Source organism: Subtercola sp. Z020 (genome assembly GCF_002931235.1).
In the GTDB taxonomy this organism is placed as follows: domain Bacteria; phylum Actinomycetota; class Actinomycetes; order Actinomycetales; family Microbacteriaceae; genus Subtercola.
In genome coordinates this window covers 1-45,402 of sequence record NZ_PSTT01000022.1, presented here as the reverse complement: position 1 = coordinate 45,402, position 45,402 = coordinate 1, and the positions used below count along the sequence as shown (strand labels likewise).

Genomic DNA, 45,402 nt, shown 5'->3' with positions numbered 1-45,402 from the left:
GGTCAGAACTGGAAGCCGGTGGGGAAGGGGTCTGCGGGGTCGAGGAGGTACTGGCCGAGGCCGGTGACCCAGGCGCGGCCGGTGATGGTGGGGATCACGGCGGGGCGGCCCGCCACCTCGGTTGTTGCGATCAGGCGGCCGACGAAGCGGGAGCCGATGAACGACTCGTTCACGAAGTCCGTGTCGAGCGGCAGCTCGCCCCGCGCCCAGAGCTCCGCCATGCGGGCCGACGTGCCGGTGCCGCAGGGCGACCGGTCGAACCAGCCCGGGTAGATGGCCATCGCATGCCGCGAGAGCGCGGCGTCGGAGCCGGGCGCGATGAACTCGACGTGGTGGCAGTGGTCGACGCCGTCGATCTCGGGGTGGTGCGGGGCATCGTGCTCGTTGATCGCCGTCATGATGGCGAGCCCGGCCGCGATGATGTCGTTCTGGCGGCTGCGGTCGAACGGCAGGTTCACCGCGTCGAGGTCGACCATCGCGTAGAAGTTCCCACCGAACGCCAGCGTGTACGGGATGGTGCCGTAGCCCGGCACCTCGACGGTCGCATCGAGGCGGTCGACGTAGGCCGGCACATTCTCGATGGTGACCGAATCGGCGTGGCCGTCGCTCACCGCGACCCGCGCGATGACGAGCCCGGCCGGGGTGTCGAGCCGGATCGTGGTGACCGGCTCCTGCACCTCGACCATGCCCGTCTCGACCAGCACGGTCGCGACGCCGATGGTGCCGTGGCCGCACATCGGCAGGCAGCCCGAGACCTCGATGTACACGACGCCCCAGTCGGCGTCGGGCCGGGTCGAGGGCTGCAGGATCGCGCCGCTCATCGCGGCGTGCCCGCGCGGCTCGTTCATCAGCAGCAGCCGCACATCGTCGAGGTGCTGCATGAAGTAGAGCCGCTTGTCGTTCATGGTGTCACCCGGGATGACGCCCATTCCGCCCGTCACCACCCGCGTCGGCATGCCCTCGGTGTGCGAATCGACGGCGGTGAACATCCGTTTGCTGCGCATGGCGGCTCCTGGGGTGGTGGCGGGCGGTGACGGGCGGGCGGTGCGGGCGGAGGCGAGCGGGCGGGGCGGTGCGGGGCGGGGCAGGTGCGCGGGGCGGATGGCGCCTCAGCGCGACGCGAGGTAGCTGAGGGCCCTTTCCGTGTCGGCCCGCACCTGCGCCTCGTGCTCCGCGCTCAGCGGCCCACGCGGGGGGCGTGTCCTGCCACCGAAGCTCTGGCCGGCGATGTCGATCGAGAGCTTGATGGCCTGCACGAACTCGACCCGGGAGTCCCAGCGGAACACCGCGACGAGCTCCTTGTAGAGTGCGAGCGCTTCCGTGATTTTACCCTCGGTGACGAGCGTGTAGATCTCGACCGCCTCTTTCGGAAAGGCGTTCGGGTAACCGGCGAACCAGCCGACAGCGCCATCCACCAGCGTCTCGAAGAGCAGGTCGTCGGCGCCGGCGATGACGTCGAGGTCGGTCAGCTCCTGGATCTCGAGCACGCGGCGAACGTCGCCCGAGAACTCCTTGACCGCGACGACCTCGGGGATCTTCGCCAGCTCGGCCAGCAGCGCAGGCGTCAGGTCGACCTTGGTGTCGATCGGGTTGTTGTAGGCCATGATCGGCAGGCCCACCTCGGCGACGCGGGTGTAGTGCTCGATCACCTCGCTGTCGTTGGCCCGGTAGATGGTGGGCGGCAGGAGGAGGATGCCGTCTGCACCGTCTTCTTTGGCCAGCTCTGCCCAGTGCTTGGCCTGGTGCCAGCCGATGCCGTGCACGCCGGCAATGACGAGGCCGCGCCCGTCGACCGCAGCCACCGCCGTCTGCACGACCTTGCGGCGCTCGTCGTCGGTGAGCGAGGAGTACTCGCCGAGCGAGCCGTTCGGGCCGACACCGCGGCAGCCGCTCTCGATCAGCCAGTTGCAGTGCTCGGCGTAGCGCTCGTAGTCGACGGCGAGCCCGGCGGGTGCCGACGCGTCTTCCTTGAAGGCGAGGGTGGTGGCGACGATGACGCCACCGAGGTCGAATGTCTTGTCGGTCATGAGTGTCTTTCGTTGGTCGAACAGGTGGTTGTTGGAGAAAAGTTCAAGAGAGCGTCGGCTCGTCGGCCAGCTCCCCCAGCCGGAGAGGCAGGGCGATGGGGCGACGGTCGGTGCGCACGCGGTCTTCGGCAGCCGAGCGGGGCCCGTCGCTGTGACCCGGGCTGAGGGAGTCGAGCACGTCTTCGACGGTGCGCCCGCAGACCCGGCCCTGGCAGATTCCGAGGCCCGCCCGGCTCGCGAGTTTGATCGACCGCAGGCTCTCGCCGCCGGTCGCCGTCGCCGCACCGCGGAGCGCGCCGTAGGTCACCTCTTCGCAGCGGCACACCACCGTGTCGTCGGTCAGCCAGCCGCGCCAGCCGGCGCGCACACCGTGCGCATCCTCGATGCGCCGACCGAACGAACGGTAGGTGCGGCGGTGGGCGACCGCCGGGCGCAGCGCGGCATCCAGAACCGAACCGCCCGCGGCGACGTGCCCGGCGATCTCCCCCTCGGCGAGCGCCGCATCGACGCCGCCGATGCCGGTGATCTCGCCGGCGGCGTACACCGACGGGATGCTCGTCTGCTGCTGCTCGTCGACGCCCACGAAGTCGTCGCCGTCGAGGGCGCAGCCGGCCGCGATGGCCAGTTCGAGGCGCGGAGTGAAGCCGTGCCCGACGCACACCGCGTCGACCGCGACGGTGCGCTCGGTGCCCGGAATCGGAGCCCACAAGGCATCGACGGAGGCGAGCGTCACGCTTTCGACGCGGTCGGTGCCCTCGGCGCGGACGACGGCGGTACCGAGCCGGTACGGGATGCGGTGCTGGAGGTGGTTCAGAACGTACCCGCCGAGCTCGCCGCCCTTCTTCGCGGCGCGGAGCACCTGCCAGGGTTTCGGCAACCAGCCCGCCATCAGCGCTTTCACGCGATTCGCTTCGTAGACGCCGACGACGGTCGAACCGGTCGCCGCGAGGGAGGCCGCGACGGGCAGGAGGAAGGGGCCGGCACCGGCGACCAGCACACGGGAGCCGATCGCGACCCGCTCCCCCTTCGCCAGGGCCTGTGCGGCGCCCGCGGTGAAGACCCCGGGCAGCTCCCAGCCGGGGAACGGGAGGGTGCGGTCGTAGGCGCCCGTCGCGATCACGAGGGCGTCGGGTTCGAAGACGCGCTGCTCCCGGTTCGCGCCGTCGGGCTCGCCGACCACGACGAAGACGGCGCCGGGCCGGCCCTCGCGGGTCTCGATCGCCCAGACGTTGGCCCCGCGGACGATCGTGCAGCCGGTGTCGGCTTCGAGCTCGGCCCGCAGGGCCGTGAAGGTGGACCAGCCGTGGTGCAGCAGGTTCTCGCGCTCGGCCGGCCGGGAGGCCGGGAGGTGCCGCCAGTACTGTCCGCCGAGTTCGTCGGAAGCGTCGAGCAGGGTGACGGCGGCGCCGACGCGGCGGGCGGCACGGGCGGCAGCGAGGCCGGCCGGGCCCGCCCCGATGATGAGAACGTCAGGCACGGGCATCCCCCTCGGCGTGCGGGGCGGATGTCGCGGTGGGCGCGTCGCCCGGCCCCTCGGCCACCACCGGCAGCACGTCGTACTGCGTCGAGACGGCATCGCCGTCGGCCGCCCGGCGCTGGCAGGCGCGCACATCGCGCTGGCCGTTGACCACGACGAGGCAGTCGTAGCAGACGCCGATTCCGCAGAAGACGCCGCGCGGGCGGGCGTTCTTCGAGGTCGTGCGCCAGGCCAGCGTGCCCGAACCGAGCAGCACCCCCGCGATGGTCTGGCCGGCGAGCCCGTCGACGGCGAGACCATCGACCTCGATGCGGATGCCGCCGCCGCCGCCCGCGCCGCCGCCCGCAGGCCGGATCGGGTCGGACGACGCCGGGAGGAGGAACGGACTCACGCCGCCACCGCCCCGAGGTAGGGCGCCAGCGAGGGCCGAGCCGGTGAGAACGCCGCCGCGTCGATGGCCGGCGTCGCCCCCGTCATCAGGTCGGCGAGCAACGCACCGGTCGCAACGGACAGTCCGATGCCCGCGCCTTCGTGCCCTGTGGCATGCCAGAGCCCGGACAGCCGGGGATCGGCGCCGATCACGGGCAGATGATCGGGCATGAACGGTCGGAAGCCGCCGTAGCTGCGCATCACGCTCATCTCCGAGAGAAAGGGGAAGAGGCGGAGGGCCTTCTGCGCGAGCTCCCGCAGTACCGCCACAGTGAGCCGGCTGTCGAAGCCGATCTGCTGGCGCGACGAACCGATGAGCACGGTTCCGGCGGCCGTCGTCTCGATGACACTCGACGTCTGCAGCGCGGCATCGCTCGACCCGACAGCGCTCACGTAGTCGCCGTCGTACACCTTGTGGAAGATGCGGTGCGGCATACGCGAGGTCACCAGCACCATGCCCCGCCGCGGTTTCACCGGCAGGGGCACACCGAGCGCCTCGGCCGCCGAACCCGACCAGGGCCCCGCGGCGATCACGACGGCATCGGCGTAGAGGGCCCGGGTCGGTGTTCGCACACCCACCAGGTCGCCTGCGGGGTTGCGGATGCCCGACAGCGCCGGCTCGTTCTCGAAGAACCATGCACCGCTGCGCTTTGCCGACGCGATGAGGGCCTCCGTCATGATGACGGGCTGCACCTGTGCGTCTTCGGGATAGTGCACTCCCGCAGTGATCGCGGGGTTCAGGTGCGGCTCGAGTTCGAGGGCCGCCGCCACGTCGAGCGGGTGCGCGACGACACCGGCGGCGCGCTGCGTGGCTGCGAAGTCGAGCAGCGGCTGAGCGCCGGCCGCCGTGGTGGAGACGACGACGCCGCCCTTCCGCTCGAACTCGACGGAGGGGAAACCCGGGCCCAGTTCGTCACGGAGTTCGGCGTCGACGATCGGCCAGAGGGTCGAGGAGTACTGCGTCAGTCGCAGTTCGTCGCCCGGGCCCTTGTCGGAGAGCAGCAGGTTGCCCTCGCCGCCCGAGGAGGTACCGCCGACGTTCCGGCCGCGCTCCAGCACGACCACCGAGAGACCTCGTCGGGCGAGGCTGCGGGCGGTTGCAGCACCGATGATGCCGCCGCCGATCACGATGACGTTCATGACTCTCCCTCCCCGTCGATCCCTACTTTCAGTAATATATCACACAGTACAGGCGCTATCGGGCCGGCTGCCAGCCAAGGCATGCAGCGTCTGCCGCCGCATCAGCGTCGCCGGCTGCCGATGGCCGAGAGCGCCACGGCGCCGAGGATGATCACCCCGGTGACAAGGTTCTTCAGCTGCGCGTTCAGGTTCAGTATGTCGAAGCCGTTGCCGATCAGCGCGATGAGAAAGACCCCGGCGACAGAGCGCCAGACCGCGCCCACGCCACCGTTGATGCTGGTTCCGCCGAGAATGATGGCCGCGATGGCATCGGTCGAGTAGGTGAGGCCGGCCTGCGGCTGTGCACTCGCGATACGCGAGACGCCGATCGCCGCGGCCCCGCCGGCGGCGAGACCGCTGAGCATGAAGACGAAGATGCGCACGCGCATCACCCGCACGCCCGAGAGCTCTGCCGCATGGTGGTTGCCGCCGACGCTGAAGACGTGCCGGCCGAACACCGTGCGCTGCAGCAGGAACCACATCAGCACGGCGAAGGCCACCATCACGATCACGGCGACGAACACACCGCCGACGCGGTTGCGACCGAGGTCGGTGAAGCCCTTCGTGGTGACGGCGATGAGAGAGCCGCCGGTGATGAGCACCGCGATCGCACCGAACGCGAGGCTGGTCGCCAGCGTCGCGAGAAAGGAGTGCACCTTCAGCGCGGTGACGGCCAGGCCGTTGACGAGCCCCAGAACGAGGCCGGCCACCGGGGCGGCCAGCAGACCGAGCCACGGGTTGCCGGTGCCCACCGCGATGGCGGCTGCGGTCACACTGCCGCAGGCGTAGATCGCGCCCGTCGACAGATCGAAGTTGCCCGAGATGATGACGAACGTGCCGGCGATCGCGATGATCGCGACGGGCGTGTTCTGGTTCACGATGTTGATGAGGTTCGGGAAGGTGAAGAACGAGGGCGTGGCGATGGCCAGCACCACGATCAGCACGACAAGCAGAATCAGCACGGCGTAGTCGCGCGTGAAGAACAACACGCCGGAGGGCGTGAGTCGGCGTTTGGTCGGCCGAGTGACAGCAGCGGTCGTCATCAGGCGTTTTCCTTCGGTTCGAGAACGGAGAAGAGCTTGTAGAGCAGGGCGTCGAGCGTGGTCGTGGCGGGGTCGATCTCGCCCCGCGTCTCGAACTCGCTGACCAGGTAGGCACGGTGCGAGAGGTTCAGCACCTCTTCGTGCTCACTGGAGACCAGGAGAACAGCGACGCCCTGGCGGGCGAGCTCGATGATCGCTTCGTAGATGGTGAACTTCGCCCCGATGTCCACGCCGCGGGTCGGCTCGTCGAGAATGACGAGCTGCGGGTTGCCGATCAACCACTTCGACAGCAGCGCCTTCTGCTGGTTGCCCCCGGAGAAGCCCGAGATGGGCAGGCCGATGGCGGGTGGCCGCATCTGCAGGCCGGTCACCGATCGGGTCACCTCGCGGCGTTCCTTGCGGCCGTCGACGACGCCGAAGGTGGAGAAGTGACGGAGGAAGGCGAGCGAGACGTTCTCGCGCACCGACCGGGCCAGCACGAGGCCCTCCTTGTGACGGTCTTCGGGAACGAACCCCATGCCGCGGGCGATGGATCGGCGGGGGCTCGACGTGACGATGTTCTCGCCCCGGAAGGTGAGACTGCCACCCGTCACCCTGTCGACGCCGAAGACGGCCTTCAGGATCTCGGTGCGGCCGCTGCCCACCAGTCCGAGCAGCCCCACGATCTCCCCGGGGCGCACGACGAGCGAGGCGTCGACCACGCCCCCGTCGCTGGCGAGAGCGTCGAGAACGAGCACGGGGGTGGCCGCGACATCCGGAGCCGGAGCGCGCTCGGGGAACGAGAACGCGAGCTCCTTCCCGAGCATGGCCTCGACGATGGTCTTCTTCGTCTCGGCGGCGACCGGCCCCGACCGCTGCAGTCTGCCGTCGCGCATGATCGAGACGGTGTCGCACACCTCGAGCACGGCGTCGAGAAAGTGCGAGACGTAGACGACGGCGCGGCCCTGGGCCTTCAGGCCGAGGATCAGCTCGTGCAGCCGGGCCGTCTCATGGGCGGTGAGCGACGACGTCGGTTCATCCATCACGATGACTTTCGCGTCGCGGGCGAGTGCCCGCAGAATCTCGACCTTCTGCTGGTCGGCGATGCGCAGGGTGCCGACCTTCACCCTGGGCGGGAGGCCGAAGTGCGCCTGGCTCTCGAGCTCGGCGTACCGCGCCGAGAGATCGCCCTTCATGACGCCCAGCGTGTTGTGCTCGATGCCGAGAAAGACGTTCTGTTCGACGGTCAGCTCGGGAACCAGGCTCAGCTCCTGGGCGATCATCGCGATTCCGCCGCGCTGGGCACGGAGAGGATCCCACCTGCCGACCTCTTCTCCCCCGACCAGGAGGTGCCCCGAGTCGTGGGTGTAGAGCCCGGCCACGATCTTGCCGAGGGTCGACTTGCCCGCGCCATTCTCCCCGACGAAGGCGTGCACCTCGCCGAGAACCAGCGAGATGGTCACGTCGTCCAAGGCCTGCGTGCCCCCGAACCGCTTGGAGATTCCGCGCAGCTGAACGAAGGCGGCGTCGCCGGAGGGATCCTCTTCCGTGCTCGTCATCAGGCGCCTAGCCGTCCCACTCGCCGAGGAAGTCGGGCGTCTTGTCGAGCGTCTCCTTGGTGGCATAGGCCTCGACGCCGTCGGGCTGGACCTTGTCGGCATCCACCCAGGCGGTGACCTCCTTGCCGGTCATCGCGTTCACGACCTGGTCGAGGGCGGCAGAGCCCATGCTCACCGGGAAGTTGATGTAGTCCGCCGCCCATTTGCCCGTGCGCACTCCGTCGACGGCGTAGGTCGTTCCGCCACCGCCGGTGAGGTACACCGTCGAGGGGTCGATGCCGGCGTTCTCGAGGGCGATCTCGGCGCCCGCCGAGTCCTGGTCGGCGTTCGAGAGAACGACGTCGATGTCGGGGTTGGACTGCAGCACGTTCGTCATCGCCGTGAGGGACTTGTCTTTGTCGTAACCACCCTCCGTGGTCGCGACGACCTTGATGTTGCTGTGCTGCGAGAGCACGGCGTTGTAGGCGGCGACACGGGCGACGTCGAGCGGAGTGGCGAGGAAGCCGAGCAGCAGCGCGGTGTTGCAGGGGTTGATGTCGGCGCAGTACTCCACGACGGCTTCGGCCTGCTTTGTGGCAGCATCCGACGGCGGCACGGAGACGGTCGACACGACGCCCTCCACCTGCGGCTGCATCTCGTCGATGTCGGCGCCGATCGGGGCGAGCACCGTCGCGACCGGCACCGGGTTGGCGAGCGGGAACGCCGCGGCGAGGCCGGGGCCGTCGTTCGGCACGACGATGATTCCGTCGACCTGGCCCTGGGTTCCGGCGTTCTGCAGCTGCGAGAGCTGCACGTTGCTGTCGAACTGGCCGTCGAGCAGCTGCAGCTCGATGTCGAGGCCTGACGCCTTGACGGCGTTCTCGACACCGGTGTAGACGGCCTGGTTGTAGCCGTTGTTCGACGAGGCGAGCAGAACGGCGACCTTGTAACTGGATTTGCCTGTGCTCGAAGCGGAGTCGGCTCCGTCGGAGGAACAGGCGGTGAGGGCGAGGGCTGAGACAGCGGTGACCACCGCCACCTTGGCGATGACGGCGTGACGTCGTGAATGCATTACGGCCTCCTGGCCTTGAAGGAATGAATGGGTGCCTTAGTAATATGTCACATGCTATATTTCAGGCATGTCTCGGTGTATTACGGGCGTGTGACAGCAGGGTGCACGATCACTTCGAAACCGACTGTCGTATCTCGAAGGTGCGACCGACGCCGACGGCGTCGCTCAGGAGCTCGTTCAGGATGGCTCCGGTGCGATCCCGCTCGGGATTGTCGAGCCAGCCCTGGTAGGCCTCGACCGACGGCCACAGCGCGGTCACGAGGATGTACCCCCCGTCGTCGGTCGCGATGGAGAGCTCCGACGCCGTCGCCTCGGAGTGGTCGAGCGAATACTGCAGGATGTCGTACTGCTCGTAGACACTCAGCACGTCACTCGCATTCTCGGGTGTGGTCTTCAGGAACAGCGTCGTTCTGATCATCGAACTCCTCATCATGGATCGTTACGTGACATCTAAAGTGTGACATATTACTATCACGAAGAGACCCGCTCCCGAAAGGATCCAGCCGAGATGCAGAACGATGTCAGAGTGGCAATCGATGTCGGGGGAACCTTCACCGACGTGGTGAAGCTGAACCCGGCGACCGGGGAGATGCGGTTCGAGAAGGTCGCCACCACCCCCGAGGCACCGACGCGCGGAGTGCTGAACGGCTTCGACAAGGCCGAGGCCGACCTCGGCAGCGTGTCGATGTTCAACCACGGAACGACGCTCGGGCTCAACTCCCTGCTGACGCGCACCGGCGCGAAGATCGCCGTCGTGTCGACCGCCGGCTTTCGGGATGTGTACCTCCTCGGCCGCACAGACCGCCGCGCGATGTACGACATCACCTACCGCAAGCCCGCCGCGCTCCTGGAGCGCAGAGACACCTTCGAGGTGCGCGAACGCAGCTACTTCGACGGCCGCGTCGCCCTTCCCTTCGACGAGCAGAACGCCCGGGAGGTCGCCGCGCAGATCGCCGCGGGCGGCTATGAAGCCGTTGCTGTCGCCTTTCTGCACGCCTATGCGAACCCGGCGCACGAGCTGGCGATGAAGGATGTTCTGGCCGAACTCGCACCCGATGTCGCCGTCACCCTCTCCCACCAGCTCTCCCGCGAGTACCGCGAGTACGAGCGCACCAGCACGGCGGTGCTCGACGCGTACATCAAGCCGATCGTGCGCAGCTACCTGAAAGACCTGGAACGCGAACTCGACGCCGACGGCTTCACCGGCCAGTTTTTGATGTCGCGATCGGGTGGCGGAGCGATGACAGCCGACGCGGCCAGCGAGCAGCCGGTGAACCTGATCCTCTCCGGTCCGGCCGGCGGCGTCATCGGCGCGGCCGCCCTGTCAAAACTCATCGACACCCCGAACCTCATCACGATCGACATGGGCGGAACGAGCCTGGATGCCTCGCTCATCCTCGACAGCGAACCCGTCATGTACCAGGGCGCCGAGTTCGAGGGCCTGCCGATCAACACGCCGTCGCTCTACATCCACACCATCGGAGCGGGTGGCGGATCGATCGCCTGGCTCGACGAGGCGGGTGCACTGCAGGTCGGCCCGCAGAGCGCCGGTGCCAGCCCCGGCCCGGCCGCCTACGGTCGGGGTGGCATCCAGCCCACCTTCACCGACGCCGCCCTCGTGCTCGGCTACATGGGAACCGACTCGCCGCTCGGCGGCGACCTCCACCTCGACCACGCTGCCGCGACCGCCTCGATGACCGCGATCGCAACCCGGCTCGGGCTCTCCCCCACCGAGCTCGCCCGTGGCGTCGTGCGCATCTCGAACACGAAGATCGTGGGCGCCGTGCGCGCCATCACGGTGGAGCTCGGGCGGGACCCGAAAGACTTCGCCCTGCTCTCGTTCGGCGGCGGCGGCGGTCTCGTGGCCGTCGATGTGGCGCGCGAGCTCGGCATCCCCACGGTGGTGGTGCCGCCCGGGCAGGGCGCGTTCTCGGCGCTCGGGATGCTGATGGCCGACGTTCAGCACGACTTCGCCCGCACCTCTGTGGTCGCGCTCGGCGATCTCGACCGCACCTTCTTCAGCGACGCGTTCAGCGCGATGGAGACCGAAGCGCACCAGGTGCTGGCCGAGGAGGGCTTCGAGGCCGGGCGGCAGCAGCTGCACCGCACGGTCGACGTGCGCTACAGCGGCCAGGAGCACTCCGCCACCGTGCCCTTCCCTGCCGGCGAGGGCGACATCGTGACCCTCCTCACCGAGGCGTTCGCCGTCTTGCACGAACGCCTCTACGGCCACGTCATGGACGACCCGATCGAGGTCACCACGGTGCGCCTGAGGGCGGTGGGCGTTGTGGCGAAACCGGAGTTGCCGAAACTCGGGGGCCGGGCATCCGGAGCCCCCGAACCGCTCGGCAGCCGCGATGTGCACGTGTTCAGCGACGCGGGTGAGAGCTATGCGCTGTACGCACGCGAGCAGCTGTGGGCCGGCGACGTGATCGCCGGGCCTGCGGTCGTCGCCGAGCACACCGCCACCACCGTGCTGCACGCCGGCGACCGGCTCGAGGTCGGCGGCTACGGCGAACTCACCATCAGCATCAGCACCGAAGGAGCCGCCCTGTGAGCGACGCAATCACCATCGAGATCGTTCGGCACGCACTGCTCTCCGCCGCCGAGGAGATGGCCCGGAACCTCTGCCGCACCGCCTACAACACCGTGGTCTACGAGATCCACGACTACGGCATCGGGGTGCACGACGCGAACGGCGATGTCGTCGCCGACGCTCCCGGCATCGCCATCTTCACCCGCGGCAACGACCACGGCATCAAGAAGGGCATCGAGTTCATCGGTGCCGACAAGATGATGCCCGGCGACGTCTTCATTCTGAACTACCCGTACTGGTCGAGCGCGCACACCCTCGACCCGCTGGTGTTCGCTCCCATCCATGTCGACGGGCGCTTGATCGGTTACACCTCGTGCCGCATCCATGTGCTCGACCTGAAACAGAAAGACGCCGGGTACGTTCTCGACTCGACCGACATGTCGCAGGAGGGCATCTTCTTCCCGGTCTCGAGGCTTTACCGCGGCGGGGTCATCAACGACGACATCTTCAACCTGATCCGCTTCAACTCGCGCATGCCCAAGCAGACGATCGGCGACATCCAGGCCCAGGTCTCTGCCTGCGTCACGGGAGTCAGGCGTACGCAGGAGGTGGCGGCGAAGTACGGCGTCGACGAACTGCTCGACGTCATGGTGGCGATCAACGACCACGGCGAGCGCCTCGCCCGCCTCGCCCTGGCGCGGCTGCCGAAGGGCACCTGGACCGCGCGCGACTGGGTCGACAACGACGGTGTCGACCTCGACCGGATGATCGCCATGAACGTGACCGTCACGGTGACCGACGACGAGATGGTCATCGACTGGACGGGCAGCGAGATGGGGGTGCGCGGCCCGATCAACCTCCCCGTCGGCCAGACGGAGGCGCTCTGCGCCCTGATCTTCAAGTCGATGACCACCCCCGACACGCCCGTCGTGGCCGGCAACTTCCGCCCGCTGCGGGTTGTCACGGTGCCCGGATCGGTCATGCACGCGGTGCCCCCGATGCCGACCTTCACCCTCTGGACCGGCCTGCTCGCCGGCGAGGTCGTGCTGAAAGCGCTCGCGCAGGGCATGCCCGACCGGGTGCCCGCGAGCTCGGGCGGCGACGTCTCGTCGATGATGGGCCTCGGCGTGAACCCCCGCAACGGCGAAGCGTGGCTCGAGGCGACCAACGAGGCGGTGGGGTTCGGCGGCCATGCGGGCGGCGACGGGGAAGACGGCATCATGCACCTGTCTGAGCCCGGCTGCCGCAACAACCCCGTCGAAATCCTCGAGACGAAGTCGCCGATGATCATCGAGTCGTACGGCTACGTTCCCGACACCGGTGGCGCCGGTCGGCACAGGGGCGGCGTCGGTGTCAGCCGGGTCTACCGCTTCACCAACGATTCCACCGGTATCTGCCTCGTCTACAAGACGAAGTCGCCTCCGTGGGCCATGGAGGGTGGCCGCGAGGGTGCCAGCGCGAAGATCGTTCTGAACCCGGGTACCGATCGCGAGGTCACCCAGGGCGGCAGCTACAACCACCTCGTCGACGGAGATGTTCTCGCGAACATCACCGGCGGCGGCGGCGGCTACGGCGACCCCTTCGAACGCGAACCCGAGCGGGTGCTGCTCGATGTCGTCAACGGCTTCGTGAGCGCTTCGGCGGCGGCCGCCGAGTACGGTGTCGTCGTCGACACCGCGACCTGGACTCTGGATGCCGCGGCCACCGCCTCGCTCCGCGGTGCCGCGGCATGAGCCGCGCCACCGGCACCCTCACCGTCACGAACGCCCTCGTCTTCGACGGCACCTCCGACGACCTGACCGAGGCCGACATCACAGTCGTCGACGGAGTGATCGCCGAGGTCGGCCCGGGCCTCACCCCCGTCGGCCGGGTGCTCGATGCGAAGGGACGCACTGTCGTGCCCGGCCTCATCGATGCGCACTTCCACGCCTACAGCACCGCGATGGGCGGCATGGAGCTCGAGCTGCGCCCGCTCAGCTACGTCTCCATCATGGGAACGCATCGGTTGGCGGATGCACTGCGGCGGGGCTTCACCACCGTTCGAGATGTGGCTGGCGGTGACATCGGCCTGGCGCGCGCCATCGACGAGGGCCTGTTCGCCTCACCCCGGTACCTGTACACCGGGCCGGCGCTCAGCCAGACCGGGGGCCACGGCGACCCCCGCCCCGGCGACCTCGACCTGTGCTTCCACGGGGGGCACATGAACGAGGTCGTCGACGGGGTGGATGACCTGCGCCGTGCCGTGCGCCGGAGGTTCCACACCGGGGCGCACGCCATCAAGGTGATGACCTCGGGCGGGGTCGTGTCGCTGACCGATCCGATCCGGGTGCCGCAGTACTCGTCGGAGGAGCTGCTGGCGGTCTCCGACGAGGCGACGAGGCGCGGCAGCTACGTGGCCGCCCACGCCTACTCGCCCGAGGCGATCATCCACTCGGTGACCAACGGCATCCGGTCGATCGAACACGGCAACCTGCTCGATGCGGAGGCGGCCGGGCTGATGTCGGCGCACGGGGCCTTCCTCGTGCCGACGCTCGCGGCCTACGACGCGATGAATCGGCGCGGCGACGAGGTGAACCTCAACCCGGTCTCACGGGCGAAGAACCAGGAGGTGCTCTCGGCCGGCAAGACCGCGATCGAGATCGCCCGGGCCGCGGGTGTGCGGATCGGTTTCGGCAGCGACCTGATGTCGGCCCTGGCGAACGACCAGTTGCAGGGCATCCGGCTGCAGCTGGAGGTCGAGCCGGTGGCAGACGTGCTGCGCTCGGTGACGAGCGTGAACGCCGACCTGCTGCAGCGACCCGACCTCGGCCGCATCGCGCCGGGCGCTGTGGGCGACCTGCTGGTGCTCGACGGCAACCCCTTCGACGAGAGCGCGCTGCTCTGGAACGAGGCGCGCCCCCGCACCGTCATCCAGGCCGGCCTGCCGACCTGAGGGGCGGGGGTCGGGGTCAGGCGCCGGAGGCGAGCTCGCGGGAGCGGGCCACGGCGGCGTCGGTCGCGCGCGTGAAGAGGCCCCCGAGGTCTGCCTCGCCGAGCACGCGGAGCGCCTGCTCTGTGGTGCCGCCGGGGCTCGTGACGCGTCGGCGGAGCTCGGCCGGCTGCTCCCCCGTCTGCTGCAGCAGCGTGGCGGCACCGATGAACGTGCCGTTCACCAGGGTCGCCGCCTGCTCGGGCGTGAATCCCTTGGCGACCGCAGCGGCGGTGAGCTGCTCGACGAGGTAGAAGAAGTACGCAGGGCCCGATCCGGAGATCGAACTCACCGCATCGATCTCGCCCTCGGGCACCGCCACGACCTCGCCGACCAGCTCGAAGAGCGCTGTGACGAGCGCGAACTGCTCGTCGCTCGTGCGGGCACCCCTGGCCAGCCCGGTGACTCCCCTGCCGACCAGCGACGGCGTGTTCGGCATGGCGCGCACCGCGGCGACCGACGCGGGCAGCGCGCCCTCGAACACGTCGAGCGTCACTCCGGCGGCGAGGCTGACGACGATGGCGTCGGGCGCGAGCGACGGCGCGATCTCGGCGAGAAGCTCGGTCACCATGTACGGCTTGACGCCGACGATGACGATGCGGGCACCCGTCACGGCGACGAGGTTCGCCCGTGGGTCGGTCTCGGTGCTGCCGACGGTGACATCCGGATGCCCGGGCACCGTCGACGCGCGCTCCACCGACCTCGTGGTCGCCCTGATGCCGCCCTCGACCCGAACGTCGGGCCGCAGCAGCCCGGCCAGCACGGCCTGCCCCATGGAGCCTGCCCCGAGCAGTGCGGTGGCCGGGAAGACCTGTGGCGCAGCGGCGGCGGTCGCGGCGGCAGCGGCGGTCGCGTCGCCCATCAGGCCGCTCCCCCTCCCTGACCGCTCGCGTCGGCGATGCACGTCATCTCGACCAGCAGCCCCTCGGCCAGCCCGCTCACCGCGACGGCCGTGCGCGCCGGCAGGATCGTGCCCTCGGGGAAGAACGAGCCGTAGACCTCGTTCATGCCGGCCCAGTCGGCCATGCTCGTCAGGTACACCGTGACCGACACCAGGTCGCCGAGGGTGAGCCCGGCGGCCGAGAGCAGCGTGCGGGTGTTCTCGAGGGTCGCCGCGGTCTGTTCCCTGATGCCGCCCGGCACCACTCCGCCCGCCTCGTCGAAGGCGGCCTGGCCACTGAGGTACCAGAGGTCGCCGACCCGCACAGCGGGGGTGTAGTTGCCGGTTGTCGGGCCGAGGGTGAGGGCGGTCTTCACTGCGTGACGCTCATTTCTGGGTGGGAGGTGCGGTGGACGGAGGAGGCGTCGTCGGTGGAGGCGTCGTCGGCGGATGCGTCGTCGGCGGAGGCGTCGTCGGCGGTCTCGGGGTGGTCTTCTGCGCGCCCCGCCCACCAGCCGAGCACGTGGCCGATGTGCGAGTGCATCAGGGTCTCGGCCGCGTCGGCGTCGCCGGCGACGAGCAGGTCGAGCAGCACGTGGTGCTCGTTCGCCGACTGTTCGAGCTCCCGCGTGTCTTTCAGGTCGGCGAGGCCCACCATGCGGGTCTGGCTCCGCAGCTCCTCGACGAGGCCGACGAGGCGGCGGTTGCCGGTCAGCGCGATGAGGGCGAGGTGGAACCGCGAGTCGGCGGCCAGGTAGGCCGCGAAGTCGGCCGTGGCCGCCGAACGGATGATCTGGTCCGCGAGCTCGCGGAACTCGGGCAGACGATCGGCCGGGAAGCGCTCCGCGGCGATGCGCATGGCCGGCACCTCGAGCCAGCGCCGAACCTGCACGATCTCGCGAAGGTCGTCTTCGCCGACGCTCGTGATGCGGAACCCCTTGTTGCGCACCGACTCCACGAACCCGCGCTTCTCGAGATCGAGCATCGCCTCCCGCACCGGTGTCGCCGACACCCCGAACTGGGTCGCCAGACCCGGTACGGAGACCACGGTTCCCGGCTCCAGTTCACCCGAGATGATCGCCACCGACAGAGCACGCTCGACTTCTGCCCGAAGGCTCGACGACTGCTGGATGCTCCGGATCGGTGAGCTGTCATTCATCTGAGCATCATCTCCTCTGCAGCGCGGTGCCGGGCACATGACACACAGTCGTATATGGCATATTACTGTCACATGCGCGTCGGATCCGACGCCTCCCCCGAGAGCCCGGAGCCCACCGTGACCGATGTGTCCCCCCTCGCCCCCGAGTGCACCGCTCGCCCCGTCTTCTCCGACGAGCGGCCCACCGCCGTCGCCGACGCACAGCTGTGGCAGGCGGCGGGTTTCTCCGGCGCCCTGGGCCAGACACTCCTGCTCGCCGGCGACCGTCACCCCCGTCTGCTCGTCGGCCTCGGCGAGCGCAGCGCGGCGGGCCTCTGTGAGCTGCGGGATGCCGCGGCTGCTGCGGCGCGCCGCCTCCGGCACCTGGCGGTTGCGACCTTCGAGCTCGACGGGCTCCGCCTCGGCACTCCCGAGGGTGTCGCGGCGACCCCGGAGGAGATCGCCCGTGCCGCAGCGGAGGGCGTGACCCTCGGCGCCTACACGTTCACCGAGCACAAGCAGAAGAATGCACCCGCCGGATTCCTCCGGGAGACGAGCAGCGGCACCGACAGCGCCAGCGCCACCGACAGCGACACCGGCACCAGCTCGCACGGCACCACCTGGAGCGCCGCGGCCGCAGACCCCGACACCGCTGCCGGCTGGGCCGTCGGGGCCGAGGTCGGCCGGGCGGTCAACGTCGCCCGCGACCTGGTCAACGAGCCCGCCAACGTCATCACCCCGTCGAGCTTCGCCGCCCGCGTCGAGGCGCTCGCCGCGGCATCCGGAATCGACGTCGCCGTCAGCGACGAAGCCGAGCTCGAGCGCCTCGGCCTGGGCGGCGTACTCGCCGTCGGGCGGGGATCGGTCGAGCGCCCCCTGCTCCTCACGCTCACGCACAACGGCCACGGCGGGCCCGTCGATCTCTGCCTGGTGGGCAAGGGGGTGACCTTCGACACCGGCGGGCTGTCGCTGAAGTCGGCCGACGGGATGATCGGCATGAAGCACGACATGGCCGGCGCGGCGGCCGCGGCGCTGGCCATGACGCTGCTGCAGACGCTGGCCCCGAACCTGCACGTGAAGGCGTTCCTGCCGATGGTGGAGAATATGCCCGGTCCGTTCTCCACCCGCCCCGGCGACATCGTGACCATGCGGGGCGGCACCACCGTCGAGATTCTGAACACCGACTTCGAGGGCCGGCTGATTCTCGGCGACGCCATCGCCCTCGCCGCCGACGAGCATCCGGCAGCCATCGTCGACCTCGCCACGCTGACCTATGCGATCGTGCACGCCCTCGGCGACCGCACCGCCGGCGTGTTCTCGAACGACGATGCGCTGCTCGAGAATCTGCAGGCTGCGGCGGTGACGAGCGACGAGCAGGTCTGGCACATGCCGATGCCGGCCTACCTCGAGACCCAGGTCGACTCGCTGATCGCCGACATCAAGAACTTTCCCGGTGTGCCGTCGAGCCGCAGTTCGACCGCAGCGATGTTCCTGCAGCGCTTCGTGCCCGAGGGCCAGGCCTGGGCCCACCTCGACATCGCTGGCCCGGCCTGGGCCGAGAGCGAATACGGGGTCGCCCCGCTCGGAGCGACCGGTTTCGGGGTGCGCCTGCTGGCCGAACTCTTCGAGCGGCTTGCGTAACAGACGCGTTAACTTTCGAGCCGAGGCTTTGCAGCTGATATGTCACATGTAAGACTGCACGAGAACACTTTCCGCACCCCTCCACCTTTTCTGTCCCCCTCACCCCCGGGAGCCGCAATGTTTCGACAGTCCTCCGCCCGCATCGGCCGACGCGGCCTCCGCAGGGCGATCACCTCGGTCGCTGCGGCCGCCGTCGCCGCCGTCGCACTCTCGGCCTGCGTCGCCACCGCACCGACGACGTCGAGCACGTCGGGCGGGAACAGGCCGCTGAACGTCGCGTTCACCATCGCCCCCTCGACCATCGACCCCGCATCGGGCTGCACGCTCGACGACGACCGCCTCACGCAGGTGCTGTACTCGCAGCTGGTGCAGTACGGCACCCAGAAAGACGCGAACGGCACCGACGAGATCAACCCGACCGAGGTGAAGCCCTACTTCGCGAAGAGCTGGGACGTGAGCGCCGACGGCCTCACCTACACCTTCGACCTCAACACCGACTGGGTCTTCCCGAGCGGCAAGCCGGTCGACGCCGCCGCAGTCAAGTACTCCATCGAGCGCGTCATCTCGATCGCCGGGTGCGGCTCGAGCATCGTGAACGACCTCTACACCGACCCCGACCTGATCTCCTCGATCGATGCTCCGGATGCCGCGACCGTGGTCTTCACCCTCTCGAAGCCCGACTCGGCCTTCCTCCTCGCCCTCGCGACCGGCGCCGCATCCATCGTCGACCCCTCCATCGTCGAGGCGAACGGCGGAGTCGTCGCCGGCACGCCGAACGAATACCTGGCGTCGCACGACGCCGGAGCGGGGCCCTTCACCCTGCAGTCGCTCGAACCCGGCACCAAGGCCGTGCTCGTGAAGAACCCGACCTTCAAGGGCGAGGCGCCCGCCTCCGACCAGATCAACGTGAGCTGGGTCAAGACCGACTCCACCCTGCTGCTGCAGGCGAAGGACAACACGAACGACGTGACCTTCGGCCTCGCGAAGAACTCGGCGTCGACGCTCGGCTCGGGTGACGGCCTGAAAGTCGTCGCGAGCACCGCGACCGCGAACATGCAGATGCTGCTCCCGAACGACAAGGCGCCGTGGAACAACGAGAAGGTCCGCGAAGCGGTCACCTATGCGATCCCGTACACCGACATCCTCTCGAATGTGCTGTTCAACTACGGCGAGCTCTACTACGGGCCGATTCCGCCCACCATGGCGGGGTTCTCTGCGGCGGACTCCGCGGCGCGCAGCTACGACGTCGACAAGGCGAAGTCCCTGATCGCCGAGAGCGGCATCTCCACCCCGGTCGCAGTCTCGCTCGACATTCTCTCGGGTGACACCGCCCAGGCGTCGATTGCCACCATCCTGCAGTCCAGTCTCGGCCAGATCGGCATCGACCTGACGGTCAACACCCTGAGCGAGAGCGCCTGGGGCGACGCCGTCTACAACGGCACCAGCCAGGCCGCGCTGCGGCAGGACGGGCCTGCGGTGTTCAACCCCGGGTACTACCTGCAGTACGACGAGCAGTGCGACAGTGCCTACAACACCGGCCACATCTGCGTGCCGGCGAACACCGAGCTGCTCGACCAGGCCCGCAGCGCCCTCGACAGCGCGACCAGCGACGGCATCTACGCCCAGATCACCAAGAACTGGGTCGCGGCGTCGCCGAAGGTCATCCTCTACCTCGACGCCACCGCGGTGGTCATGAGCGACAAGGTGACCGGCTACTTCTGGTCGCCGAGCACCGACATGCGCACCTGGGCTACGAGCTGACGCATGACCACCCTCACCCGGCCGAAGCGCGTGCTGGCCCGTCGGAGCGTCGACGGGCAGCTCGTGCTGGCCCTCGTGATGATCGCCGGCTTCGTTGTGATCGCCGTCGTCGGGCTGTTCATGCAGACCCAGGCGAACACGGTGAACGTCGCCGACTCCCTGCAGCCGCCGAGCGCTGAGCACCTCTTCGGCACCGACGCGCAGGGCAGAAGTGTGGCCCTCCGGGTCGCCGTGGGCTCCGGCATCGCCATCGTGTCTGCGACGGTGGCGGTGCTGGTGGGCGGGGCGCTCGGCCTGATCGTCGCGATCGCCTGTGGCCTCGGGCCCCGGTGGCTGGATGCGGTGCTCATGCGTCTCGCCGACTCGGTGCTCGCCTTCCCGCAGTTGCTCCTCGCGCTCGCTGTCACCATGGCGCTCGGCACAGGGTTGATCACCGCGAACATCGGGATCATCGTCACGGTGGTGCCGGTGTTCGCCCGCACCCTCCGCGCCGAGGCGCTCCGCAGCCGCAACGAACCGTTCGTCGAAGCCGCGCGCACCATCGGCCTCTCCCTCCCCCGCATCGCCGTGCGGCACGTCACCCCGTACCTGTCGACGACGCTCATCGTGCAGATGGCGGCCAACTTCGGCAACGTGGTGCTCATCCTGGCCGGCCTCAGCTTCATCGGCGTGGGGGCGCAGCCGCCGACGGCCGAATGGGGCGCCATGATCACGGACGGCCTGCAGAACGCCCTCACCGGCCAGTGGTGGATCGGTGTCGCACCCGGACTGGCCCTCGTGCTGCTGGTGATCGCCGTGAACCTGCTCACCGACCAGTTGCGCCACCGCTTCGGCGCACGCCAGAGAATGAGCTGACATGCCCACCTACATCCTCCGACAGGTGCTCGGGGTGCTCCAGACCCTGCTGCTGTCGTCGATCATCTCGTTCGCCGTGCTGCGTCTGCTTCCCGGAGACCCCGCCCGACTCATCGTCGGCCCGCTGGCCGGCCAGGCGGCGCTCGACGCCGTGCGCGAGCAGCTCGGGCTGAACGACCCGGTCATCGTGCAGTACTTCGACTACGTCGGGGGCTTCCTCACCGGAAACTGGGGCTACTCCTACAGCAACGGCGCCGACGTCACCGCGGTTCTCGCCGCCCGGCTGCCGGCCACGATCGAGCTCGCCCTCTACGCCTTCCTCTTCGCGCTCGTGGTCGCCATCGTGGTCGCCACGATCGCGAGCTACCGGCGCGGCATCGTCGGCGCTCTGGCGAAGTTCTTCTCGCTCATCGGGCTCGGAACACCTCCGTTCTGGCTCGCCCTCGTGCTGCTGCTCGTCTTCTCGGTGAACCTCAAGGTGCTGCCGGGCCCGTCGGGACGACTCACGTCGTTCCTGCAGCCCCCACCCACGATCACCGGCCTCTACACGGTCGACGCCCTGCTGAGCGGCAACGTCGTCGCCTTCTCCGACGCCCTCGCCCACCTCGTGCTGCCCGCGATCGCACTGGCGGTCATCCCGTGCGCGTTCCTCACCCGCCTGCTCACGGCGAACCTCGAAGACGCGGCCCGCGGCGCCTTCGTGACGGTGGTGCGGAGCAAGGGTGTCAGCCGGTGGAGCACCCACACCCGCCACGTGCTGCACAACGCCCTCCTCCCCACCGTCTCGTCGAGCGGGGTCGTGCTCGCCGCCCTGATCACCGGCAGCGTGCTGGTCGAGGAGATCTTCGACTGGCCGGGCGTCGGGCAGGTGCTCGTGCAGGGCATCCAGCGGCAGGACTTCGCTGTCGTGCAGACCTTCATCCTGCTGAGCGCTGTCATCTATGTTCTGGTCAACCTCCTCGTCGATGTGGTCGTCGGCTTCGTCGACCCGCGACTCCGCCTCCAGAGAGCAGGCTCGTGACATGAGCACCCTCACCCCGCCGGCGGCCCTGCCGGCCCCCACCGACACGACGGACTCCGTGCTCGAGGTCGAGAACCTGCACGTGGCCTACGGCAGCACCCAGGTCGTGCGCGATGTGTCGTTCCGCGTGCGGCGAGCCGAGAAGGTCGGCATCGTCGGCGAGTCGGGTTCGGGCAAGTCGACGCTCGCGCTGGCGATCGTCGGTCTGCTGGCGAGCAACGGATCGGTGTCGTCGGGCGCCGTGCGCGTGCTCGGCCGCGACACGGTCGGTCTCAGCGACCGGGAGTTCGACCGCATCCGCGGCAGGGATCTCTCGCTGGTCTTCCAGGACCCGCTGACCTCCCTCGACCCGGTCAAGACCATCGGGCACCAGATCGCCGAGGTTCTGAAGGAACACACCCCGAAGATCTCCCGTGCTCGCATCCGCGAGCGCTCGATCGAGCTGCTGAACTCGGTGGGTGTCTCCGACCCGGCGTCACGGCTGAACCAGTACCCGCACGAGTACTCGGGCGGGATGCGCCAGCGCGTGCTCATCGCCATCGCGATCGCGAACGATCCCGCGGTGCTCATCGCCGACGAACCGACGACCGCGCTCGACGTCACCACACAGGCCCAGGTGCTCGAAGTGCTCGACAGCCTGGTCGACCGCCTCGGCATCTCTGTCGTGCTGATCACCCACGACCTCGGGGTCGTCTCGGAGTTCTGCGACCGGGTGCTCGTGATGTACGCCGGCCGGGTCGTCGAATCGAGCCCGGCTGCGAGCCTGTTCGCCCATGCCTCGCACCCGTACTCCCTCGCCCTGCTCGACTCGCTTCCCCTACCCGGGCGCAGCCGCAGCGAACCGCTCGCGTGGATTCCGGGGGCGCCGCCCGCGATGACCGACCTGCCGACCGGATGCTCGTTCTCCCCGCGCTGCACCTGGGCCGTGGATGCCTGCTCCGTCGTGGCCCCGCCGAAGATCATGGTGGGAGCCGCCGACGACCACTGGTCGGAGTGCCACCGTGCCGAGGAGGTGGCGGCGGCTGCGCCCGTCGCTGAGGCCGCGTCGGCCGCACCGCCTGAATCGCCCGCGCCCGCTGGCGACCCCGCACCGCCCGCGACCCCCACCGACGATCGGACGCCCGATGCCTCCCACTGACACCCTCACGGCTCCCCTCCTCCGCGTCTCGGGCCTCTCGAAGAGCTACAACCGTGGTCGCGGCGGCTACGCCGTGCTCGACGACATCTCCTTCGACCTCTTCCCGGGCGAGACGCTCGGCGTCGTCGGCGAGTCGGGCTGCGGCAAGTCGACCCTCGCCCGAGCGATCATGCGCATCGGTGACATCGACCGGGGCTCGATCACCCTCGACGGCACCGACGTCTCGAAGGTCAGGGGAAAGGCGCTGCGCGAGCTCCGCAAGACCTTCCAGATGGTCTTCCAGGATCCGTTCGGCTCCCTCGATCCGCGCATGACGGTCGCCCAGCTGGTGGAGCAGCCGATGGCTGTGCACGGCATCTCCGACGCGGCCGGCCGCCGATCGCTGGCGCGCAGCATCCTGTCGAGCCTCGGCCTCGAAGAGCGTTTCCTGGAGCGCACGCCCGGCAGCCTCTCTGGCGGCCAGCGCCAGCGGGTCGCCATCGCCCGGGCACTCGCGCCGAGCCCCCAGCTCGTCGTGCTCGACGAGCCGATCTCGGCGCTCGACGTGAGCGTTCAGGCCCAGGTGCTCAACCTGCTGGCCGACGAGCAGCGCCGCCTCGGGCTCACGTATCTCTTCATCGTGCACGACCTGGCGGCTGCCGAGTACTTCTGCGACCGCATCCTCGTGCTCTACCTGGGCCGTATCGTCGAGTCCGGCACGTCGGAGGAGCTGTTCAGAAACCCCCAGCACCCCTACACGGTCTCCCTCTTCTCCGCCGCACCCGATCCGCGCCGCGGCGACCGCAAGCGCATCGTGCTGCGCGGCGAGCCCCAGTCGAAACGACCAGCCACCGGCTGCCCGTTCGCCTCGCGCTGCCCGGTCGGCTTCGACAGGGAGATCTGCCACACGAGCACCCCGCCGCTGGCCCCCACAGCCGGCGACGGGCACGTCGCTGCCTGTCATTTCGCCGGCGAACTGAAAGACACCCGGTGACGCCCTTCTCCCTGGTTGCGGCGGCCGTCGACCCCGCCGTGGCCATCGACGCCCTCGAACTCGCGATGCTGACCGACATCGACCCCGAACTCGACGGCGCCCGGCTGTTCAGCCCCCTCGATCGCGGAGAATTCCTGCTGATGCCCTCCGGCACACCCCGCCTGGCCGGCGTGAAGGTGCTGACCGTTCCCTCCGGCCCTCCGCAGCCCGGGTACCCGAAGATCCAGGGCGTCTACGTTCTCTTCGACGCACACACCCTGCAGCCGATCGCGGTTCTCGACGGCGCAGAGCTCACGCTCGCGCGCACCTCGGCGATGACGGCGATGGTGCTGAAGCATCTGCTGGCGGCGAGCAGGGCGACGGGCGAATGGATGCCCGGCCCCTCGTCGCTCGTCGTCTTCGGCTCGGGGCCGCAGGCGCTCCGGCACATCGAGGCCCTCCGTACCGTCGCAGAACTCTCGCACGTGACCGTGGTCGGGCGCCGCGCCGAGCCGGTGCATGCGCTCGTCGAGCGCTGCCGGGCATCCGGACTCCCCGCCTCCGCCGGCACGCCTCGGGAGGTGGCCGGGGCGGACATCGTGGTGTGCACGACGTCGTCGACCGTTCCGGTGTTCGACGGCGCTCTCGTGCAGCCGCACGCCCTCGTGGCCGCCGTGGGATCGCACGGCCTCGACGCGCGGGAGATCGATGCCACCCTCGTGCTGCGGTCGGACATCGTGGTGGAGGGCCGCGCTTCGGCGATGCGCGAATCGGGCGACCTCATTCCGGCGCGCTCGGCGGCGGAGTGGGCCGAGCATCCACTCACCAACGCCGCAGAGCTCGTGCGCGGGGAGTTCGTGCGCCGCCCCGGCCACCCGGCGCTCTACACCGGCGTCGGGATGTCGTGGCAGGATCTCGTGGTGGCAGAGGCGGCCTACCTCCGGAGCCTCGCCGCGGTCTGAGGCGCTGGGGGGCGGGTGAGGCGCAGAGGCACCCACCCGCCGGAGCCCCCGAACGCGCCCGGCTACTCCTGCTGGCCCGACCAGATGCCCGCGGCGTGCCCCACGTGCCGGCGCACCAGCTTCTCCAGCTCGGCCGCGTTCCCGTCGGCGATCAGGTCGAGCATCAGGTGGTGCTCGGCGTTCGACTGCTCGAACTCCGCGGTGTGCCTGATCTCCGAGATGCGGATCATGCGGGTCAGCGACCGGAGCTCCGCCACGGCCGAGACGATGCGGGCGTTGCCGGCGAGCGCCAGCAGGCGCAGGTGGAACTCCGCGTCGGCCGTCAGGTAGTCGCTCACGTCGCCCCGGTCGGAAGCGTCGATGATCGCGTCGGCGAGGCCGCGGAACTCGGGCATCCGCTCGGCGGGGAACCCGCTCGCGACCTTCGCCATCGTGGGCGGCTCGAGCAGCTGGCGCATCTCGACGATCGCGGCCAGGTCGGCGGCACTCACCTCGGTGACCCGAAAGCCCCTGTTGCGCACCGACTCGACGAAGCCGCGCTTCTCGAGGTCGAGGATCGCCTCGCGCACCGGCGTCGCCGACACCTCGAACTGCGCAGCGAGAGCACGCACCGACAGGAGTTCGCCCGGCTGCAGCTCACCCGTCACGATGGCCGACGCGACCGCCTTCTCCACGTGGCTCCGCAGCGATTCGGCGACCGCTACCGGCCTGATGCTCTGGGTCGTCACTGGCACTCCTTCATCGCTGGTGTCAGAGACCGGCAGAGCCCCCGCCCCCGGTCGACACTCCTAGAAATCGAGCAGGTTCTCACGGAGCGTCTTGTGAGCATAGCCGTCACGGATCAGCCCGCGGCGCCGCAACACGGGAGCGAGCCCGTCGGCGATCTCGGCGACATTCCGCCGTGTGACCGGCGACGAGATCAGAAAACCGTCGCCACCCACCTGTTCCATGGTCTCCTCCATCTTGTCGGCGATCGTCTCCGCGCTGCCGACGAGCTCGATCGACTCGGCGTCGCTGCGCGCCAACAGCGTCTCCCGCAGCGTCTTGCCCGACTGCGAGATCTTCACGTAGGTTGCCATGCTCGACTTGTGCCCGTTGACCCGGTCATCGATCTCGGGCAGCGGAGCATCGAGGTCGAAGGTGCTGAAGTCGATGCCGCTCATGTAGCTGAGGCCCGAGAGCGACGCGTCGATGTACTCCTCGCGCTTCTGCTGCTGGGCCTTCCGCCGGGTGTTCGCCTCGTCGTCGGTCTCGCCGAGCACGGGCGAGATCAGGTGCAGCAGCTTGGCGTCGTCGACGGCACGGCCCTTCTCCACCAGCAACCGCGAGATGTCCTGTTTGTACTCGCGCATCTGGTCGACGCCGTGCACCGCGGCGATGATCGTGTCGGCGTGGCCCGCGGCGAACGCGCGGCCGACACCGGATCCGCCGGCCTGGCAGATCACCGGGTGGTACTGCGGGCTGGGGATCACATTCAGCGGCCCCCGGGTGCTGAAGAACTCGCCCTGGAAGTTCGCGTAGTGCACCTTCGACGGGTCGGCGAAGTCGCCGAGCTCGTCGCCGTAGTTCACGGCGTCGCGATCCCAGGTGTTCCAGAGGGCTTTGACGGCCTCGATCCACTCGCCCGCCATGCGGTAGCGCAGATCGTGCTCGAAGTGCTTCTCGTGGCCGAAGTTCTGGGCCGCCGCATCCGGGCTCGCTGTCACGAGGTTCACACCCACCCGGCCGCCGGTCAGGTGGTCGAGGGTGTTGATGAGTCGCGCCCCGATGAACGGCGGGTAGAAGCTCGTCGCCATGGTGCCGATGATGCCGATGTGCTTCGTCTGGGCGGCGATGAGCGGGATGAGCGGAAAGGGGTCCTGCCGAATGGCGCCCGCGCGCACCGACGGAGCGAACGATCCCTCGTGGATGTCGGGCAGAACCGAGGCGTCTTCGAGCATGATGTAGTCGAAGCCCGCGGTCTCCAGCGCCTGCGCCGTCTGGATGAAGAGTTCGGGATGCGCGACATCGCGCCGCACGTTTCCCGACCACGGGTCGTTCAACCCGTAGGCGCCGAAACCGTAGTTGTAGAACCAGCCGAGATGGAACATGTTGGGTCCTCGTCTTCGTGTCGTGGGGCTCGTCGTATGGGGGTCGTCGTGTGGTGGGGGTGTGTCAGAGGTGCGCGGCCAGGAACCGCGTCAGGTTGCCGCTCGCGACCTTCCCTGCGAGATCCGGCGCGAACCGGGCCTCGAGCACGTCGGTGAGGGTCGCCATCTGCGACGGTCGCACGAAGTTCTCGAGCAGGTCGAGATTGTGGTTCGGATGCCGGTGGTCGCCGCTCGCGGCATCCGTCACGTCGTAGACATCCAGAATGAAGTCGAGGCCGAGGCCGACCCGGTTCTCGCCCAGCACACCCACGAGGTGCTCGATGTGGTCGACGAACCGGGCGGTCGTGAAGGGAGCGCCGAGGAACGGGCCGTAGGAGTTCGCGCAGACGAGCGAGTCGGCCTCCCGCATCGCGACCAGCTGGTCGTCGCCGAGGTTGCGGGGGTGTGCGAAGACATCGTTCGCCGACGAGTGCGAGGCGACGAACGGCTTCTCGACGAGCGACACCACGTCCCAGAATCCGTTCCGCGACAGGTGCGAGACGTCGAGCACCATGCCGAGCTGCTCCATCTCGCGAACGACGTCGCGGCCGAGCGTGGTCAGCCGGCCACCGGTGTCTTCTTCGCCCACCCCGTCGGCGAGCATCGTGCGCCGGTTCCAGGTGAGGGAGAGCATCCGGATGCCCGCCCTGTACAGCGCGCGGAGCACGCCGAGGTCGCGGCCGACCGGCTCGGCGCCCTCGATGGCGAGCACGAGCGCGATGCGTCCCGAGGCGGTGATCGCCTCGATGTCGGAGCCAGTGAAGGCAATGGCGACCCGGTCGGCGAAGAGGCCGGCCAGTCGGTGCGCCTCGTCGATCATCAGCAGGCAGCGGCGGAGGGCCGCCTCCTGAACGAACGCCTCCGAGGTGTAGATGGGCAGCACCTGTACGGTCACGCCGCCCTGCTCCAGCTCGGTCAGCCAGAAGTCGCCGAACGGCTCGGCCACACCGGCCTCGCGCTGGGCGAGAACCGACATCAGAAGGTCGTTGTGGCAGTCCGCGACGGTCAGCATGGGTTCCATGTTACATGTGATATGTCAGTTGGGCCACTCTGACATCATCCCCGGTCGACGACCGGTCGGGGCAGTCCGTAGTGGCTGCGGAGCGTCTCCCCCTCGTACTCGCGACGGAACAGACCCCGCTCCTGCAGCACCGGCACCACCTGGTCTGCGAAGTCCTCGAACCCCGACGGCAGCAGGGAGGGCATGATCGTGAAACCGTCGGAGGCGCCCGCCCCGAGCCACCGACCGAAGTCGTCGGCGATGGACTCCGGCGTTCCGACGAGCACCCGGTGGGCATCCACGTCCATCAGGCGGAGCAGGTCGCGCACCGTCGTCTCCCGGTCGCGGATGAGCCGGGCGAAGACCCCGGGCGTGGAGACCATCGTGAAACTCCGCTCCGGCAGCTCGGAGGCCGGCACGACGTCGTCCATGCCGAGCCCCGCGTACTGCGTGCCGTACATCACGTTCAGCGAGTGCAGCAGGCCGTCGGGGTCGGAGGCCTCGACGACCTCCTCCTGCTGCCTCAGCGCCTCCGCCATCGTGCTCCCGACGTGCGGAACGAGGCCCGGCAGCACCAGTACGTGCGAGGGGTTCCGGCCGTGCAGGCGGGCCCGGCGCTTGACGTCCTGCGTGAAGACGACGCCCTCCTCCACCGACTGGAGGTTCGTGTACACGCCCTCGCCGATCGCCCCGGCGAACTCGCGATTGTCGGCCGAGAGCCCGGCCTGGATGTAGACGGGCCGCCCCTGCGGCGAGCGCGGCACGTTGAACGGGCCCGCCACGCGGAAGTGCTCGCCGACGTGGTCGATGCGGTGCACCTTTTCGGGATCGACATAGCGGTGCGAGGTGCGGTCGGCGACGATGGCGTCGTCGTCCCAGCTGTCCCAGAGTGCGCTCACCACCTCGATGAACTCGTACATGCGGTCGTAGCGCTTCTCCCGCGGTGGCAACTCCGTGAGCCCGAAGTTGCGGGCGGCATCGGGGTTGTAGCCGTTCACGATGTTCCAGCCCACGCGCCCGTTGCTGAAGTGGTCGAGCGAGCCGAGCATCCGAGCCAGGTTGTAGGGCTCGATGAACGTGGTCGAGGCTGTGACGATCAACCCGATCCGCTCGGTGTGCGACGCCACGGCCGACATGGTCGTGATCGGTTCGAGCGGCGACCACAGCCAGCCGGCCGGGTTCTCCACGAAGGCGAGCCTGTCGGCCAGGAAGACGGCGTCGAACTTCGCGCGTTCGGCGGCCTGCGCGGTGGCGATGTAGTTCTTCAGGCCCAGCACGTTCGCGACCGGATCGTCGGCGACGCGCCAGGCGGAATGGTTGCCCCCATTGGCGTTCAACAGGAGGTTCAGGTGCAGGGTGCTCGAGACATCGGGTTCAGCCATATGTGACATATTACATGCGCCGGATGTCGCGGCGAGCGTGTCAACCCGGTGCACATCCGGCGCCGATCCGGTGTTATTGGATCGAATGCACGCAACCACCTCCGAGAGAGGGAAAGATAGGGCTATGACCGAAGAAGAATCGACCGAACCCGCGATCGAACCCGCCGCCGAGATCACCTTCGACGGCGAGCTCTACCCCGCTCGCCCCCCGCGTCTCCGACCGCGGGCGAACCTGCGCGCCAGCCGCATCCAGCGGTCGTTCTCCGATCCGCGGTCGGCCGATGCGTCGAACGTCTCCTACGTCGAATGGCTCATCCGGCAGTCGATGCTCCGCGACGCCCAGGTGCTCTCCCGCGGTCTCTCCGGCCAGCCGAGCATGTGGCGTAACCCCTACGCCCGGCCGGATGCCCGGCGGGCCATCCGCACCGCCTCCGTCTGGTTCACCGCCTACCCGATCTCCCTGATCACGGAGCCCGGCGTCTCCTACCTCGGCGCCCTCGGTGACGAGCGCCTCTGGGAGGCCTTCGAGACCATCGGCATCTCCGCCGTGCACACCGGGCCGGTCAAGCGGGCCGGCGGCATCACGGGGTGGACGCAGACCGGCAGCGTCGACGGCCACTTCGACCGCATCTCCACCCAGATCGACCCGGCCTTCGGGTCGGAAGACGAGTTCCGCCTGCTCTCCGACGTCGCCGACCAGCACGGCGGCAGCGTCATCGACGACATCGTGCCCGGCCACACCGGCAAGGGCGCAGACTTCCGGCTCGCCGAGATGGCGTACAAGGACTACCCCGGCATCTACCACATGGTCGAGATCCCCGAAGAGAGCTGGGGGCTCCTGCCCGAGGTGCCGGCCGGCCGCGACTCGGTGAACCTCAACAAGGAGACCGAGCACGCCCTCGCCGAGCAGGGCTTCATCATCGGTGAGCTGCAGCGGGTCATCTTCTACTCCCCCGGCCTCAAGGAGACCAACTGGAGCGCCACGGGCCCGGTGCTGGGCGTCGACGGCATCACCCGGCGCTGGGTGTACCTGCACTACTTCAAGCAGGGCCAGCCCTCGATCAACTGGCTCGACCCCACCTTCGCCGGCATGCGCCTCGTCATCGGCGACGCCCTGCACTCCCTCGGCGACCTCGGCTCGAGCGCCCTGCGCCTCGACGCCAACGGCTTCCTCGGCGTGGAGAAGAGCGCCTCGGGCAGCCCGGCCTGGTCGGAGGGCCACCCCCTCTCCGAGGCGGCCAACCACCTCATCGCCGGCATGGTGAGAAAGGTCGGTGGCTTCAGCTTCCAGGAGCTCAACCTGACGATGGAGGACATCCGCGACACCGGCCGCGTCGGAGCTGACCTGTCGTACGACTTCATCAACCGCCCGGCCTACCAGCACGCGCTGGCGATGGGCGACACCGAGTTCCTGCGGCTGACCCTCCGCACCTCGCTCGAGACGGGTGTCGAGCCGGTCTCCCTCGTGCACGCCCTGCAGAACCACGACGAGCTCACCTACGAGCTGCTGCACTGGGAGACGCTGCACCGCGCCGACCTCTACCCGTTCCGCGACGAGGAGATCACCGGCGGCCAGCTCGCCGAGACCGTGCGCGCCGACCTCGTCGAGAAGCTGACGGGCGACTCCGCCGACTACAACATGGTGTTCACCACGAACGGCATCGCCTGCACCACGGCGTCGGTCATCGCGGCCACGCAGGGCCACACCACGCTGGCGTCGATCACCGATGCCGATGTGCCGAGCATCCAGGCCGCCCATCTCTGCCTCGTGCGCTTCAACGCCTGGCAGCCGGGTGTCTTCGCCCTCTCGGCGTGGGACCTGCTCGGCATGCTGCCGGTTCCCGCCTCCGAGGTGCGCGACCTGATCGCCGAGGGTGACACCCGGTGGATCGAGCGCGGCGCCCACGACCTCATGAACGTGTTCCCCGAGGCGACGGCGTCGAGTTCAGGCATGCCGCGTGGCCGCTCGCTCTACGGCTCACTGCCCGAGCAGCTCACCTCGCCCGGCTCGTTCGCGCTGTCGGTGCGCCAGATTCTCGACCTGCGCTCGTCGTACGGCCTCGACATCGCCAGCCAGGTCGACATCCCCTCGGTGGCGCACCCCGGCATGCTCGTCATGGTGCACCGCCTCGACGAGGGCGACCCCACCATGGAGGACCCGCGCCTGCAGATCACCGTGCTGAACTTCACCGGCGAGGAGATCGAGGGCACCGTGCGCTCGGATGCGCTGATCGCGAGGCGCTCGGTCGTCGACGCGACCACCCGTGAGGAGATCGGCCGGGTGGATGACCTGCAGAGCTTCTCGGTGAGCCTCCCGCCCTACGGCGGCCTCTTCCTCATCATCGAGCCCGAGGTCGACGCCGCCTAGCCCGTTTCGTGCAGGGTGGTTTACTGAGGAAAACTCTAGTATGTTCTCCTCATGTCCTTCACCCGTAAATTCACCCTGCTCGCGGCCGCCGGTGCGCTCCTCGCGCCCATCGCCCTCTCCGCGCTGCCCGCCCACGCAGCGACCACCTACCAGAAGTACTCCTGGTCAAGCGCTGTCTACTCCGTCACGAACGGAGACGCACGGCAGCTGAGCCTGCAGGAGTGGAACGACCTCGGCAACCCCGCACCCCGAACCATGGGGTGGATCGAGGGCAGTCGCATGCTGAAGTATCCGAGCAACCCCGACGAACTCTTCCTGGCAGAGCCGAGCTCCAAGACGGCTCGACACCACCTCACCGTCGCCGAGTACGTCGCGACCGGCCACGGCCCGTCCGTCGATGCCGACCACAGCTTCGCGGGCTACACCTGGAACGACACCATCCTGATCTTCCCCCACGACGGCGCGGGCACGCACGCGAGTCTCGCGATGTGGCTCGACCTGGGAGCCCCGACCCCGAAGCGCCAGGCAGCCAATCCCGGCGACCAGTTCTGCCAGACCCCAGCCGACGGTGCGATCTTCTGGAGCAACACGGCGGCGGGCGTGCCCGAGCGGCTTCATCTCACCTTCGACCAGTACAGCAGGGCCGGCTTCCCCGCCTTCACCGTCTGCTCCTGAGAGGAGGGCGGCACGGCGCGGTGCAAACACCGGCGCCGTGCCGCGGCGGAGGTCGTCTGTCGCCTGTTCCTAGCAGCCGACAGCCGTGGCCCCCCACCCGATCAGCCCGCGCAATCCGAAACTTGCGCGCCGCTGTCCCCTCCTTTCTACAACACGCCAGGCGCAGGAGGCCGACGCCACCCCACAACGGGTGTCAGAAGATCACACTGCCTTCAGCCCCGGATCGGCCGCAGCTCAGTCCCGGGTCGCCCGATCGTGCACCGTCACGAGGTAGCCGTCGAGATCCTGGAAGACGAACGTCGTGCCGAACGGGCCGTCGAACGGCGCCTGAACGATGGTCGCGCCGGCGGCCGCAACGGTCTCGTGCAGGGCCACCGCATCGGGGTCGTGCAGCCACAGCGCGACGCCGAGCCCGAGCGGCCCCGCCTCAAGATCGACGCCCGGCGAGGGGTCCCGCACGGCGAAGGTCGGCTGCGTGTCGAACACGACCGCGTGCGGGGGCGAGAAGGGCGCCCGGCTGAGACCGACGACCTCCTCGTAGAACGTCGCTGCCTTCTCGAGGTCGCGCACCTGCAGCGCGAGGAAGTCGGGGCCGGTCACAGTCATGTCTCAATCTCCTTTGTCAGTTTCCTTACATGACACTGTATGTCAGAATACTGACATGAGCAACACCATCTCGGTCGGGTATGCGATCAAACAGGCCCAGAGCCTCCTGCACTTGCGCATGGAGGAAGCACTCAAGCCGCTCGGCCTGACGGTCTCCCACTACTCCTGCCTGCACCGACTGAGGGTCGAGCCCGGAATCTCGGCGGCCGTACTCGCCCGCCGCACGTTCGTGACCCGACAGTCGATGAACGTCATGCTGCAGCAGCTGATCGACAGGGGGCTCGTGGCGCGGCCCAGCCAGGCCGACACCGGCCGCGCGCTGCCCACCGTGCTGACCGCGGCGGGCGACGATGCCCTCGACGCCGCCAGCGCCCTCATCGACGCGGTGGAGCACCGGATGCTCGCGACCCTCTCTGCACCAGAGACCGACGCCCTCGCCCGCGGCCTGACCGCCTGCATCGCCGCCCTCGCCCACGAAGCATCCGCAGCCGAAGCACCCGCTGCAGAGGCCCCCGCCCTCGCAACGGCAACAGGAACGGCCCCACCCTCCCGCTGAGCGGAACGATGGGGCCGTGGGTGTCGTACCCCCAGAGGGACTCGAACCCTCACTCGGACGATTTTAAGTCGTCTGCCTCTGCCAATTGGGCTATGGGGGCAACCTGTGGAGACTACTCCTTCGAGACGGCTCCGCCGACGACCGCCGGAAGACCGCCGGGGCCGGGGATCTGGGACTGGCCCTGCTCGCCGCCCTTTCCGGCGTTCGAGCCCGCGCCGGTTGCCGGAGCCGCGGCGGGCGCTGCCGGGCGCGGGCGGGACGCGAACTCCTCGAACGCGGCACGCGGGTGCACCCGGGCTTCGAGGGAGGCGATGTCGCGACCGAGCACCACGTTGAAGGCCCAGTTGCCGATGACGCGGATCTTGCGCTCCCAGCTGGGCATCGCCAGGCCGTGGTAGCCGCGGTGCATCACCCAGGCCGGGAAGCCGGTGATGCCGATCTTGCCGGACTGGAAGGCACCGACGCCGAGACCGAGACCGGCAACAGCGCCCGCGTTCTTGTGGAAGTAGTTCTGCACGTCTTCGCCGCGGAGCTCGGCGACGAGGTTCTTCGCGAGCTGCTTGCCCTGGCGCACGGCGTGCTGGGCGTTCGGCACGCAGAAACCGCCGACACCACCACCGGAGAGGTCGGGCACAGCCGAGACGTCACCGGCACCCCAGGCGTCGGGAACGATGCCGTCGTCGTTGATGACGCGGAGGTCGGCCTGCAGGCGCAGGCGCCCGCGCTCCTCGATCGGCAGGTCGGTGTTCTTGAGCATCGGGCTGGCCATCACGCCCGCGGTCCAGACGATGAGGTCGGACTCGAAGCTCTCGCCGGTCGACAGCTCGACGAGGCCGCCGACGGCGGACTTCAGCTGGGTGTCGAGGTGCACCTCTGCGCCGCGCTCTGCGAGGTTCTTGATGACCCAGCCAGCCGTCTTCAGCGAGACCTCGGGCATGATGCGGCCCATGGCCTCGATGAGGTGGAAGTGCGTGTCTTCGAAGCTCAGCTCGGGGTAGCTGTCGAGCAGGGCGCTGGCGAACGACCGCATCTCGGCGAAGACCTCGATGCCGGCGAACCCACCACCGACGACCACGAAGGTCAGCAGGCGGTCGCGCTCGGGGCCCTCGGGCAGCTGGGAGGCCTTGTCGAAGTTGGTGAGGATGCGGTCGCGAATGGCCACGGCCTCCTCGATCGTCTTCAGGCCGATGGCCTCGTCGGCGACACCCGGGATCGGGAAGGTGCGGGAGACCGAGCCGGCCGTGACCACGATCGTGTCGTACTCGAGCTCGTAGTCGTCGCCGATGTTCGGGTGGATCGTCACCGTCTTGTTGGCGTGGGTGATCTTCTCGACCTTGCCGGCGATGATCGTGGTGCGCTTGAGGTGGCGACGGAGCGCGACCACAGCGTGGCGGGGCTCGATCGAGCCGGCAGCGATCTCGGGCAGGAAGGGCTGGTACGTCATGTACGGCAGCGGGTCGACGATGGTGACCTCGGCCTCACCCTTGCGCAGCCACTTCTCGAGCTTCCAGGCGGTGTAGAAACCGGCGTAGCCGCCGCCGACGATCAGGATTCTGGGCACGGTAAAGGTTCTCCTCGGTCAGGGTACAAGCCAACAGGCTACTACTTCCACAGAACGGGTCTCGAACGCGTCAACGCCCGGCCCGCCGCGGAATTCTTCAATGGCCTGCGCTGGCCGCTCTCACAGGATACTCCCTGCACTCGCAAACCAGTGGCGACCAGTCCCCGCGCGCCAGCGCGAGGTCGCCGATCGGGTTCACACCCGGGCCCGCAGCGAGGGAGTGCGCGGCGAGCGCATGCAGGCATTTGACCCGTACGGGCATCCCGCCCGCCGAGATGCCCGCGATCTCGTCGACGACGGCGATGCTCTCCCGATCGGCGAGGTACTGCTCGTGCGCCGCCCGGTACGCCGCGCCGACCTCCTCGTCGGTCTGCACGAGCTGCTGCAGCTCGGGCATGATCTGCGCCGCCTCGAGGTCGGACATCGCCGCGGTCGCCGCGGGGTGGCTGAGGTAGTACATGGTCGGGAACGGCGTGCCGTCACCCAGCCGCGGGGCCGTCGCGACGACCGTTGGCGCTCCGCACACGCAGCGGGCGGCGATTCCGAGCACGTTGCGGGCCTGCCGGCCGAGCTGGTTCGAGACCGTCTCGATGTCGAGGTCGCTCGCGGGCTCGAAGGGTGGTCTGGTCATTTCGCGATTCCGAGCTGGTCTGGTGTCTGGGTGCTGAGCCCGGCCGTCATTCCCGAGGAGAGAAGCGCTCCGATCCAGTCAGAAGGCGTGTTCTGGATGCCGGTGCTCACCGGTGCGGCCGCGGGCGCGGTCTGGCTGCCGGTGTCGTCGAGGAGCAGGAAGCTGGTCTCGCCCGGCATGACGTAGTAGAGCCGGTCGCGGGCTTCGGCGCGGATGTAGGCCGGGTCGCTCCAGCGGGCGACCTCGGCGGTGAGCGCCGAGTTCTGGGCCTCGGCCGCCGACAGGTTCTGCTGCAGGTCGGCGATCTGCTGGCGCTGCTCGATGAAGATGCGGGCGCCGGGCGCGACGATCACCACGAAGAGCACGAGCACGACGAACATCAGCACGGTGAAGCCCGAGAACCGGATGCTGCGGAGCCAGTTCGACGGCGCCGCGGCCGCACCCGACACGCCCACGGGCCGACGGCCGGCCGAGCGCGGAGCCCTGCCGACCGTCGATCTCATGGAATTCCTCACCTGCTGGATGGAACGCGCCCCTACGCCGTGAAGCGGGGGAACGCGCTGCGGCCCGCGTAGACGCCGGCCTCTGCGAGTTCTTCTTCGATCCTCAGGAGCTGATTGTACTTGGCGACGCGCTCGCTCCGGGCAGGCGCACCGGTCTTGATCTGGCCCGAGTTCGTCGCGACGGCGAGGTCGGCGATCGTGGTGTCTTCGGTCTCACCCGAGCGGTGCGACATCATCGTGGTGTACCCCGAGCGCTGAGCCAGCGAGACGGCGTCGAGCGTCTCGGTGAGCGTGCCGATCTGGTTGACCTTCACCAGCATCGAGTTGCCGGCGCGGAGCGAGATGCCCTTCGCCAGGCGAACCGGGTTCGTCACGAACAGGTCATCTCCGACGATCTGCACCTTGTCGCCGATCGCGGCGGTGAGGTGCTGGTAGCCCTCCCAGTCGTCTTCTTCGAGCGGATCTTCGATCGAGACGAGCGGGTAGTTGGCGAGCAGATTCTCGAAGTACGAGCTGAGCTGCTCGGCCGACGTGGCCTTGCCCTCGAACTGGTAGGCGCCGTCGCGGTAGAACTCGCTGGCCGCGACATCCATCGCCAGGGCGATGTCCTGACCGGGCGTGAAGCCGGCCTTGGTGATGGCCTCGAGGATGAGGTCGAGCGCCGCAGCGTTCGACGACAGGTTCGGCGCGAAGCCGCCCTCGTCGCCGAGACCGGTCGACAGCCCCTTCGCCGACATCAGCGACTTGAGGGCGTGGTAGGTCTCGACACCCCAGCGGAGGGCCTCGGCGAACGTGTCTGCGCCGATCGGAGCGATCATGAACTCCTGGATGTCGACGTTCGAGTCGGCGTGCGAACCACCGTTGATGATGTTCATCATCGGCACCGGCAGCAGGTGGGCGTTCGGCCCACCGACGTAGCGGAAGAGCGGCAGGTCGGAGGAGTCGGCAGCGGCACGCGCCACGGCCAGCGAGACGCCGAGAATGGAGTTCGCACCGAGGCGGCTCTTGTTCTCGGTGCCGTCGAGCGCGATCATCGCGCCGTCGACGAGGCGCTGGTCGCTGGCGTCGAAGCCCTCGAGCGCCGGGCCGAGCTCGTCGATCACGGCGTCGACGGCCTTCAGCACGCCCTTGCCGAGGTAGCGGCTCTTGTCGCCGTCGCGCAGTTCGTAGGCCTCGAACGCGCCGGTCGACGCGCCGGACGGAACGGCGGCGCGTGAGACCACGCCGTCGTCGAGCAGGACCTCGACCTCGATGGTCGGGTTGCCCCGCGAATCAAGGATCTCGCGGGCGCCTACGGCTTCGATCAATGCCACTGGATTGTCTCCTCAAGTTGGTGTGACGGATGACGTTCGGAACGATCATCCGGTGCCACAGTCTACCGACGGGGCCCTACTCCTCGCCGACGCTGAGTGCCTGCGCTTCGACCAGCGTGGATTCCTCGCCGTTGTCATCGACGCGCCGGAGCGTCTTCCGCCCGATCACCACGAACAGCGCGGCGACGACCACCGACCCTGCGGCGGCGTACATCGGGAACCCGGGGCTCACGGCGACGGCAAGGGCCGCAGCAGCGGGCGGCGCCACGGCACCGCCGAGGAACCGAACGGCGGAGTAGGCCGACGATGCGACCGTGCGCGGCAAGTCGCTCGCCATCATCACGCTCTCGGTGAGAACCGTGTTCACCACGCCGAGCATGAGGCCGCCGACGACGATGCAGACGATCAGCCCGACGGTCGAACCGATCAGCAGGCCCCCTGCGACGAGGTCGATCGCCAGCAGCACGAGCGCGCCGATGAGGGCAGAGGTGCGCCGCATGCGCGCCGTCAGCAGGGGTGCCACGAACACCGAGGTGATCGCGACGCCCATCCCCCAGCCGAAGAACGTCAGGCCGAGGCCGATGGCGTCGAGCCCGAGCGGGAAGGGCGTGTAGGCCAGCAGCGTGAAGAAGCCCATGTTGTAGAAGAGGGCGGTGAAGGCGAGCAGACGGATGCTCGGGTTGCCGAGCGCCCGCAGCGGCGCGCTCAGCCGGGTCGGCGTTCGGTCGGCTTTCTCGTCTTTCTTCAGCAGCACCGCGATCGCGATGAAGCCGATCGCCATGAGCACGGCGGTTCCGAAGAACGGGCCGCGCCAGCTGATCGAGCCGAGCAGCCCGCCGAGCAGCGGACCGATCGCGATGCCGAGACCGAGCGCGGCCTCGTAGAGCACGATCGCGCTCGACGCTCCCCCGCTCGCCGCGCCGACGATCGTCGCGAGCGCTGTCGAGATGAAGAAGGCGTTGCCGAGGCCCCAGCCGCCACGGAAGCCGATGACGGCTTCGACGCTGCCGGATGCGCCGGCGAGCGCCGCGAACACCACGATGAGGGCGAGCCCGATCAGCAGGGTCTTCTTGGCGCCGATGCGGCTCGACACGAAGCTGGTGATGAGCATGGCGAGGCCGGTGATCACCAGGTAGCTCGTGAAGAGCAGGGAGGTCTGCGTCGGGCTGGCCTGCAGCGCCTCGGCGATCGCGGGCAGAATGGGGTCGACGAGGCCGATCCCCATGAAGGCGATGACGCTCGCGAAGGCGACCGCCCAGACGGCCTTCGGCTGGTGCAGAATGGATGCCCCGCCGCCGCCGTGGCCGTGGCCGGCTGTTGCGGGGGTCTGGGCGTGCGGGTTCTTCGTCGTCGTCACGCTACGCCGCCAGCTCCTGCACGTCGATGCGGTCGCCGATCAGGTCGGTCGCCTCGGCGAGCACCTCGAGTTCGCGGTGCGTGAGGTCGGAGAAGAGGGGTTCGAGGGCCGCGCCGAGGCGGTAGCGCCAGTCGTTCAGCGCGTTCTGGCCCTTCGGTGCGATCGCGATCTGCCACGCGCGGGCGTCGGAGGAGTCGGCGATGCGCTTGATCCACTCGAGCTCGTTGAGGTTGGCGACGATCTTGGTCATCGTCGGCTGGCTGACGCGGCTCGCGTTGGCGAGTTCGCCGATGCGCATGGGGCCGGCGGAGGTCAGAACGCTGAGGGTTCGCCAGGCGGCCGGCGACGTGGATTCTCCCGTGGCCTGGGCCGCGAGACGGGTGAGACGGTGGGTGACCGAGACGAGATCACCGAGAAGTGTTGAAAGTTCGCTGTTCACTTGATTTATTGTATAGCCGAACTATGCATACCCCAAACGCTCACTTTCGCCCGTGGCGAACCCCGCGGCACGCCACCTCGGAATGCGAGGTTTGCTCGACTATACTGCGGGGATGAGCCTGCCCTCTTTTCTCGCCTCGCTGCCGCTCTACATCACGCTGCCCGCCAGTTTCCTGGCGATCTTCTTCGTCGCCCATGCCCTTGCCCGTCATCGCGCCCGCCCGAAACGACTGCGCGACGGAGTCGATGGCACCGGGCACATCGTTTCGGTCAGCACTTATGGCCGACGCGGATCATCGACCCAGGGTCTCGTCACCCTCGATCTCGTGATCGAAGCCCCCGGTGTGCCCGCGGTGGCGATCAAGTACAAGAGAATGATCATGGTGCCTCGCTGGCCGCGACCGGGCGACATAGTCCCCGTGTCGGTCGACCCGCGCAATCCGAACCGCTGCGTCATCCTGTGGGGCGAACTACCCGACCCGGTGGCGATCGGCGATGCCCGCGCACAACAGCTTGCAGCAGAACTGCGAGCCTCGCACGGCACAAGTCCGGGCCGATCGACTCCCTCGACCCGCCCGTCGACAGGTGATCGGGGCTCCGGAGAATCCGAGCTGAAACTACGGGTCGACGCGTCAGGCGCCAGCATCGTCGGCGCCGACGGCGCCAGAAGACGTGTCGGATCCCTCGACGAGCTCGACCCCTCCCTCGAGAAGACGGTTCGCAGCGTGTGGGACAACGCGGCCAACCTCGTGAACAGTCCCGACTTTGTCGCTCTCCCCCCGGCGAAGCAGCAGCACATGCGCGACATCGTGGCGAACCTCGGCTACCTGTTCCGCTGAACAGACTCGCTCCACAGCACAAGAAAGCAAATAATGCCCACCTACGTCTACATCGTCCTTGCCCTGATAATTCTCATTGTCGGACTTCGCACCTTCCTCCGCCGCCACTCGTTCCCCAAGCCCGTTCAGAACGGTCTCGAAGGCACTGCGCACGTTGTCGCCGTCCATCGCCCGGGTCGACCATCCGGTAACCACATATCCGGCCTCTGCGTCATGGACGTAGTTCTGGAGGCACCAGGGATCCCGGCCACCGCCGCCCAGTACAGCGAGATGATTTTCGTATCGGTCTGGCCGGTTCCCGGCATGGATCTCCCAGCGTCCATCGATCCGGCCGATCCAAAGCACTTCTCTCTTCTCTGGGGACAGCTTCGTGACCGTACTCGCGGGGCTGATGCAGCTTCACTGCTCGCAGCAGAGCGGAACGCCAAGCACGACAGACGCTAGCCGTCCCAGAGGGGCCGGTCAGATCGACTTCACGTCGAGGTCGGAGTCGGCGTGGGTGTCGGGGCCGACGAACGCGAACGAGGTGAAGCCGGCGGCCGCGGCGCGGTCGAGCTGCGCCCTGGTGTTCTTCGTGCGACGCTCCAGCCGCACCCGAGTGCCCGAGTTGACGAGCTGCGTCTTCAGCCCGACGAGCTGGGCGGGGGTGGCAGACGCATCGTGCAGCAGCAGCAGGGAATCCGGAGCCCCCACGACCTCGGACTGCAAGAGGTCGACGATGCGCTCGAAGCCGATCGAGAAGCCGCAGGCCGCGACATCCGTGCCCAGAAAACGGCCGATCATGCCGTCGTACCGACCGCCGCCACCGAGCGAGAACGAGAAGTCGGGGTGCGCGATCTCGAAGATGGTGCCGGTGTAGTAGCCCATGCCGCGCACGAGGAACGCGTCGAATTCGAGCCGGGCCGGGTCGACGACCTCGGCGAGGGCCGCCAACTCGGCGATGAGCGCCTCGTCGATGCCCGCCGGCAGGGCCTTGGTGATCGCGCGCACGCCGAACGGGTTGAACTCCATCGTCGTCACCCGGTTGAAGAACGCGTCGAGCGCGTCGACGGCAGCCGGCGTCGCGCCGCGCTCGCGCAGTTCGGCGACCACTCCCCCTGTGCCCACCTTGTCGAGCTTGTCGACCGTGATCAGAACCTGCGGGTGCTCGGCCTCGGCGAACCCGAACAGGTCGAGCATCGCCGTGAGCAGCCGACGGTCGTTGATGCGGATGGTGCAGCCGCTCAGGCCGAGCTCGTCGAGCGTGGCGAGCGTGGCGGTGATGATCTCGGCCTCGGCGAGCTGGCTCGGCTCACCGATGATGTCGATGTCGCACTGCACGAACTGGCGGTAGCGGCCCTTCTGCGGGCGCTCGGCTCGCCACACCGGGGCGATCTGGATGGCGCGGAACACACTCGGCAGCTCACCGCGGTGGCTGGCGTAGAACCGGGCGAGCGGCACGGTGAGATCGAAGCGCAGCCCCAGGTCGGCGAGCTGCTGGGCGTCGCCGGCGGCCGCAGCAAGCTCGAGGTCGCTCTCGCCCAGCGCACGCTTCAGCACGCTGAAGCTCAGTTTCTCGTTGTCGCCGCCGAGCCCCGAGTGCAGGCGCTCGATGTCCTCCATCACGGGCGTCTCGATCTCGTCGAAGCCGTGCGCCGTGTACGAGCGGCGGATGATGCCGAGCGCACGCTCGCGCGTCGCCTTCTCTGCGGGAAGGAAGTCGCGCATCCCGCGGGGCGGAGTCACTGGTTGGGCCATGCCCCAATTCTGCCAGCCGTCGCTCGCTACAGTGTTCGCATGAGCACTGCCAGCACGACGACGTCGTCGATCGACCTCTCGAAGCGCGACCTCACACTCGACATCGCCCGCGTGTTCTGCGTGCTGTTGGTCGTCATCATCCACCTGCTGATGGTGGGCGTCGGCTTCGGGGCCGACGGGCAGCTCGCGGTCTCGCGCCCGCTGGAACAGCAGTGGTGGTTCGCGCCCGTGACCTGGATCGGCCAGATCATGCCGCTCTTCTTCGTCGTCGGCGGGTTCGCGAGCCTCACCGCCTGGCGGAGCTCGCAGCGCCGCGGCGGCACGGCGGCCGGCTTCGTGCGCACCCGCATGCTGCGCCTCGCCCAGCCCGCGCTGCCCCTCTTTGTCTTCTACGTCGTCGTGATCGGCGGGGCGCGCCTCATCGGCATCGACCCGGGCCTGCTCGACACGGTGATCGTCGGCGCCGGCTCCCCGCTCTGGTTCCTCGCCGCCTACGGTCTCTGCCAGGCGCTCGTTCCGACGATGGCGGCGTGGCACCAGCGGGCACCGCGGGCACCGCTCGTCGTGCTGCTCGCCGGGGCGGTCGTGGTGGATGCCCTGCGGTACGCGAGCGGAGTCGACGCCGTCGGCCTCGCCAACCTCTTCTTCGTGTGGCTGCTCGTGCAGCAGTTCGGCTTCTGGTACGCCGACGGCTGGTTCGGCCGCCGCGCGTGGTGGCAGCTGGCGCTGATCGCCGCGGCCGCGTACGCGAGTCTGTTCCCCCTGACCGGGTTCGGCCCGTACAGCGACGACATGCTGACGAACCTCAATCCGCCGACCCTGCCGCTGGTGGCGCTCGCTCTGGCGCAGGCGTGCATCCTGCGCCTGCTGCGGCCGGCGCTCGCCCGGCTGATGAACACCCACGCGGCCCGCGCCTTCGTGTTCGTCGTCGGTTCGCGGCTGATGACTATCTATCTCTGGCACCTGCCGGTGATCATCGTGCTCTCGGGCGCGGCGCTACTGATTCCGGGTGCGTCGCCGGTGCCCGCCGGGCCCGCATGGTGGTGGAGCCGACCGGTCTTCTTCGTGATCGTGATGCTGGCCCTGTTCGGGCTGTCGTTCCTCGTCGGGCGGTTCGAGAAGCCGCGGGAGGTGGGGCCGACACCCCCGGGCCCGATCGTCGCGCTGGGGGCCGTGCTGACGTTCGTGCCGGCGTTCTGCGTCATGCAGTGGTTCCTCGACCTGCCGTTCGCCGTGCTCGGGGCGGTGTTCTACGCGCTCGCGGTGCTGCTGCTCGGGCGATCGCGGTGGGGTGCGCGGCCGGGCGGGAGTGCTTCGCTGGCGGATGCGCGGCCGGGTGAGCGCGCTTAGCTGGTGGATGCGCGGCCGAGTCAGTCGGCGGCGGGGCGGCCCACCACCCCGGCGTCAAATGCACCCGCGTCGAGTGCGGCCGGGTCGAACGGGTCGTCAGCCGCGGCTGAGCCCCGGGCATCCGGAGCCGCCTGACCCGCCTCGCGGCTCTCACCCTCCGCCTCGCGGATCTCGGCCTGCAGACCGCGGAGCGTCGACCGCAGGGCGCGCTCTGCGTCGAGGCCCTGCGCTTTCGCCGACGCCACAATCGCGAGCAGCAGCGAACCGAGCTCGCCCTCGTCGGCGACCGGGATGCCCGCCAGCGCATCCGCATCGAGCAGGCCGATCTTCTGCGCCCGGCCGAGCACCTTGTCGGCGAGCGCCAGCGACGGCATGCCCTGCGGGATACCGTCGAGCACGCTCGTACGACCGGGCTTCTCCGTGGCCTTCAGATCGTCCCACATGCCCACGACATCGGCAGCGGTGTGCGCGGTCGCGTCACCGAACACGTGCGGGTGGCGGCCCACCATCTTCGCGGTCATGTGCGCCGCGACATCCTGGATGTCGAACTCCTCCCCCGGCGTGTGCGCGGCGAGGTCGGCGTGGAAGAGCACCTGGTAGAGCACGTCGCCGAGCTCCTCGAGCAGGTCGTCGCGCGTGCCGGTCTCGATCGCCTCGACGAGTTCGTGCGACTCCTCGAGCAGGTACTGCACGAGCGAGGCGTGCGTCTGCTCGGCGTCCCACGGGCATCCGCCGGGCGCGCGCAGCCTCGCGGTGACGGCGATCAGCTCGTCGAGCTTGCTGGGGGTGGATGTCGCGGTCTCGTCTGTCACGTCTGCCTCATCGTCTGGCGCCGGTGGCCGTGGGGCCGGCACTTTCCCGACGGTCGCCGGCGCACCTTCGATAGACTGTAACCGGTGTGCCGGGAAGTCTGGTCGGCGATTCGTTTCCCGACCCCTCTGAGAGGCGCCATGACGTCAGACACCCCCCGCCCCGCCACGCCCGCGCAGCCCGCCACTCCGCCGGCGACACTGCCACCCGGGCTGTTCGCCGCAGACCGCTCCGTCGAGTCGTCGAGGCTCGGCGAGATCCTCCGCAAGGAGACCGTCGGCGGCATCATCCTCGTCGTCGCCGCGCTCGTCGCGGTGGTCTGGGCGAACTCGCCGTTCGCCGACGCGTACTTCGCGCTCCGGGACTTCCGTATCGGACCCGAGGCACTGCACCTCGACCTCAGCCTCGGCCAGTGGGCGTCAGACGGGCTGCTCGCGATCTTCTTCTTCCTGGTCGGCCTCGAACTGAAGCGGGAATTCGTCGCCGGCGAGCTGCGCCAGCTCAGCAAGGCGATCGTGCCGGTCTCGGCGGCGTTCGGCGGAGTGCTGGTGCCGGCGCTCGTCTACGCCGCGATCAACCTCGCCGACCCCGAGGCCCTCCGCGGCTGGGCCATTCCGACGGCGACCGACATCGCGTTCGCCGTCGCCGTGCTCGCGATCGTCGGGTCGCGGCTGCCGAGCGCGCTCCGCATCTTCCTGCTGACCCTCGCCGTGGTCGATGACCTCATCGCGATCGCCATCATCGCCGTTGTCTACACGAGCGAGATCCAGTTCGTGCCGCTGCTGCTCGCGCTCATCCCGCTCGCCCTCTACACCGTGCTGGCGCAGCGCTTCCGCCGCTTCTTCGGGCGTCATCCCGCGGCGCCGTGGCTGATTCTGCTGCCGATCGCCGTCGTGGTGTGGGCGCTCATCCACGCCTCGGGCATCCACGCGACCGTCGCCGGGGTGCTGCTGGGGTTCGCGGTGCCGGTCATCCGCAGCAAGGCGAGCGGGGGGCCGGATGCCGGACCCGGGCTCTCGGAGATCTTCGAGCACCGCTTCCGTCCGATCTCGACCGGGTTCGCGGTGCCGGTGTTCGCGTTCTTCGCCGCCGGCGTGGCCATCGGCGGTCTGGACGGGTTCGCCACCGCCCTGGCGAGCCCGGTCACCATCGGCATCATCGCCGCGCTCGTGCTCGGAAAGCCGGTCGGCATCCTCCTCACCACGTGGCTGACGACGCGGGCGACCCGCGCGGAACTCGACCCGAGCATCCGCTGGATCGACCTGACCGGCGTCGCCCTCCTCGGCGGCATCGGCTTCACCGTCTCGCTGCTCGTCGCGGAGCTGAGCTTCGGCCAGGGCACCGTGCACGACGACGACGCCAAGGTGGCGATCCTCGTGGCGTCGGTGCTCGCGGCCCTCCTCGCGGTCGCCGTGCTCCGCCCCCGCAACCGCTGGTACAGCACCCACGCGCCGGCCCCCGACGCTTCCGCCGACGCCTCGGCGGCTGCCGACGCCCCCGCCCCCGCCGTGCCGGGCACGCCGGCGGACTAGCGCCCATCCACCACCCACC

The 45,402-nt window shown here is 69.0% G+C and carries 42 protein-coding genes and 1 tRNA gene; 17 read left to right on the top strand and 26 right to left on the bottom strand.

Annotated elements, in window-relative coordinates; all coding sequences use genetic code 11:
• Positions 1-2: 2 nt before the first annotated feature.
• From C5B96_RS02945 to C5B96_RS02905, 9 genes are all read right to left on the bottom strand, one after another.
• Complete coding sequence (locus C5B96_RS02945) at positions 3-1,004, bottom strand: proline racemase family protein (RefSeq protein WP_104242809.1); 1,002 nt, start codon at positions 1,002-1,004, stop codon at positions 3-5.
• A gap of 105 nt (positions 1,005-1,109) precedes the next feature.
• Entirely contained in the window at positions 1,110-2,027 is a 918-nt protein-coding gene (locus tag C5B96_RS02940) for a dihydrodipicolinate synthase family protein (RefSeq protein ID WP_104242807.1), read from the bottom strand.
• Between the two features lie 43 nt (positions 2,028-2,070).
• A complete protein-coding gene (locus tag C5B96_RS02935; RefSeq protein WP_233188957.1) occupies positions 2,071-3,504 on the bottom strand; it encodes an NAD(P)/FAD-dependent oxidoreductase in 1,434 nt (477 codons plus the stop codon).
• Entirely contained in the window at positions 3,497-3,895 is a 399-nt protein-coding gene (locus tag C5B96_RS02930; RefSeq protein WP_104242802.1) for a (2Fe-2S)-binding protein, read from the bottom strand. Before C5B96_RS02930 ends, C5B96_RS02935 begins: the two co-directional genes overlap by 8 nt.
• Entirely contained in the window at positions 3,892-5,073 is a 1,182-nt protein-coding gene (locus tag C5B96_RS02925) for an FAD-binding oxidoreductase (RefSeq protein WP_104242800.1), read from the bottom strand. The genes C5B96_RS02930 and C5B96_RS02925 overlap by 4 nt, the downstream gene beginning before the upstream one ends.
• A 101-nt stretch (positions 5,074-5,174) precedes the next feature.
• Positions 5,175-6,155, bottom strand: a complete 981-nt coding sequence (locus tag C5B96_RS02920) for an ABC transporter permease (protein WP_104242798.1) — start codon at positions 6,153-6,155, stop codon at positions 5,175-5,177.
• Positions 6,155-7,693 (bottom strand): sugar ABC transporter ATP-binding protein, encoded by a 1,539-nt coding sequence (locus C5B96_RS02915; protein ID WP_158507105.1) that lies wholly within the window; start codon positions 7,691-7,693, stop codon positions 6,155-6,157. The genes C5B96_RS02920 and C5B96_RS02915 overlap by 1 nt, the downstream gene beginning before the upstream one ends.
• Positions 7,694-7,700: 7 nt before the next feature.
• A complete protein-coding gene (locus C5B96_RS02910; protein WP_104242794.1) occupies positions 7,701-8,744 on the bottom strand; it encodes a sugar ABC transporter substrate-binding protein in 1,044 nt (347 codons plus the stop codon).
• A 109-nt stretch (positions 8,745-8,853) separates the two neighbouring features.
• On the bottom strand, positions 8,854-9,162 hold the full coding sequence (locus tag C5B96_RS02905) for a hypothetical protein (RefSeq protein WP_104242792.1): 309 nt from the start codon (positions 9,160-9,162) through the stop codon (positions 8,854-8,856).
• Between the two features lie 108 nt (positions 9,163-9,270).
• Here C5B96_RS02905 and C5B96_RS02900 point away from each other — a divergent pair, with 108 nt between their 5' ends.
• The 3 genes from C5B96_RS02900 to C5B96_RS02890 are packed head-to-tail and all read left to right on the top strand — an operon-like array spanning position 9,271 to position 14,212.
• Positions 9,271-11,301 (top strand): hydantoinase/oxoprolinase family protein, encoded by a 2,031-nt coding sequence (locus tag C5B96_RS02900; protein WP_199176530.1) that lies wholly within the window; start codon positions 9,271-9,273, stop codon positions 11,299-11,301.
• Positions 11,298-13,013 carry a hydantoinase B/oxoprolinase family protein gene (locus tag C5B96_RS02895; protein WP_104242788.1) on the top strand — a complete coding sequence of 572 codons (1,716 nt, stop codon included), beginning with the start codon at positions 11,298-11,300 and terminating at the stop codon, positions 13,011-13,013. The genes C5B96_RS02900 and C5B96_RS02895 overlap by 4 nt, the downstream gene beginning before the upstream one ends.
• Positions 13,010-14,212, top strand: coding sequence for an amidohydrolase family protein (locus tag C5B96_RS02890; protein WP_104242786.1), 1,203 nt, complete (start codon positions 13,010-13,012; stop codon positions 14,210-14,212). The genes C5B96_RS02895 and C5B96_RS02890 overlap by 4 nt, the downstream gene beginning before the upstream one ends.
• 16 nt (positions 14,213-14,228) lie before the next feature.
• Here C5B96_RS02890 and proC read toward each other — a convergent pair whose 3' ends face one another.
• The 3 genes from proC to C5B96_RS02875 are packed head-to-tail and all read right to left on the bottom strand — an operon-like array spanning position 14,229 to position 16,287.
• Complete coding sequence (gene proC / locus C5B96_RS02885; protein WP_104242785.1) at positions 14,229-15,110, bottom strand: pyrroline-5-carboxylate reductase; 882 nt, start codon at positions 15,108-15,110, stop codon at positions 14,229-14,231.
• Positions 15,110-15,505, bottom strand: a complete 396-nt coding sequence (locus C5B96_RS02880) for a RidA family protein (RefSeq protein ID WP_104242783.1) — start codon at positions 15,503-15,505, stop codon at positions 15,110-15,112. The genes proC and C5B96_RS02880 overlap by 1 nt, the downstream gene beginning before the upstream one ends.
• Positions 15,502-16,287, bottom strand: a complete 786-nt coding sequence (locus C5B96_RS02875; protein ID WP_104242781.1) for a GntR family transcriptional regulator — start codon at positions 16,285-16,287, stop codon at positions 15,502-15,504. Before C5B96_RS02875 ends, C5B96_RS02880 begins: the two co-directional genes overlap by 4 nt.
• A gap of 72 nt (positions 16,288-16,359) precedes the next feature.
• Between C5B96_RS02875 and C5B96_RS02870 the strand changes: the two genes are divergently transcribed.
• From C5B96_RS02870 to C5B96_RS02840, 7 genes are all read left to right on the top strand, one after another.
• Positions 16,360-17,907, top strand: a complete 1,548-nt coding sequence (locus tag C5B96_RS02870; RefSeq protein ID WP_158507104.1) for a M17 family metallopeptidase — start codon at positions 16,360-16,362, stop codon at positions 17,905-17,907.
• Positions 17,908-18,024: 117 nt separating this feature from the next.
• Positions 18,025-19,668, top strand: coding sequence for an ABC transporter substrate-binding protein (locus tag C5B96_RS02865; protein ID WP_158507103.1), 1,644 nt, complete (start codon positions 18,025-18,027; stop codon positions 19,666-19,668).
• Positions 19,669-19,671: 3 nt separating this feature from the next.
• Positions 19,672-20,523, top strand: a complete 852-nt coding sequence (locus tag C5B96_RS02860; RefSeq protein WP_104242775.1) for an ABC transporter permease — start codon at positions 19,672-19,674, stop codon at positions 20,521-20,523.
• A 1-nt stretch (position 20,524) separates the two neighbouring features.
• Positions 20,525-21,544: an ABC transporter permease gene (locus tag C5B96_RS02855; RefSeq protein WP_104242773.1), complete on the top strand. Its 1,020-nt coding sequence runs from the start codon at positions 20,525-20,527 to the stop codon at positions 21,542-21,544.
• A 1-nt stretch (position 21,545) separates the two neighbouring features.
• Positions 21,546-22,682 carry an ABC transporter ATP-binding protein gene (locus tag C5B96_RS02850; protein ID WP_158507102.1) on the top strand — a complete coding sequence of 379 codons (1,137 nt, stop codon included), beginning with the start codon at positions 21,546-21,548 and terminating at the stop codon, positions 22,680-22,682.
• Positions 22,669-23,655 carry an ABC transporter ATP-binding protein gene (locus tag C5B96_RS02845; protein ID WP_104242769.1) on the top strand — a complete coding sequence of 329 codons (987 nt, stop codon included), beginning with the start codon at positions 22,669-22,671 and terminating at the stop codon, positions 23,653-23,655. The genes C5B96_RS02850 and C5B96_RS02845 overlap by 14 nt, the downstream gene beginning before the upstream one ends.
• Positions 23,652-24,596, top strand: a complete 945-nt coding sequence (locus C5B96_RS02840) for an ornithine cyclodeaminase family protein (RefSeq protein WP_233188956.1) — start codon at positions 23,652-23,654, stop codon at positions 24,594-24,596. The genes C5B96_RS02845 and C5B96_RS02840 overlap by 4 nt, the downstream gene beginning before the upstream one ends.
• A 62-nt stretch (positions 24,597-24,658) precedes the next feature.
• Here C5B96_RS02840 and C5B96_RS02835 read toward each other — a convergent pair whose 3' ends face one another.
• The 4 genes from C5B96_RS02835 to C5B96_RS02820 all read right to left on the bottom strand — a co-directional run bounded on the left by C5B96_RS02835 (position 24,659) and on the right by C5B96_RS02820 (position 29,107).
• Entirely contained in the window at positions 24,659-25,324 is a 666-nt protein-coding gene (locus tag C5B96_RS02835; RefSeq protein ID WP_104242767.1) for a GntR family transcriptional regulator, read from the bottom strand.
• Between the two features lie 60 nt (positions 25,325-25,384).
• The gene (locus tag C5B96_RS02830; protein WP_104242765.1) at positions 25,385-26,686 is read right to left on the bottom strand and encodes an NtaA/DmoA family FMN-dependent monooxygenase; all 1,302 of its coding nucleotides are present in this window, start codon (positions 26,684-26,686) and stop codon (positions 25,385-25,387) included.
• Positions 26,687-26,750: 64 nt separating this feature from the next.
• Positions 26,751-27,737, bottom strand: a complete 987-nt coding sequence (locus C5B96_RS02825) for a dipeptidase (RefSeq protein ID WP_104242813.1) — start codon at positions 27,735-27,737, stop codon at positions 26,751-26,753.
• 44 nt (positions 27,738-27,781) lie between these two features.
• A complete protein-coding gene (locus C5B96_RS02820) occupies positions 27,782-29,107 on the bottom strand; it encodes an NtaA/DmoA family FMN-dependent monooxygenase (RefSeq protein WP_104242763.1) in 1,326 nt (441 codons plus the stop codon).
• Positions 29,108-29,231: 124 nt separating this feature from the next.
• On the opposite strand from C5B96_RS02820, the gene treS reads away from it, so the two are divergent.
• Positions 29,232-31,475, top strand: a complete 2,244-nt coding sequence (gene treS, locus C5B96_RS02815) for a maltose alpha-D-glucosyltransferase (protein ID WP_233188955.1) — start codon at positions 29,232-29,234, stop codon at positions 31,473-31,475.
• Positions 31,476-31,526: 51 nt separating this feature from the next.
• Entirely contained in the window at positions 31,527-32,150 is a 624-nt protein-coding gene (locus C5B96_RS02810) for a hypothetical protein (RefSeq protein ID WP_104242759.1), read from the top strand.
• 234 nt (positions 32,151-32,384) lie between these two features.
• Here the strand turns inward: C5B96_RS02810 and C5B96_RS02805 are convergent, their stop codons facing one another.
• Complete coding sequence (locus C5B96_RS02805; protein ID WP_104242757.1) at positions 32,385-32,756, bottom strand: VOC family protein; 372 nt, start codon at positions 32,754-32,756, stop codon at positions 32,385-32,387.
• A gap of 55 nt (positions 32,757-32,811) precedes the next feature.
• Between C5B96_RS02805 and C5B96_RS02800 the strand changes: the two genes are divergently transcribed.
• Positions 32,812-33,312, top strand: coding sequence for a MarR family winged helix-turn-helix transcriptional regulator (locus C5B96_RS02800; protein ID WP_104242755.1), 501 nt, complete (start codon positions 32,812-32,814; stop codon positions 33,310-33,312).
• Between the two features lie 26 nt (positions 33,313-33,338).
• Here the strand turns inward: C5B96_RS02800 and C5B96_RS02795 are convergent.
• The 7 genes from C5B96_RS02795 to C5B96_RS02765 all read right to left on the bottom strand — a co-directional run bounded on the left by C5B96_RS02795 (position 33,339) and on the right by C5B96_RS02765 (position 39,116).
• Positions 33,339-33,412 (bottom strand) — tRNA-Leu (locus tag C5B96_RS02795).
• Between the two features lie 12 nt (positions 33,413-33,424).
• Positions 33,425-34,873, bottom strand: a complete 1,449-nt coding sequence (locus tag C5B96_RS02790; RefSeq protein WP_104242753.1) for an NAD(P)/FAD-dependent oxidoreductase — start codon at positions 34,871-34,873, stop codon at positions 33,425-33,427.
• A 97-nt stretch (positions 34,874-34,970) separates the two neighbouring features.
• Positions 34,971-35,504 (bottom strand): DUF501 domain-containing protein, encoded by a 534-nt coding sequence (locus C5B96_RS02785; protein WP_104242751.1) that lies wholly within the window; start codon positions 35,502-35,504, stop codon positions 34,971-34,973.
• On the bottom strand, positions 35,501-36,007 hold the full coding sequence (locus tag C5B96_RS02780) for a septum formation initiator family protein (RefSeq protein ID WP_104242749.1): 507 nt from the start codon (positions 36,005-36,007) through the stop codon (positions 35,501-35,503). Before C5B96_RS02780 ends, C5B96_RS02785 begins: the two co-directional genes overlap by 4 nt.
• Before the next feature lie 32 nt (positions 36,008-36,039).
• Positions 36,040-37,320, bottom strand: coding sequence for a phosphopyruvate hydratase (gene eno, locus C5B96_RS02775; protein WP_104242747.1), 1,281 nt, complete (start codon positions 37,318-37,320; stop codon positions 36,040-36,042).
• A 76-nt stretch (positions 37,321-37,396) separates the two neighbouring features.
• Entirely contained in the window at positions 37,397-38,602 is a 1,206-nt protein-coding gene (locus C5B96_RS02770; RefSeq protein WP_233188958.1) for an MFS transporter, read from the bottom strand.
• A gap of 76 nt (positions 38,603-38,678) precedes the next feature.
• Positions 38,679-39,116, bottom strand: coding sequence for a MarR family winged helix-turn-helix transcriptional regulator (locus C5B96_RS02765; RefSeq protein WP_104242745.1), 438 nt, complete (start codon positions 39,114-39,116; stop codon positions 38,679-38,681).
• A 112-nt stretch (positions 39,117-39,228) separates the two neighbouring features.
• Here C5B96_RS02765 and C5B96_RS02760 point away from each other — a divergent pair, with 112 nt between their 5' ends.
• Both C5B96_RS02760 and C5B96_RS02755 read left to right on the top strand, forming a co-directional pair.
• Entirely contained in the window at positions 39,229-39,954 is a 726-nt protein-coding gene (locus C5B96_RS02760) for a hypothetical protein (RefSeq protein ID WP_104242743.1), read from the top strand.
• A 33-nt stretch (positions 39,955-39,987) separates the two neighbouring features.
• Complete coding sequence (locus C5B96_RS02755; RefSeq protein ID WP_104242741.1) at positions 39,988-40,398, top strand: hypothetical protein; 411 nt, start codon at positions 39,988-39,990, stop codon at positions 40,396-40,398.
• Between the two features lie 18 nt (positions 40,399-40,416).
• On the opposite strand, the gene hisS is transcribed toward C5B96_RS02755, so the two are convergent.
• Positions 40,417-41,691 carry a histidine--tRNA ligase gene (hisS, locus tag C5B96_RS02750; RefSeq protein WP_104242739.1) on the bottom strand — a complete coding sequence of 425 codons (1,275 nt, stop codon included), beginning with the start codon at positions 41,689-41,691 and terminating at the stop codon, positions 40,417-40,419.
• Positions 41,692-41,730: 39 nt separating this feature from the next.
• Here hisS and C5B96_RS02745 point away from each other — a divergent pair, with 39 nt between their 5' ends.
• Complete coding sequence (locus C5B96_RS02745) at positions 41,731-43,041, top strand: acyltransferase (RefSeq protein ID WP_104242737.1); 1,311 nt, start codon at positions 41,731-41,733, stop codon at positions 43,039-43,041.
• 20 nt (positions 43,042-43,061) lie between these two features.
• Here the strand turns inward: C5B96_RS02745 and C5B96_RS02740 are convergent, their stop codons facing one another.
• Complete coding sequence (locus C5B96_RS02740) at positions 43,062-43,853, bottom strand: MazG family protein (protein WP_104242735.1); 792 nt, start codon at positions 43,851-43,853, stop codon at positions 43,062-43,064.
• Positions 43,854-43,991: 138 nt separating this feature from the next.
• Here C5B96_RS02740 and nhaA point away from each other — a divergent pair, with 138 nt between their 5' ends.
• Positions 43,992-45,383, top strand: coding sequence for a Na+/H+ antiporter NhaA (gene nhaA, locus C5B96_RS02735; protein ID WP_104242733.1), 1,392 nt, complete (start codon positions 43,992-43,994; stop codon positions 45,381-45,383).
• The last annotated feature ends 19 nt before the right edge of the window (positions 45,384-45,402 follow it).

Excerpts from the sequence above, each read along its gene's own strand:
- C5B96_RS02945 (WP_104242809.1), bottom strand. The coding sequence starts at position 1,004 with ATGCGCAGCAAACGGATGTTCACCGCCGTCGATTCGCACACCGAGGGC.
- C5B96_RS02940 (WP_104242807.1), bottom strand. The coding sequence starts at position 2,027 with ATGACCGACAAGACATTCGACCTCGGTGGCGTCATCGTCGCCACCACC.
- C5B96_RS02925 (WP_104242800.1), bottom strand. The coding sequence starts at position 5,073 with ATGAACGTCATCGTGATCGGCGGCGGCATCATCGGTGCTGCAACCGCC.
- C5B96_RS02920 (WP_104242798.1), bottom strand. The coding sequence starts at position 6,155 with ATGACGACCGCTGCTGTCACTCGGCCGACCAAACGCCGACTCACGCCC.
- C5B96_RS02915 (WP_158507105.1), bottom strand. The coding sequence starts at position 7,693 with ATGACGAGCACGGAAGAGGATCCCTCCGGCGACGCCGCCTTCGTTCAG.
- C5B96_RS02910 (WP_104242794.1), bottom strand. The coding sequence starts at position 8,744 with ATGCATTCACGACGTCACGCCGTCATCGCCAAGGTGGCGGTGGTCACC.
- C5B96_RS02905 (WP_104242792.1), bottom strand. The coding sequence starts at position 9,162 with ATGATCAGAACGACGCTGTTCCTGAAGACCACACCCGAGAATGCGAGT.
- C5B96_RS02890 (WP_104242786.1), top strand. The coding sequence starts at position 13,010 with ATGAGCCGCGCCACCGGCACCCTCACCGTCACGAACGCCCTCGTCTTC.
- proC (WP_104242785.1), bottom strand. The coding sequence starts at position 15,110 with ATGGGCGACGCGACCGCCGCTGCCGCCGCGACCGCCGCCGCTGCGCCA.
- C5B96_RS02875 (WP_104242781.1), bottom strand. The coding sequence starts at position 16,287 with ATGAATGACAGCTCACCGATCCGGAGCATCCAGCAGTCGTCGAGCCTT.
- C5B96_RS02870 (WP_158507104.1), top strand. The coding sequence starts at position 16,360 with ATGCGCGTCGGATCCGACGCCTCCCCCGAGAGCCCGGAGCCCACCGTG.
- C5B96_RS02865 (WP_158507103.1), top strand. The coding sequence starts at position 18,025 with ATGTTTCGACAGTCCTCCGCCCGCATCGGCCGACGCGGCCTCCGCAGG.
- C5B96_RS02860 (WP_104242775.1), top strand. The coding sequence starts at position 19,672 with ATGACCACCCTCACCCGGCCGAAGCGCGTGCTGGCCCGTCGGAGCGTC.
- C5B96_RS02855 (WP_104242773.1), top strand. The coding sequence starts at position 20,525 with ATGCCCACCTACATCCTCCGACAGGTGCTCGGGGTGCTCCAGACCCTG.
- C5B96_RS02850 (WP_158507102.1), top strand. The coding sequence starts at position 21,546 with ATGAGCACCCTCACCCCGCCGGCGGCCCTGCCGGCCCCCACCGACACG.
- C5B96_RS02845 (WP_104242769.1), top strand. The coding sequence starts at position 22,669 with ATGCCTCCCACTGACACCCTCACGGCTCCCCTCCTCCGCGTCTCGGGC.
- C5B96_RS02830 (WP_104242765.1), bottom strand. The coding sequence starts at position 26,686 with ATGTTCCATCTCGGCTGGTTCTACAACTACGGTTTCGGCGCCTACGGG.
- C5B96_RS02825 (WP_104242813.1), bottom strand. The coding sequence starts at position 27,737 with ATGCTGACCGTCGCGGACTGCCACAACGACCTTCTGATGTCGGTTCTC.
- C5B96_RS02820 (WP_104242763.1), bottom strand. The coding sequence starts at position 29,107 with ATGGCTGAACCCGATGTCTCGAGCACCCTGCACCTGAACCTCCTGTTG.
- treS (WP_233188955.1), top strand. The coding sequence starts at position 29,232 with ATGACCGAAGAAGAATCGACCGAACCCGCGATCGAACCCGCCGCCGAG.
- C5B96_RS02810 (WP_104242759.1), top strand. The coding sequence starts at position 31,527 with ATGTCCTTCACCCGTAAATTCACCCTGCTCGCGGCCGCCGGTGCGCTC.
- C5B96_RS02805 (WP_104242757.1), bottom strand. The coding sequence starts at position 32,756 with ATGACTGTGACCGGCCCCGACTTCCTCGCGCTGCAGGTGCGCGACCTC.
- C5B96_RS02800 (WP_104242755.1), top strand. The coding sequence starts at position 32,812 with ATGAGCAACACCATCTCGGTCGGGTATGCGATCAAACAGGCCCAGAGC.
- C5B96_RS02785 (WP_104242751.1), bottom strand. The coding sequence starts at position 35,504 with ATGACCAGACCACCCTTCGAGCCCGCGAGCGACCTCGACATCGAGACG.
- C5B96_RS02780 (WP_104242749.1), bottom strand. The coding sequence starts at position 36,007 with ATGAGATCGACGGTCGGCAGGGCTCCGCGCTCGGCCGGCCGTCGGCCC.
- C5B96_RS02760 (WP_104242743.1), top strand. The coding sequence starts at position 39,229 with ATGAGCCTGCCCTCTTTTCTCGCCTCGCTGCCGCTCTACATCACGCTG.
- C5B96_RS02755 (WP_104242741.1), top strand. The coding sequence starts at position 39,988 with ATGCCCACCTACGTCTACATCGTCCTTGCCCTGATAATTCTCATTGTC.
- hisS (WP_104242739.1), bottom strand. The coding sequence starts at position 41,691 with ATGGCCCAACCAGTGACTCCGCCCCGCGGGATGCGCGACTTCCTTCCC.
- C5B96_RS02745 (WP_104242737.1), top strand. The coding sequence starts at position 41,731 with ATGAGCACTGCCAGCACGACGACGTCGTCGATCGACCTCTCGAAGCGC.
- nhaA (WP_104242733.1), top strand. The coding sequence starts at position 43,992 with ATGACGTCAGACACCCCCCGCCCCGCCACGCCCGCGCAGCCCGCCACT.